A 55,499-nucleotide genomic window follows, 5' to 3' on the forward strand; every position below is an offset into this window, starting at 1 on the left:
GCAGGGCGATGGGCGCGAAATGGCGCAAAGCTGCCGCGAACGGCATTAGCGCCAGATTGTTCAGCTGGATCTGGGCATGGGCTGAAAGAGGCTGCAGTATGACCGGAGCCTCGGCGCGCAGCGAGCTGCCGTCGTGGCTGTTGTCGATGCCGACTTGCACCTGCATGGGCTGATTCGCGGCCTGCGGCAGGGCGATGTGTGCGACCTCGACGCGCAGGCCGTCTACGGGATAGTCCACACCCAGCGGCTCGTCGCGCACATGCGCCTGCCCGCCATCGAGCTTGAAGGTGTCGACCGTGACCTTCCAGTCGGGGGGCGTGGCGCCGGCTGGCGCGGGACGGGCCGGGGCCGACGGCGGTTTGCTGCCGGCGGTGCCCGCTGCGGCGGGCTTGCTCGCGTTCGTGGTGGAGTCGGCAGACACGGGGCCCGAAGCCGAGGCCGCGGATGCTGTGGAGGATGCTGCCGTGGCGGGATCTGCTGAAGGGCGGTTTGCCGCGGCGGGGTCTGCGGCGGCTGTTGGTGGAGAGCCGGCGGCTGCGGCGGCGGGGCGTGGGGCAGCGCCGGGCTTGGGCTTGGCGCCCGCGGCGGCTGGCGTATGGCCGCCCAGCTTGGCGAAGCCCTGCGCCACGCGCTGCCAATTCAGTTGCTTGGCGTCGCGGTGTACTTCCACTTGCGGCTTCTTCAAGGTTACCGTGCCCACCGACAGCGTGTGCGCGCCGAGGTCGGCCGCGATGTTTTCCGCATCCAGGCTGTCCCAGGCCAGCAGCGGCGCCCCCGAGGCCTCGGCCACGTCGAGCTTGCGCAGGCCCAGGCTGCCTTGTATGCGGATGCGCGGCGCGGCGCCCGCGGGCTGTTCGAACACCACCTGCAGCTTCGAGTCGAGCAGGGCGCTCTTGACTTTGACGGGCAGCGGCATGGGCCAGAAGTCGGCCCATTTGTCGAGCGCCAAGCCGTGTAGCGTCACATCCAGCGTGGACGCCGGCACGGTGTCGAACGGCCGCGCCGTGCCCGTCAGGTCGAAGGGGCTGCCGTTGATGCGCATGTGCACCGCGGGCAGCACGTCGATATGAGTGGCGTAGCCGAACGAGGAAATAAAGGGAATGCCGAGCGAGAGATCGTCGACTTCCTGGTGATGGCCGGTAACGCGATCGTCGAGGCTGACGGAGCCGTTGGCCAGCGTCAGGTTGTTCAGGGAGAAGCGGGGCGGCTTGTCCGAGGCCTGTTCAGGCTTTTCGGGCTGATCGGCCGACATCCGGGCCAGCCGGTCGACGATATCGGAAAAATTGAAATGCGTCGCATCCGTGCGCACCATGGCCAGGCGAGGCCGCTCGATGTGCAGGCGGTCGATCACCGGCGCGAACATGACGAGCGAACGCCACGCCACGCGCACATCGATCTCGCCGATCTGCAGCAGCGGCGCCGTTGCGGCTTGTTTCGGGGAAGAGGCTGCTTGTGCGGACGATGGTTCGGACTGTGTGGCGGACTGTTCGTGCGGTGTAGCGGACGATACCGCCCCCCTGGGGGCGGGCGCGGGTTGTGCTGAAGACGATTGTGGCTGCTTGGCAGACTGTACAGAGGAAGTTGCGGGCTGTGTGGATGTGGTGGAAGACGCTGGCTGTGCGGAAGACGCTTGGGGCTGCCTGATGGAAATGTCCTGCGCGCGCAGCGCCAGCGTGAACGGGTTGAAGTGGATTTCGCCCACATCGACCTGGCGGCCCAGCAGCTCGGCCACATTATGGGTGAGCAGCTTGTGCGTCAGCTTCGGTACCCCCCAGGCCGCCAGGCCGGCCAGGATGAGCAGCGCAAGCACGATGCCCGCAACTATCTTCACCAAGCGCCGGCTGAATTTCAGAACTGGCATCCGCAACTGCATCGCACGCATTCCCCTCTGGCTGGTTGTGCCACGCGCTCGTCCCGCAGGCATCGGCACCCCGCGCGTGGTTCGGCCAATTATCCCCCGATGGCTTGCAGATCGTCCACGGAAGAGCGGGGATATTTACTATTGCTGTATTGTTAGGGTGTAACTGTTTTTATCAAGAAGGCGTCGATGGCTTACAGTCCCGTCGTTCCGCGGCCTGTGTTTTTACGGCAGGTGAAAGTGCCCTGATTGGTAGGCCCGGGCTCGCTCAAGGCTCCGTCATGACGACCATGATTTCTGCGGCATGGCGGTCGGTAGATAAATAGATGTGTCCAATGCCGCTGTCGAAATATGCATACTGCCCGGACTTCAGCGCAAGGATTTCCCCGGTTTCGAAATGCAGCTCCACGGCTCCCGACAGCACTGTGATGAATTCCTGGCCGGAGTGCCGTATATAGTCATCGAATTGTTCGCGCCGCTGAGCGGCTATGCGCCCAAACATGGGCGTCATGCGTCGATCGGGGAAATTGCCGGCCAGTAGGCGGTAATCGTAGTTGCCGGTGTCATAGCTGGGCGCACCAGCGAAATCGCCGTGGATGAATGGTGTGCCGGGCGTTGCCGGTACCGGCGCGCGGGGCTCGAGGCCCGCGCCGATGAACAAATGCCCGATGTCCACGCCCAGCGCGTGGGACACGGCGACGAATTTCTCGTAGCTGATGGACACCTGGCCCAATTCCATCTTGGACAGGGTCGACAGCGCGACGCCGGAGGCCGCAGACAGGGACTTCAAGGTGATCTTGCGTTGTTTGCGCAAGGCGCGCAGGCGCTGGCCCATGCGAATGCGATCCGTCAACTCGCCAGGCTGGGCCTGTTTAGCGGGCATCGGTCACTCCTGAAATGAGTAAGAGTGCATATATTAAGCATCAAGAATCGGTACGCCGGGTAGCGCCGTGAGCCCGCCGGAGCGTATGCGGCGGCCCTAGGGATTACCCGAGCATAGGCAGATTTTGCCTGTCTGCATATTGACGGATATTTTCCCATAATTGAGAATTCTCATTAATGAGAATTTAACTTGGCGATACGACGCGCCACTCCATGGAGGAGGCTATCTTGCAGGATCAGACGCATTGCGACATTGCGATTGTCGGCGCGGGGATTGCCGGCGCTTCGCTGGCCGCCAAGCTTGCCAATGACGCGGGTGTAGTGCTGCTGGAGCGCGAGGCGCAGCCTGGCTACCATGCCACGGGCCGTTCCGCGGCGATGTTCATGGAGACCTACGGAACGGTGCAGATTCAGGCGCTGACTCGTGCCAGCCGGGCCTTCTACGAGAACCCGCCGGACGGGTTCTGCGCTACCCCCTTGATGAATGCGCGCGGTTGCATGTACATCGCGGGGCGGCATCAGCGCGCATTGTTGCAGCAGCGGTACGAGGCGGCCATTGCCCTGTCTCCGAACGTTGAACTGTACGGCGCGGACGATGCGGTCGGGCAAGTCCCCTGCCTGCGGCCGCAGGCAGTTGCCGCGGGCGCGCTGTTCGAGCCTTTTGCGCGCGATCTCGACGTGCATGCGATACATCAGGGGTTTCTGCGCCAGGCTCGCGCGGATGGAGCGCATCTGCGCTGCAACGCCGAACTGGTGGGGGCGCGGCGTGACGGAAATGGGTGGCGGCTGGACTTCGCCGATGCGTCGGTTCTGCACGCTAGAGTTTTGGTCAATGCAGCGGGAGCCTGGGCCGATGAAGTTGCCGCCTTGTGCGGTGCGGCCCGTGTTGGGTTGCAGCCCTGCCGCCGGACGGCTTTCACGTTCGCCGGGCCGGCGGACATGGAATTCAGCGGCTGGCCGGCGGTCGTCGGCCTCGACGAGAGTTTTTATTTCAAACCCGATGCCGGCCAGCTGCTAGGGTCGCCGGCCAATGCCGATCCGGTCGCTCCACAAGATGTCGTTGCCGAAGAGCTGGACGTTGCCACGGGCATTTATCACATCGAGCAGGCAACGACCTTGTCGATACGCCGCCCGCGCCATACCTGGGCGGGCCTGCGCTCGTTCGTGCGTGATGGCGATCTGGTAGTGGGCTGGGATCAGGCCTGCCCGGAATTTTTCTGGCTGGCGGCGCAAGGCGGCTACGGCATTCAGTCGGCGCCCGGTGTGGCCGCCATGGCGGCCGCGCTGCTGCTGCGCAAGCCTGTCCCTGACGAAATCTTGCGGCAGGGCGTCTGCCCCGATGCCATGAGCCCGCAACGCTTGAGGTAAGCCTGCAGAAGGTTGGGCGCGGCGGCGAGCCGCAGGCCGGGGCAAGCCCCGACACACGATATATACGGAGATATGGAGGACAATATGCGCATAGTTTTCAGGAAGACCCTCGCGGCGTCATGTGCCGCTCTCGGCGTGGCCCTTGCCGGCATTGCGAGCGCAGCGCCGTGGCCGAACCGGCCGGTGCAGCTGGTGGTTCCCTATCCGCCGGGCGGCGCGGGGGACATCATCAGCCGCCTGCTGGCAAAAAAACTGGGCGAAAAGCTGCACCAGTCCATCATCGTCGAGAACAAGGCCGGCGCCGGTACCATCGTCGGCGCCCAGGCGGTCGCCAGGGCCAAGCCGGACGGATACACGCTGTTGATCAGTTCGGGCACGACTTTCACGATGAATCCCGCGGTGTATGCCAAGCTGCCGTATGATCCAGTCAAAGATTTCCAGCCGCTCGGCTTTGTCGCCCGGGCCGGCCTCGTCGTGGTGGCCAACAAGCAGTCTCCCTTTACCAGCTTGGCCAGCCTGGTGAACGCCGCCCGTGCACATCCGGGCCAGATATCGTTTGGCTCGTTCGGCGTCGGCACCGTGTCGCAGTTTGCCGCGGAAATGTTCATGGATGCCAGCAAGATACGAATGACACATATCCCGTACAAGGGCAGTGGCCCGGCCATGAACGATTTGCTCGGTGGGCAGGTTCCGGTGTTGTTCGACACCATTGTGTCGTCCATGCCGCAGATCAAGGCGGGCAAGATACGCGCACTGGCCGTGACCACGGCGCATCGCTCGGCGTTCCTGCCGGAGGTGCCGACCATTGCTGAAAGCGGCTATCCGGGGTTCAACATCGATACCTGGATTGCGCTGTTCGGGCCTCGCGGCCTGCCCGCCGAGGTGTCTAATACGCTGACCAAGGCCCTGGCGGCTATCGCGGCAGACCCGGAAACGCAAAAGCAGTTCAAGGCCAGCGGCTTCGAGCCGGCCGACGGTGGCCCGCAGGCGGTGGCCGATACGATCGCGAGCGAAACCCCGCGCTTCATGGAAATTGCCAAACGGGCTCACATCCGGACTCAATGACCGGCTGTGTGCCGGCCGCGGGGCTGCCGCCATATCGGGCCTGTGATGCAGCCAGGCATCGTATGGGTCACAATAGACTAAGCGGCCGGATCGGGCCATATATATAGGCAGGGTGCTGTTCATGATCGACGATACATTACTGGCGCTTTCCGCGGTCGAGCTGCGGCGGCGCATCGGTGCCCGGGAAATTTCTCCGGTTGAGCTGCTGCAGGCCTGCATCGACCGCATCGAGCAGGTCAATCCCGCCGTCAATGCGATTACCGCGAGCTGCTCCGAGCGAGCGCGCCAAGAGGCGAGGGCAGCCGAGTCGGCGGTGCGGCGAGGAGAGCCTTTGGGGGCCTTGCACGGCCTGCCGCTGGGCGTCAAAGACCTGGAGGACACGGGGGGCCTGCTCACGACGTACGGGTCGCCCGGCTATCGCAATCATGTGCCGCTGAGCGACAACCTGCTGGTTGCGCGCTTGCGGGCCGCGGGCGCCATCGTCGTCGGCAAGACCAATATCCCCGAGATGGGCGCCGGAGCCAATTCGCGTAATCCGGTGTGGGGCGCGACGGGCAATCCGTTCAATCCACAGCTGAATGCCGGTGGCTCATCGGGGGGATCGGCGGCGGCGCTGGCCTGCGATATGTTGCCCTTGTGCACAGGCTCGGACACGGGCGGTTCGCTGCGCATACCGGCCGCGTTGTGCGGCGTGGTGGGCTTCAGGCCTTCGCCGGGCCTGGTTCCGGTCGAGCGGCGCCAGCTGGGCTGGACGCCGATCTCGGTCGTTGGCCCTATGGGGCGCAGCGTGGCGGATGCCTGCCTGCAGCTATCCGCCACGGTGGCGGTCGATGACTGCGATCCGTTGTCGTACGAACGGGACGGGCAGCAGTTCACGCAACTGCGCCCCGTCGATCTGGCGGGGCTGCGTGTCGCCTATACCGAAGATTTCGGCATTTGCCTGGTCGACGAAGAAATACGCCAGGCCTTTCGCAGCAAGATCGCGGCCATGCGCCACCTGTTCGCCCGTTGCGATGAAGTGCGCATCGAGGCCGGGGATGCGGATCGCTGCTTCGACATCGTGCGTGCTGAAAGCTTTGTCGCCGCTTTCCGCGAGGCCTACGAGCGCGATGCCGGGGCCCTGGGCCCCAATGTGCGTGCCAACTATGAGATCGGGGCCAATATGACCCTCGCGGATCGCGCCTGGGCCCATCTAGAGCAGACGCGCATATTCCGCAAGTTCCAGCAGCTATATCGCGACTATGACCTGGTGCTGGCGCCCGTGACGCCGGTATCGCCGTTCCCATGGGCCCGCTTGTATGCCGAAGAGGTTCAAGGGCGCAAGACGCGCAATTACTACCACTGGCTCGGCCTGACCTATGTGGTAACACTGATGACCAATCCGGCGTTGGCCTTGCCCTGCGGCACGGATCCCCATGGCATGCCTTTCGGCCTGCAGGTCATCGGCCCGCATCGCGGCGACCGGCGCCTGCTCGAGTGCGGCCTGGCGCTGGAGCAGGCCTTCGCTCATGTCGAAGTACTGCGCCGCCCACGCCCCGATCTGGCGGCCCTGGCCCACCCTGTGCCGGAGTTGCGAGCCATGGCGACGCATCCCCCGCGCGCCGACTTGTGTGACCGCGCCCTCGATGATGAAGAGGCCAGGGCATTGGCGGCACTGGTACGCCCAGACGGTACCGTAGCGGCTTGTTGAACAGCCCGCCGGGCTTCACTCGTCCATTCCAGGCCACCATGAATACACGCCAGCTGCAGCGCATGACACGTCCTCCCATTACCCAGGGGACGGTGCTGGCCATCCACGATGCGCTGGAGGGCCGGCGCCATGGCATCGCCATGCTGCTGCCCTTCGTCGGGCCGGCGGTGGTGGTGTCCATTGCCTATATGGATCCGGGCAATTTCGCGACCAATATCCAGGCGGGCGCGCGCTATGGCTATGGGCTGCTGTGGGTGGTGCTGCTGGCCAATCTGGTGGCGATGCTGTTCCAGGCCCTGTCGGCCAAGCTGGGGATCGTCACCGGTCGCAACCTGGCGCAGCTGTGCCGCGATCATCTGCCGGGGCCGCTGGTGCTGGTGATGTGGGTCGTCTGCGAGCTGGCCGCGATGGCCACCGACCTGGCCGAATTCATAGGCGGCGCGCTCGGGCTGGCGCTGCTGTTCCATCTGCCGCTGCTGGTGGGGATGTTCCTGACGGCGCTGATCACCTATTTTCTGCTGCTGTCCGACAAGTTCGGCTTTCGGCCCATGGAGCTGACCATAGGCGCCCTGGTGGGGCTGATCGCCGTGTGCTATTTGATCGAGCTGGTGATCGCGCCCGTGCAGTGGCCCCAGGCGCTGGGCGGCTTGGTCACGCCGCGCCTGCCCGACCGGCAGGCGCTGACGATAGCGGTGGGCATCATCGGTGCAACCCTCATGCCGCACGCCTTATTCCTGCATTCCGGCCTGACCCAGGGGCGTGTGCCGCCGCGCAACGAAGCCGAGCGCAGGAAGCTGCTGAAGTTCTCGAACCTGGAGGTGGTGATCGCCTTGTCGGTGGCCGGGCTCATCAATCTGTCGATGGTGGTCATGGCCGCCAGCGCTTTTCATGCGGGCCACCAGGGCGTGGCGGAAATCGAGACGGCTTATCGCACGCTGACGCCCGTGCTGGGCTCGGCCGCCGCTGGCATCTTCCTGATATCGCTGCTGGCCTCGGGCGTTTCCAGTTCCGTGGTGGGCACCATGGCCGGCCAGCTCGTGATGCAGGGTTTCGTGGGCTTCCAGATTCCGATGTGGGTGCGGCGCCTGGTGACCATGGTGCCCAGCTTCGTCGTCATCGCCCTGGGCGCGAGCCCGACGCGGGCCTTGATCTTGAGCCAGGTCGGGCTGAGCCTTGCCCTGCCCGTGCCCATGCTGGCGCTGCTGTGGTTTACCTGCCATCGCAGGATCATGGGCGCATATCGCAATTCGCTGCCGGTCATCGTACTGGCGGTGCTGGCCGCGCTGGTCGTACTCGGGCTGAATGTAGTGCTGGTGCTGCAGGCCGCGGGCGTGCATGTGCTGACGCCGTAAGCGGCGCCCCGCGGGCTGTGCGGCCCGCCTGCGCGGGTTTAACGGTCATGGTGGGCGCCGCCTCCCCCGAGGATGAAAGAGGCTTCTTTCACACTAAAGGGAATTGCGCTCCATGCGGTAGACCAGGGTATCCAGATGATCCAGGCCGCGGGCCGCGAACTTCGGCTCTTTGTCGAGTATGGCGCGGCGATCCAGCACTTGTACGTCCCAGCCGCCGGCCTCGGCATAGTGCACGCGTACCTCGCCTTCCAGTACGGCAAAGGGTGGGCCGTCCATTTGTTCTTGCGTGTATTCCAGGGTCAGCAAGAGGCCGCGGCAGCCCTTGGCCAACTGGCCGTACACGTGCCGCACATAGCGCTGGCGCAGCTCGGGTGTCAGGGCGATCAGCGCGGCCCGATCGTAGAAGCCGGTGCATTGCGACAGGGTCGCGGCGTCCAGGTCGAAAATGTCGCCGCACAGGTATTCGATATTGCCCGCGACGTAGTGGCGGCCCATGGAAGATTCACGCACTTCGGGCTGCAGCTTCTGATCGGCGAAGAATTGTTCCACGGCCAGCGGCGAAAGTTCCACCGCCAGCACCTCGTGGCCTTGCGCGGCCAGCCAGGCCACGTCCAGGGATTTGCCGGCCAGCGGCACCAGGACGCGGCTGGCCGCGGGCAGCGACAGGCCGCTCCAGTATTTCTGCAGCAGCGGCGTGACCCGGCTTTGATGGAATCCGGTTTGTCCTTCGTGCCAGCGTTGCAGCCAGAAATCAGCGTCCATGTTCGTCCTTGTGCTCTTGTCTCTTGGGATGTTCGGGGCCGGCCTTGCAGGCCCGATGCCTGTAATGGATCCGGCCGCTTGCGCTGCCGCGCCACCTGCTGCGGCGCACGGCGCGGCTTCGATGGCCGGGCGAGTTCTGCAGGCCTTGCCAGCATGCCTGAATGGTATTCTACCGCCGCACCCTGCGACGGCCTTGGGCCCCGCGCTATCCGGCCGCGGGCGAATCGGGGCCGTCAGGCCCGAAGCCCGTTTTCTTCGGCCCTTCACCCCTTCCGGAGCTTGTCCTATGCCGATCCTGGATTTCAAACAAGTCGATGTGTTTTCCGACACGCCCCTGAAGGGCAACCCGCTGGCTGTGGTCATCGGCGCGGACGAGCTGGATGAGGCCCGCATGGCGGCTTTCGCCAATTGGACGAACCTGAGCGAAACGACCTTTCTGTTGCGGCCCACTGTGGCGGGCGCCGACTACCGTGTACGTATCTACACGCCGCGCGGCGAGCTGCCGTTCGCCGGCCACCCCACGCTCGGCTCCTGTCACGTATGGCTGGCCGCGGGCGGGCGTCCGCAGGGGCAGGAGGTGGTGCAGGAATGCGCGGCGGGGCTGATCCGCCTGCGCCGCGATGGCCGGCGGCTGGCTTTTGCGGCGCCCCCTCTGCTGCGCAGCGGCACCCCCGATGCCGGCCTGCTCGAGCGCGTTGCCGCGGGCTTGCGGATCGACCGCGCCGCTATCCGCGACGCGCAGTGGGTCGACAATGGGCCGGGATGGCTGGCGGTGCTGCTGGGCGGCCGCGCCGAAGTGCTGGCGCTGCGGCCCGACATGGCTGCGCTGGGCGATTTGAAGGTAGGGGTGGTTGCGCCCTGGGATGCGGCGCGCGACGGCGACGCCGCGAGCTTCGAAGTGCGCGCCTTCGTGCCCGGCCTGGGCGTGCCGGAAGACCCGGTGACCGGTAGCCTGAATGCCGGCCTGGCGCTGTGGCTGATAGGCAGCGGCCGGGCGCCCGACGCCTATGTGGCGTCGCAGGGCACCGCCTTGGGCCGTGCCGGCCGGGTACATGTACAGCGCCTGGGCGACGATATCTGGATAGGCGGGGAAACCGCCGTGTGCATAGAGGGGCGGGTCAGCCTTTAGCCCGCAGCCTGAACCTTGCGGTGGTTGCGCATATTGGGCAGCAGGAAGGCGGTTACGCCCAGCAGTGGCAGGAAGGCGCAGACGTGAAATACGAATTCGATGCTGGTGGCGTCGGCCAGGGTGCCCAGCACCGCGGCGCCGATGCCCGCCATGCCGAAGGCCAGGCCGAAGAACAGCCCCGAGATGGTGCCGGTCTTGCCCGGCACCAGTTCCTGGGCATAGACCAGGATGGCCGAGAAGGCCGAGGCGATCACCGAGCCGATGATGAACGCCAGCACGATGGTCCAGAACAGGTTGACGTATGGCAGCGCCAGCGCGAAGGGCGCGGCGCCCAGGATCGAGCCCCAGATGACGCGCTTGCGGCCGATGCGGTCGCCCACCGGGCCGCCCACCACGGTGCCCACAGCCACCGAAAACAGGAATACGAACAGGCAGTACTGCGCGTTTTGTATGGAAACGCCGAAGTGGTGGATCAGGTAGAAGGTGAAGTAGCTGTTCAGCCCCGCCGTATAGAAGTATTTGGAAAATATCAGTACCAGCAGCACTATCAGGGCGCGCTTGACCTCGCGGCGGGTCAGGCCGGTTTCGACCTTGCCGAGGCTTTTCTTGCCGCGGGCGCTGGTCAGGTGGAACTTGTACCAGCGGCTGACGCGATACAGAATGGCCATGGCCAGCAGCGCGGCCAGCGAGAACCACGCCACGCTGGGCTGGCCGTGGGGCACGATCAGCAGGGCGGCCAGCAGGGGGCCCAGCGAAGAGCCCAGGTTGCCGCCCACCTGGAAGATGGATTGCGCCAGCCCGTGCTGGCCGGCCGAGGCCATGCGGGCGACGCGCGACGATTCGGGGTGGAACACTGACGAGCCCATGCCGATCAGGGCCGCGGCCAGCACCACGCTGGGGAAGTTCCAGGCCTGCGAAAGCAGCAGCAGCCCCATGAAGGTGAAGCCCATGGCGATCGGCAGCGAGAGCGGCTGCGGCTTCTTGTCGGTGAACCGGCCGATCAGCGGCTGCAGCAGCGAGGACGAGAACTGGAATGCCAGGGTGATGACGCCCACCTGCGCGAAGCTGAGATCGAAGTTGCCCTTGAGCACCGGGTACAGCGCCAGCAGCACCGACTGCATCATGTCGTTGAGCAGGTGCGTGACGCTGATGGCTCCGAGGACGCCGAAGGCGACGCCCGTGTTCTTGGCGGCGGCCGTGTCGGTCGGGGCCGCCGCGGCCGGCGTGGCCGGCAGGCTGGAGGCCGTGGCTTGGTTCATGTCTGAAATTCCGTCGAGAAGGGGAGGTGCGCCGGTAACCCTGGTGGCCGCGCCATGCAGGCCACGATGAAGCCTCTAATATAGACAAGCCGGGTTTGACTGTCTTTATAATATAAGACAAACAACATTGAATTTCAGCCAGGCCATGATCCGAGCCATCGATCTGCTGGAAGACGCCGACCGCGATGTGATCGCGCTGGAGTCCTTTTATCTGGATCGGCAGACGGTCGAGGCGCATTCCCACAGGCGCATACAGCTGCTGTACGGTACCACCGGCACCATGCAGCTCGAGACCCGCTTCGGCGCCTGGGTGGTGCCGCCCGGCTTCGCCGTCTGGATCCCGTCGCGGGTGGCGCATCGGCTGAGCATGATCAATGTCGTCACCCACAGCCTGTATTTCCGCGACTCGGCACTGTCCGAGCCGCCGCAGCGCTGCCAGGTCATCGCCGTGCCGCCCCTGCTGCGGGAACTGATACGCGAGGCCGTCAAGGTGCCGCTGCTCTACGAGCCGGAGTCGCGCGACGGCTTGCTGATGGAAATGCTGCTGCGCGAGGCGGGCATCCAGCCGGTGGTGCCGCTGCATTTGCCCATGCCGCGCGAAGGGGTGCTCGCGGCGCTGTGCCAGGCCTTCTACAAGGCGCCCAACCAGGCGGTGGCGCCAGCCGACTGGGCGCGCCAGTTGAATGTCAGCGAGCGCACGTTCTACCGGCGCTTCCTGGCCGCGACCGGCATGACCTTCATCGCCTGGCGCCAGCAGGCCTGTGTCTTCGCGGCAATGGCGCGCCTGGCCGCCGGCGAAAGCGTCACCCGCATCGCCCTGGATCTGGGCTACGACAGCCCGTCGTCGTTTTCGACCATGTTCCGCAAGTCGATGGGTTTTCCGCCCAGCCAGTACGTGAAGACGGCATAGCAGATGTATATACGGTGTTAAATCCGCACTCGATGCCGGGATAACCCTTACCCGCGGCATGGGCGTGGCAGCACGAGCGCCAGTCTTGCGGCACAATCGTCTCTTTGATGTTCGTCTGGACGATTCATGACCCGCATAGTTCTGTTCGAAAACATACACCCCAGCGCCAAAGAGGTTTTCAATGGCGCCGGCCTGGATGACGTGGTTACACACGCTTCGTCGCTGCCGCCCGATGCCCTGCGCGAGGCCCTGGCCACTGCGCATGCCGTGGGCATCCGTTCCCGCACGCATCTGGACGCGACGCTGCTGGCCGGCGCGCCCGATCTGCGGGTGATCGGCTGCTTCTGCATCGGCACCAACCAGGTCGACCTGGATGCCGCCATGCTGCGCGGCGTGCCGGTGTTCAACGCGCCGTTTTCCAACACGCGCTCGGTGGCCGAGATGGTGCTGGCCGAGGCCATACTGCTGATGCGCCGCATTCCCGAGAAGAACGCCCGCGTGCACCGCGGCCACTGGGACAAGACCGCCAGCGGCGCCTTCGAGGCGCGCGGCAAGACCCTGGGCGTGGTGGGCTACGGCAATATCGGTTCGCAGGTGGGCACGCTGGCCGAGACCTGCGGCATGCGGGTCGTGTTCTACGATGTCGAGGCCAAGCTGCCGCTGGGCAACGCGCGCGCCATGCCCTCGCTCGAGGCGCTGCTGGGGCAGTCCGACGTGGTTACCCTGCATGTGCCCGGCGGCAAGGGCACGAAAAACATCATCGACGCGGCGGCACTGGCCGCCATGAAGCCCGGCGCCATACTTATCAATGCGTCGCGCGGCACCGTGGTCGACATCGAGGCGCTGCACGAGTCGCTGGCCGCCAAGCACCTTTCCGGCGCGGCGCTGGACGTCTTCCCCACCGAGCCCAAGAGCGTCGACGAACCGCTGGCCAGCCCCCTGATCGGCATGGACAACGTGATCCTGACGCCGCACATCGGCGGCAGCACCCAGGAATCGCAAGAGAACATCGGCCGCGAGGTGGCGGAAAAGCTGGTGCGCTTCCTGCAGGGCGGCGCGACCAAGGGGGCCGTGAATTTCCCCGAGATTCCCTATCAGGATCCGGTCGGTTCCGCCCGCATCCTGCACGTGCATCGCAACTCGCCCGGCGCGCTCGGCACGCTCAGCAGCCTGATGGCCGAACAGGGCCTGAACATCCTCAGCCAGAACCTGCAGACCCGCGGCCAGATAGGCTATGTGGTGTCCGATGTCGAGGGCAAGGTCGACGATACCGTGCTGGCAGCCTTGCGCGCGCACCCCATCACCGTGCGCTGCGACCTGGTTCCCTGAGGCGCTGCGCCGGCAGCCCGCCGGCGGCCATGTGCCGCACGAGGCGGGCCGAATCTATTCTGGGGAACCTTCCGCCCGGGCGTTGGACAAACAAGCCCGCGGGAGTACACTTGCGGGGCTTCGGCGCCGGCCGGCAAGGCTCGGCGCCGTTGTTCTTGTCGCTGCAGCGAGGCACAGGCTTGCGCCCGGTGCCTCAGTAGGCGCCGTGTCGTCCGCGCCGATTCACGCAGCGCCAGAGCCGCAGGCAGGGCCGCGCACCGTCCAGCGCAGCCACCTCCGGCGCCCCCTCCCGCCGCTGCGGCACTATTCGTCGACAGACCCTAGTGTCCCGCTCTTCCTGTAAACACAGACAGAATAGATTTGACCGCATGAAGAAACTGATACTGAATCTATGCGTGGCCCTGGGCTGCGCGGGCGCGGCGTCGGCGTGGGCCGGCGTGGCCGCGCCTCCACCGCCTGCGCTCACGGCCAAGGCCTGGCTGCTGCTGGACGCCGAAAGCGGCCAGGTCATCGCCGAACAGAATGCCGACGAGCGCATCGAGCCCGCCTCGCTGACCAAGATCATGACGGCTTACCTGGTGTTCCAGGCCATCGCGCATCACCGGCTCGACAAGCAGCAGATCGTCACGGTTTCGCAGCGCGCCTGGAAAATAGCGCCGGGCAGCTCGAAGATGTTTCTCAAGCCGGGCGACAGGGTCAGCATCGATCAATTGCTCGACGGCCTGCTGGTACAGTCCGGCAATGACGCCGCCGTAGCGCTGGCCGAGGCAGTTTCGGGCAGTGTCGAGACCTTCGTCGCACTCATGAACCAGACCGCGCAGTCCATGGGCCTGACCGGCACGCACTTCGCCAACCCCAATGGCCTGCCCAACCCCGGCACGTATTCCGATGCGCGCGACCTCGCCACCCTGTCGCGCCACCTGATCCAGGATTTTCCGGTTCTATACAAGGGCTACGACACCAAGCGCGAATTCACCTACGACCATATCAAGCAGAGCAACCGCAATCGCCTGCTGTGGCTGGATCCGAGCGTCGACGGCCTGAAGACCGGCCACACCGAAAGCGCGGGCTACTGCCTGATCGCCTCTGCGCTGCGGCCCGAGGGCTCGGTGCAGCGCCGCCTGATCTCGGTCGTGCTGGGCACCCCGTCGAACAAGGCGCGCACCCAGGAAAGCCTGACCCTGCTGAACTGGGGCTTCCAGAATTTCGAGACCGTAAGGCTCTACAGCAAAGACCAGGTAGTGGCCACCCCGCGCGTCTGGAAGGGCCAACGCAAAGAGGTCAAGGTCGGTTTCGACCATGACATCTATATGACCTTGCCGCGCGCGGCGCGCATCGAGGGCGTGCCCACCGTCACCACCAGCGGCCCGCTGATCGCGCCCATCGCCGATCACGCGCCCGTGGCGACACTGCACGCCACCATAGATGGCAAGGCCTTGAGCCTGCCCTTGATCGCCCTGGACGGTGTAGCGCCGGCCGGCCTGCTGGGCCGCACCTGGGATTCGGTGGCGCTATGGGTGGCGCAGATGCGCGGCTGATTGCCGCAGGGCGGGCGGCCGCACGCTTGCAGCCGTGGCGCTGCGCAAGCGTACCTGCGGCGCGGTATGGCCAGCCCTAGAGCGTGCTTGCCGTGCCTAGAATGGCGGTGGACTGGCTCGATAGCGTGCCGCCGTTGCCATGCACGACAGCCACCTCGGCACCGGGAACCTGCCGGTCGCCGCAGCTTGCGCGCAATTGCCTGACGGCCTCTATCATTATGAAGATCCCGTACATGCCGGGATGTACGCATGAGAGCCCGCCGCCATTGGTGTTCACCGGCAGGCGTCCCCCCGGGGCGATCGCGCCGCCGCTGACGAAGTCGCCGCCTTCTCCTTTTTTGCAAAAACCCAGGTCTTCCAGAAAAAGCAGGGTGTTGATCGTAAAGGCGTCATACAACTCGACCACGTCGATGTCCGCGGGAGTCAGCCCGGCCATGGCGTATGCGTGGCGACCCGATTGTCGTGCCGCCGTGACGGTAAGGTCGTCCATAGACGAAATCTGGCGATTCCATACCGCCGTGGAACTGCCCAATACGTACACGGGCTTCTGGGCGCAAGATTTTGCCCTGTCGGCCCTTACCAGAACGTATGCCCCCGCCCCGTCGTTGACCAGGCAGCAGTCGCGTATGGTCAAAGGGTCGGACACCATGCGCGCGGATAGAACCGCGTCGATGCTGAGCGGGTCGCGCATCAGCGCTTCGGGGTTCAATTGCGCCCATCTGCGCGCGGCTACGGCGACTTCTGCCAAGTGTTCGCGGCGCGTGCCGTATTGGTACATATGCCTGGCTGCCGCAAGCGCGTAAGAGCTGATCGGGTTCAGCGGAGCATAAGGGTGCTCATAGGGCTGCGGATCCAGCTTGAGCCGGATTTTCCCGATTTCGGCGCGGCTCAGAGCCGATGTGCGCTGCGTGCTGCCGTAGCAGACCAGCACCGCATTGCATTGCCTGGCTTCGAGCGCCTGGAGGGCGGGCATGACATGGGCCACGAAGCTGGAGCCACCGAGCATCGTGCTGTCGATGAACGTGGGCCGTATTCCCAAGTGTTCGATCACCGGCATGGCCCACATCGGGGCGGAAACACTGGCGGTTGCAATGCCGTCGATCTCCTGCATGCCCATGCCTGCATCGGCGACCGCGCGTTGCGCCGCCAACACCAGGATTTCCATTTCCGAGAATCCGCTGGCCTGTCCAATGCCCGCCTGGCCTACTCCGACAATGGCGGCGGCTCCTCTGAGGCGCTTATCGATCATGGGCGGCCCCGATGGGGAGTGAATACGAGCAGTTTGCCGTTTTCATCGTCGATTACCCGAACCTCGACCCGCATGCCGATGGCGACTTGTTCAGGTGGCACGGTCTCGACGCGGCTCATGATGCGCGGGCCTTCTTCCAGGTCGACGAGCGCAACGTTGTAATCGCCGCCGTCTTCGGACTTGCGGCGGATCACGGTGCTCGAATACACCGTTCCGAGCCCCGAGGGCGAAAACCACTCCAGCTGTGCGCAGCCGCAGTGGGGGCACAGCATGCGGGGGTAGAAGATGCTGCGCCGGCAGGCGCTGCAGCGTTGGATCACGAATTTGCCCTGCTCCAGCTGCTGGCGGAAGTGGCAATCGGCTCCGGCAGGTGCCGGTTCGGTGTCTGGCATGATCATCGGCCCGTTTTCATGAATTCATTGGAGGCGTTTTCGCGCCCCGGGCATCACGGTGTCTTGATGCCGGATATGCCATGGCTGATCGCAACGATGTTGCGCTCCAGCGCTTTTACCTGGAACTGCACGGTTTCGGGGCCGGTACGCCACATCTCGCATCTCAGGGTCTCGCCGGGAAACACCGCCGCGGAGAATCGCGCATGTATATATGCCAGACGTTGCGGGTCGTACCCGCAATAGCTTCGAAGAACGGCATGTGCGGCCAGGCCATAGGTGTACAGGCCGTGCAGAATAGGTTGCCGGTATCCGGCCTGGCTGGCCACATCCGGATCCGCGTGTAGCGGATTGCGGTCGGCGTTCAGCCGGTACAGCAGGGCTGCCTGGGTGGGCACCGATAGTGTCCAGGCCGTCTCGGGGTTGTCCGGCGGAACGGGGGGTAGAGGTTCCGCCGCCCGGTCGCTCTCGCCAAAACCGCCATCGGCCCGGCAAAAAATGGTTTTCTCGGACGTCGCCAGCAAGGTATCGCCGGGTGTGCCGTAGAGCCTGCTCTCGACGACAATCAAGGCTCCCTTGTCCGCCCCCTTGTCCACGACCCGGGAAACGCGGCTGCGGCCGATTACTTTGCCGGCCCCGGGAACCGGGTTATGCAATGTCAGGCGCTGCTCTCCGTGTACGACCTTGACCCAGGTAACGCCCGCCTTGGGATCGCTCAGCCAGAAGCCGGGGTGTCCCAGCACCACGGGCATGGTCGGGAATACCTGCAGCTGTTTTTCGTAGACGAAACGCAGCTGCTGCCGGTCGAGGGGGGCATTGCCCAGGCCCAGGCTCAGTGCATAGAGGATGGTGTCTTTTTCGGTGTACTCGTGTGCGACGTCGGCGAATTGCCAGCCCTTGATGGTCTTGTAGTTCAGCGACATGCCGGCGGCCTCAAATCGGTTCCCAATCGATCACTTCGGGGGATCGTTCGAGCTTGAAAAAGTGGTGCCTCAGTGCCGGTGCGGCAATAGCGGCGATGGACGCCGGAGTCCATCCCGGAGCCATGTGTACCGAGCGCAGCGGCCGGGGCTGGCTGAAAAGAATGATTTCGTTGGCGCGAACCCCGAAAATCTGGCCCGTGACTTCATGTGCCGCCTCGCTGCCCAGGTACACCACCATGGGAGCCACCTTGTCGGATTCCATTTTTTGCAGGCTCTGCACGCGTGCCTTTTCCTCAGCGGTATCGGAAGGGATGGAGCTGGTCATCCGGCTCCAGGCGAAGGGGGCGATGCAGTTTGACCGGACATTGAAGCGGGCCATGTCCAGGGCGATGGATTTGGATAAGGCGACTATGCCCAGTTTCGCGGCTGAATAATTGGCCTGCCCGAAATTCCCGATCAACCCGGAAGTGGATGTCATATGCACGAAGGCCCCCGAGTTCTGCCTGCGGAAATGGGTGGCCGCGGCGCGGCTGACATGGAATGTGCCGTTCAAATGGACATCTATGACTTGCGCCCATTCTTCGCCGCTCATTTTGTGGAACAGGCGGTCGCGCAGGTTTCCGGCATTGTTGACGACGATGTCTATGCGGCCGAAATGATCCAGCGCCGCTTGGATGATGCGGCCTGCGCCTTCGGGCGATGCGACACTATCGGTATTGGCGGCCGCGACGCCGCCATGCTGCACGATCTCGGCGACGACGCTTTGGGCGGGCCGGGTGTCGCCGCCCACTCCGGCAAGCGACACGCCTATGTCGTTGACGATGACTTTCGCGCCTTCGGCGGCCAGCGCCAACGCCGCGCTGCGGCCTATGCCGCCGCCGGATCCCGTGACCACGGCTACTTTTCCCGCCACCATTCCCGTCATTATTGAAAACCCCCGCGCTGTTTCGCTGGTGCAAGCTTACGATTGCAGAGCGCCAAAACTTAAAACCCGTTTTGCTATGCGAATCCTCTTTTTGGCGACGAAATTTATACTGACGGCTGCCTCTTCACTTTTCAGTGAGTACTTGCGCCATGAAGCTGTCGGGCATCAGAGTCATAGATCTTTCGATGTTTCTTCCCGGCCCTTATCTGACGATGATGATGGCTGATCAGGGCGCGGAAGTCATAAAGATAGAGCCTCACAACGGTGGCGACCCCAGCCGGGGAATTGGCCCGGCGCAAGGCAAATACACGGATTTCTTCAGCAACGCCAATCGTGGCAAGAAAAGCCTGCGTTTGAACCTGAAGCAGGCGCCGGGGCGGGAGATTCTGCTGCGCCTGGCGCAATCGTCGGATGTGCTGCTGGAGGCATTCCGCCCGGGAGTGGCCGAACGGCTGGGCATAGGCTATGAAGCCGTCAGATCCCGGGCGCCGGGGCTGGTTTATTGTTCCCTTTCCGCGTTCGGGCAGACGGGCGCCTATCGCGACAAACCCGCGCATGATCTCGCGGTACACGCCTTGGCGGGCTTGGGCAGCCTGAATCTGGGCCGTGACGGGTATCCCGCGATGCCGTCGGTGCCGGTCTCCGATATCGCTGCGGCCCTGATGGCACTGTCCGGGATATTGATGGCGCTGCTGCGCCGCCACCAGACGCAACTTGGCGACTATCTGGACATAGCCATGTACGACGCGCTGCTTGCCTGCTGCGCCAGCTTCATGGGCCGCGCCTACATGCGGGAGGAGCCTCCCGCGCCGCAGCAGGATCGCATCTGGGGCGGAGTGGCCTTCTACAGCATGTACCAGACCAGGGACGGAGAGTGGATAGCCTTGGCGGGTGCCGAGAAAAAATTTGTCGATAATTTCCTGGCCAAGGCGGGCCGGCCCGATCTGGGCAAGTATGCCGCCTTGCAAGCAAAAGAGCAGCAGCCTCTCAAGGACTGGCTGCAGGGCTTTTTCAGGCAAAAAGACCTGGCGCAGTGGCTCGAATGGCTGGATGGCATGGATGTCTGCTACGCGCCCCTGCGTTCCTTGAGCGCGGCGCTGGCCGACGCCCACACACGGGATCGTCAGATGATTCTGCAAAACAATGCCGGCGACCGGCAGCTCGGCGTGCCTCTCAAGTTTGCCGCAGAACCGGCGCAGCCCGATCTCGAGCCCCCGGCCTTGGGCGCCCACTCAGTGGAAATCCTCTCCGGCCTGGGGTATTCCGAGGCGGAAATCGAACAATTGCATTCCGACGGCGTTGTTTGACGCGGGCGGCTCCTGCCGCTTTTGGTCAACATGGCGAAACCTTATGTCGTGCGCATTGCCCGGACTGATAAGCTCGATGTCGGCCCAGTCCCGACCGGCGACGGCAGCACCAGATGAGGTTATCGAATATGGCGCACGCACTGAAAACGCAAACGGCTTTGTCGGAACAAACTGCCTCCACCTTGTCGCAGACCTTGGCGCGGCACGTTTCGGCCACCGCATTCGACGCGCTTCCGGCGCAAGCCGTGGCGGCCGCCAAGCGCCTGATACTGGATACCATGGCGGTAGCCTGGGCGGGTTCGGACGCGACCGGCATCGAGGCGGTGAAAAATACTCTGGCCTCCAGCGGGCAGCCTTCAGGCGGCCCTGCTTGTACGCTTTGGGGCACGGGCGAGACGGCGCCGATGCAGGAAGCCGCCTTCCTCAACAGCGCCGCGGCGGCGGCGCTGGATTTCGACTCGCTGCATCTGGAAGCCTTGGTGCATTCCCAAGTCGTGACGCTGCCCGCCTTGTGGGCGCTGGCCGAGCATTTTCATTTGAGCGGCAAGCAGCTGCTGACCGCCCTGGTGCTGGCCGACGATATCAACTGTCGCCTCGGATTGTCCGCCCAGGGGCATGACGGCTGGTTCTTCACTTCCATCTTCGGCGTGTTCGGCGCCGCGTCGGCCAGTGCGAAACTGCTGGGCCTGGGTGAGGCCGGAATTGCTCATGCCTTGGGCGCTGCCCTGTTCCAGGTCAGTGGCACGCAGCAATCGATGCAGGAAAAAAGCCTGACCAAGCGTTTCATGGCTGCCTTTGCGGCGAAGGGCGGCTTGTTTTGCGCGCTGCTGGCCCGTGCCGGCGTGACCGCGCCAGCCATGCCGTTCGAGGGAAAGTTCGGGCTTTTCACGCTTTACCAGCAATGTGATCCGGCCGTCCTGCTTGATGGCCTGGGGGCGCGCTACGAGAATTCCCGTATTACCATCAAGAAGTACCCGAGCTGCGGATGTTCGCACGCCTTGACCGAGGCGGCACTGCTGCTGGTCGAGCGGCATGACATACGGCCGGCAGACGTCGCCGTCATAAGGGTACGGATTTCCGAATTCATGAATCGCATGGTGGGCGGCGAATTCGATCCGCAGCGCAATGGGGCCCAGGTTACCGGGCAGTTCAGTGCGCAATATGCGGTGGCTTGCGTGCTGTTTCGGCGGCGCTTTGCGCTGGAAGACATACAGCCCGCCAACGTGACGGAGCAAGATGTCGCCGCCTGCGCGCGATCGGTACGCGTGGAAATCGACCCGGACAATACGGGGCAGATCGCCCCGGCGGAAGTAATCTTTGAAATGCGATCGGGCCGCAGGCTGAGTGAAAAGGTGGAATTCTTTCCCGGCGGCACCAGCGGCCAGATCGCGCAAAGCACGCTGCACGACAAGGTGTACGACTGCATGCGGCAGGGTATACAACCATGGAGCCGCGACAGGATCGGGCGATTCATCGACCGCGTGCAAGGGCTGGAAGCCGTGTGTGACATGGCCGACTTGTTCAAGGATTTGTAGACTGTGGATCTCAAGGCGGGGGAATAGACTGTGGATCAGGAATTCAACGGCAAAGTCGTATGGATAGTGGGGGCCTCCGGTGCCATCGGGGCCGAAATCGCCCAGAGCCTGAATGCCGCGGGCGCCGTTACGGTCATTTCGGGCCGTTCGCACGAAAAGCTGCAGGCCCTGGCTTCGAAGCTGGGTAGCGGGCACCACGGCGACGATACCGTGCCTTTGGATGTCGCCAGTGCCACCCAGGTGAATGCCGCGGCGCGTGGAGTTGCCGCCCGCCACGGGCGCATCGACGCATTGGTCAATTCGACGTCGCTGTCGCTGTTCGGCGATTTTCTGGCTCTGGATGACGGCGTATGGAATGACGTCCTCGAAGTAAAGCTGATGGGCTATATAAGATCATGCCGCGCCGTCATCCCCTACATGATCGAGCAGGGCGCCGGCAATATCGTCAATATTTCCGGCCGTAGCGCGCGCCAGCCGATTTCCATCCATTTGCCGGGCGGCTGTGCCAATGCCGCGGTCAATCTGCTGAGCAAAGGGCTGGCCGATCAGTATTATGAAAATAACCTGCGAGTCAATGTCGTGGCTCCGGGGCCGATAGAGTCGGATCGCTTCGCCCGTATCCAATCGACCCACGAGCAAACGACGAAGCGGGCCGACGCCCGTCCGGTGCTTTCCCGCCGCATGGGCCTGCCTTCAGATGTTGCGCAGGCCGTGCTGTGGCTGTTGTCGGATCGTTCGCGCCACCTGACTGGAACAGTGATGCCGGTCGATGGCGGCAGCACCGTCTGCCTATGATCACCCGGGCGACGAAGCGCGCCGCCTTGCGCGGAACCGGGCTGGTGGCCGGAGTTGCGCGCGGAATTGCGCGAACCTGCCGCGATGCCGTAAGCGTGGCCCGCATCGATCCCGAAACAGGCGTCTTGCACGAACCCGGCCACGCACTTGATGGCTGCTGTCTGGCCGGCGGAATACTGGTGTTTCCAGCGGGCAAGGGTAGTAGCGGCGGCTCATACATACTCATGAGTCTTGCGGCGAAGAAAATCGGCCCCATCGCCATCGTCATGGATGTTGCCGACGCAGTCGTCGTCGCGGGCGCGGTGCTCGCGGGCATACCGCTCGTGACGGGTTTGGGCGCCGAGGCCCTGGGCTGCATAAATGAGGGGGATCGGCTCCTGGTCGACGGCGGAACCGGCCTGGTGCGCTTCCTATGAACCTGACGGATGCACAGCAAGCCATGCTCGACGGTGGCCAGGGTGCCGCGGTTCGGCAGGCGATGCAGATCCTTCGTGCCGTCGGCCTGGCCAAGCAGGCTCCATACTGCATTCCCGTGCGCTCCGCGCATGTCGGCCTGTCGGTGACGTCGCTGCGGGACGTCGGAGTGCGATGGCTGGAGTCCCTGGCCGACGATGGAGCCAGGGTTTGCGTTCCGACGACCACCAATGTGTTGTCGATCGATCGCGAGGCCGTAGGCGCCAGCCCGCGGGGCGATGCCGAGCTGCAGCAGCGCGCCTTGCATGCTCTGGCCCGCATGGGAGCGGCTACGACCTGTTCGTGCAATCCGTTTTCACAGGGGTATTTGCCGGCGCGGGGCGAGTCCGTGGCCTGGAGCGAATCGGCGACTGCTCCTTTTGTCAATGGTGTGCTGGGCGCCCGAACCAATCGGGAAGGCGCCACTGCGCTGGCGTCCGCCTTGACGGGAATAACACCCTGCTACGGCATGCATCAAACCGCCGAACGGCGCGGGACGGCCGTATTCCGGGTGACAGCCGCATTGGCCGGGCTGGATGGCTTTCACCTTCTAGGCGCCGTGGTCGCGCGCCGGTGCGCAGACAGAATTCCCGTGCTTGTCGGGCTGCCGAGTTCAATAGCCCAAGACGATCTATACGGGTTCTGTGCCGCGTTTGCGACATATTCTTCGCTCTCCATGTTTCATATGGTTGGCGTCACTCCCGAAGCGCCTACGCTGCGGGCCGCGTTGGGGGGCGGTGCCGACGCCGGCCGGCCGCGCGGGCGTATCGAAACCACGCAGGATCCGCAACGCATTCAAGCCGATACGATGGACATCGGCGATCGCGATCTCGAAGCCCAGCGCAAGGCCATCGATGGTCTCGGTGGCCTGCCGGCCGACGTGGCGGTCGTCGGCTGCCCCCATGTATCGCTTGCGCAGCTGCGGGAAATCGCCCTGTTGATGCACGGGCGCGCCGTAAGCCGGGACAAGACTTTCTTCGTACATACGAATGTCGTCGTCAGAGCCGAGGCCGCGAGGCTCGGGTTATTGGAAAAGCTGGTGCAGGCAGGGGTCAAGGTAACTTGCGACACGTGTGTCTACACCTCTTTGGACACGCTTTCCCGCCACAGCCGCTTATTGACGAATTCCTCGAAAATGGCCTTCCTGATGTCAAGCCGTGGCTTGTCGACCGCGCTGGCAAGTACTGCCGACTGCGTTCGGGCCATGACTTGAGTGATCCCGCCCGCTTAGGGCCCGCTTGTCTAAGAAGGGGCCGCACTGGCCCTAATCCACGGTCACGCCGGTTTCCTTTACCACCGTTGCCCAGCGAGAGATTTCACTGGACAGGAATTCCCGCGTCTCCTTGCGCCCCTTCCAAGCCGAATTGGCGCCAATCTCTTGGAGTTTTTTCTGCACCTCGGGTTTTGCGAATATTTTCTTGACCTCGCTGTTCAACATATTTGTGATTTCGGCAGGAGTGTCTTTGGGCGCAACCAGCACGAACCAGGGCGCCGCCACCAGGTTCTTCAACCCCAGCTCCTTGAGCGTCGGCGTGTTCGGCAGTTCCGGGTTCCTTGACTCGGAGGCAACCGCCAAGGCCCGCAATTTATTCGCGCGGATCTGCGATATGACGGCCGGCATGTTGTCGAAATCGATGTCGACGTGGCCGCCGAGCAAGTCCAGAACGGCCGGGCCGCTGCCTTTGTAGGGAATCATGTTCAGCTTCGTCCCCGTGTCCAGTTGAAACAGCGCGGTGAGCAGGTGGTGCATGGATCCGACCGCAGGCAAGGCCGCCCTGACGCTGCCGGGCTTTTGCTTGGCGATGCGTATCAAGTCTTTGATGGAGCGCGCCGGGAAATTGGGATTGGCGGTCACGACCACGGTCACGTCTATCAGCGTGGCTATGGCGGAAAAATCGCGCATTACGTCGTAATGGATTTTGTTTTTGTATAGCGCCAGTGAGGTGGCCATGGGCCCCGACGATGCCGCCAGCAAGGTATAGCCATCGGGCTTGGCCTTGGCGACCAGCTCCGTGCCGATGATGCCGCCGGCTCCGCCGCGATTCTCGACGATGAAGGGTTGCCGCAGGTCGGCTTGCAGATACTGCGCCAACAGGCGGCCGACGATGTCGTTGGTGCCTCCTGGAGGAAAGGGCACCACGATCGTCACGGGCCTGGCCGGATAGCCTGTGGAGGTGTTCGGGGAGACGGTCTTCGCCTGCACTTGGACGGCGCTGGATAGGCCCAGCACCAACGCAGCAAATTGCATGGAAATTTTCATTGCTTTCCTTTGGTTCGGTTTGCTGTTTGTAAATGCTTCGGGTTTCAGAAGTATGGACGTATCCGGTGGGGGGGTTATAGCTTGTCTTGATATGCGAAACAGCATGGCTGGAGGCTATTTCCCGAGCCTTATGCTGTGCATGGCAACAATTGGCGTGTGGCGACGCATTGATTCCGGCACACCCGGTCATACCCAGTCTAAAAGGAACAAATCCATGGCTTTAGATTTCAGCTTTACCCCCGAGCAGGAAGAGTTTCGTGCGTTCGTGGCCGATCTGGCGCGCCGTGAGATTTTGCCTCATGCGCGCGAGTGTGACGAGAAGGAGGAAATGCCCTGGCACGCCATAAAAAAGATGGCCGAGGCCGGGCTGTTCGGGATCATTGCCCCCAAGAGCCTGGGGGGCCAGGAACTCGATTACATACACCTGGGAATTGCGATAGAAGAGATCGGCCGGGTCGATACCAGCTGCTCCATGATTTGCTCCATACAGAACTCGATGCCCAATCTGGTTCCCGGCTGGGGCGACGACATACGGCGCGAAGTGATCCGGGGCGAGAAGCTGCTGTCCATCGCCACCTCTGAAAGAGACGCGGGTTCCGATGTGTCGAATATGGAAACCGAGGCGCGCGTCGAGGGTGACGAGTACGTGATAAATGGCCAGAAGATCCACGTCAGCCTGATGCCCGGAGCCGGCTATATGGGGGTGACGGCAAAAGTTACCGGGGCGGACGGCTCCCAGCGCATCAACTTCCTGCGCGTGCCGTCCGACCTGCCCGGGATAAGTACCGAGATCATGCCGGAAATGGGTGCGCGGGCCCATCAACTTGCCATTGTCAATTTCAAGAATGTGCGCATTCCGGTCACGGATGTGCTTGGCGGGAAAGGGCAGGGCAAAGCGGCGCTCTACGCCCGTTGGAATGTGACCCGCTGTCTGAGTGCGCTCAATGCCTTGGGAACCGCGCAACAGGTGCTGGATGAAACCATCGATTTTGTCAAGCGCAAGAAGGTGTATGGCCGCCCCATCGGAATGTTCCAGGCGGTCAGCTTCCCCTTGGTGGAGCACTACACCCGCATAGAAAGCTGCCGCCTCATGGCATACAAGGGCTTGTGGATGAACACCCAGGGCCAGAACGCGGCGCGGGTGGCGGGCATGGCTAAATGGAGCGGTATTACCTCGTCGGTGCAGGCCGTCTATGACTGCTTGCAGATGTATGGAGCATCGGGGTATCTGAAAGAGCTGGACATCGAGCGCCGCTATCGCGATGTGATCGCCCTGACGTTTACCGGCGGCACGATCAACGTCATGAAAATCACCGTCATCCGTGAATTGCTGGGCAAGGAATTCATGGGCGTCTCGGGTGGTGAAGGTTGAGCCAGGGCGCGAGATGGGTATGAAAAACATTGTTCCGGATGACTTGAATGTTCTGCGCGAGAGCGGCGGCCAGTGGGCTCTGTTCGACGTGCGCGAACCGGCAGAGGCAGACGCGGGCCATATCCTGGGCGCATGCACACTGCCGCGGAGAATGATCGAGCTGCGCATCGGCGATCTCGTGGCCGACCGAGATACGCCGATCGTCCTGTATGACGATGGCGCGAGCGGCCGGGCCCTGTACGCGGGCCGAACCCTGGAAAGCCTGGGCTACCGCGACCTCCGTATCCTGGCCGGAGGGACGGCATCGTGGCTCGAATCGGGCAGGCGGTTGATGACGGGATCGAATGTGCCCGGCAAGCTGTTCGGCGAGCGCGTACACGAGGCGAAACAGGTTCCCTACATATCGCCCGGGACGTTGAAGGCCTGGCAGGAGGAAGGGAAGGATCACATCGTGTGCGATATACGCACGCCCAGTGAATACGAGGAGGCTCGCGTACCGGGGGCATACGGCGCGTTCGGTGTGGACTTGGCCCTGCTGGCCGACGACTTGAAAAAGCAGAACCGGCCGGTCGTGGTTCATTGCGCCGGCCGTACGCGCAGCATTATCGCTTGTCAGTCTTTACGGGAGCTGGGCCTGCCGGAGGTCTACGCGCTCGAGAACGGAACCATGGGCTGGCGGCTGGCCGGATTCGAGCTTGAAAAGGGGCCGGCTCGCGGCGTCATGTCGCCCACGCAGCAAAGCCGGGCGTCGGGGCGGGAGCTGGCCTCTGCAAAGGCCGCGCTTGCAGGTGCTGGGGTGGTCGAGGCGGCCCAGCTTGCGCAATGGCTGGCAGCGCGTGCCGCAAAGAAAATGAACCTCTACATGTATGACGTGCGCCAGGTCGATGAGTACGTAAGTGGGCATATTCCGGGAGCGATTGCCTTGCCGGGAGGCCTCGCGATCCAGCGGGCGGACGACTTCATGCCGATCCGCCAGGCACCGGTGGTTTTCGTGGACGATGGTGGCGGGCGCGCTTATCTGACGGCATTCTGGTTTCGGGAGATGGGGTGGCGGAACGTCCATGTGCTGCTCGACGGCACGGCCGGATGGGCAGCCGCGGGGCAGCCGCTTGAAGCGGGGCGGGTGCGCTCGGCGCCGCTCGGGTTCGAGCAAGCGTGCGCTCAGGCCAGCAAAATCAGCCCCGAAGCCTTGGCGGAGCTGAGCCCGCAGCCGCTGGTCGTGCACGTCGATACCAGCCGGTCATATGAGGAAGCCAGAGTTCCCGGCTCTATATGGATCCCCTACGGCTGGCTCGAAGGCCGGATACAGAAGCACGCCGCCTCTTTGGATGCCCCGGTGGTGTTGGTGTGCCGCAGCGGAACTCATTCCATGTATGCCGCCGCCAATTTGAAGCGCCTGGGGTATCGGGCTGTTCAAGCGCTCGAAGGAGGCACCGACGCCTGGCGGCGGCATCATCGGGCGGAACAGGGCTGGCCGGCCGATGTGGCCCGCGAACGGGATCTGGTCGTTCCTCCTTATCACTCCAGCCTGGCGGACATGGATCAATACCTGAAATGGGAAGTACGCCTGAGCGCTGCGATTGCAGATGCGATTGCGGCCGGATCAGCATAGTGAAATCGCGAGGCGCCGTTTCACTATGTTGTCTTGAATTCGGGTTTGCGTTGATAGGATATCTCTACATCGCGTAATTCAGAGTATCAGCTTCATCAACGCTCCATGTCATCGGGAATATTATGAGTTTCGAGCTAACCCCCCGCCAAAAGAATGTGTATGACTCTGTTGGAGAGCTCAGCAGAACGATATTCAAAGCAAATGCCGCCAAGCACGACCTGGATGCCGACACCCCGCGTGAGAATCTGCGCGCTTTGTTCGATGCGGGACTGAATGGCCTGACCATTTCCGAGCGTATGGGTGGAATGGGTAGCGGGACTGCGGGCAAGGATCCGCTGCTTTATCTGCTTGCCATCGAGCAAACCGCCCGGGGCGATCTTTCCACTGCCCAGTGCTTTCACATCCATTGCCACGGAGCGCACTATGTCGACCAGGTGGGCAACGACGAGCAGAGAGAGCGTGTGCTCAAGCCGGTTCTGGAGCGCGGCAGCCTGCTCAATGCCACGGGCAGCGAGCCTGGCCGCACCTCGCGCGGGCTGTACAAATTGGTGACCGCCGCCGAAAGAACGGATGGGGGCTATATCGTCAACGGCCTGAAGAATTATGCGACCCTGGGCGCGGATGTGGACTACAACCTGATTTTTGCAGGGGTAGCCAATGAGTCGCCGGAGAACGGGCATCTCGGTATCTTGGTGCCCAAGGACGCAGCGGGGTTTTCGGTGGTTCCGGGATCCTGGAATCCGATCGGGATGCGTGGCGCGCATAGTCCGTCCCTGAAGCTGGAAAACTGCTTCGTGGAAGACCGGAACGTCGTCGGAGAACTGGGCATTTATCCCAGGCAGCGCTGGCAGGCGCGTTTCCACTTGAGCTTTGCCGCCCAGTACCTGGGAGCGACAGAAGGGATTTTCGATCTTTTGTGCGAATACTTGCCCAAGCGCGGCACGGCCAGTGATTCTTATGCCCAGCTGCGCATGGGTGAGATACGCATCGGAATCGATTCTGTGCGCTGGCTCATTTATCGGGCGGCCTGGATGTGGACTCAGAGCGATCGCGAAGCCGCCGAACTGTTTTCCATGTGCGCCAAGCATCGCGCGATTGAAAACGCCGTCATTGTCATGGACAAAGCGGCGCAGATTATAGGATCCAGCGCGTTCTGGGCGGATTCGCCCATGTCGCGGATGTTTCGAGATCTGCGTATCCACACCCTGCACGAAAATCTGGACAAAACGGCCGCCACCCTGGGCAAATACTATCTCGGGCAGCCTTTCGACACCACGGCGCGTTTGTAAGTCATGTCAACAGGCCCTAGCGAGCGTGTATGGAATCCCGCGAGTTTCGAAACGCATTGGCTCGTTACCCGACAGGAGTGACGGTGGTGGTGACACGCGATGGCGATGGCAGGCTGGTCGGTCTGACGGCCAATTCTGTCATGCCCATTACGACCAGCCCGGCAAGACTGGCGTGGAGCCTGGGCGCCGGGTCGCGCAGCCGGGCCGCATTCGAGCATGCCACGTATTTTGCGGTGAACGTGCTGAGCGAAGCCCAGGTCGATATCGCGCGGCAGCTGGCGGCGCCGCTGCCGGATCGCTTCATGGGTTTGTCCTACAGCGAGAGCGGTTGCGGCAGGCTGCCCAAGTTCGATGGCTGCGTGGCTTGGTATGGCTGCCGGCGTTCGGACGTACTTGAGTTGGGCGACCACATCATGTTCATCGGCGATGTCGTTGAGTGCGACGAGCAGGAAGGCACCCCGCTATTGTTTTTTGCCGGGCGCTTCGCGCAACTGCTCGATTAAATCTTTGATGGAACCACTATGCTATCTGCTTCCGACTCGTTTTCCACAGAGATCATAAGTGCCGGCGGCGGGGATTCCAAGAGCGGTTTCTGGAACCCCGCGCGCGAGACCATGCCGGTTGATCGCATGCGCGAACTGCAGCTCGCCAAATTGCGCAAGCAGCTGCGGTATGTGTCGGCCCGATCCCTGTTCTATCAAGACAAGTTCCGCGAGGCTGGCTGCGATCCGCAGGATATTGCCACGATCGAAGACCTGGCCCGTTTGCCTTTCACGACCAAAACGGAGCTGCGGGACAGCCAGGAAGCAAGCCCTCCTTTTGGGCGGCATGTGGCTGCGCCGATGTCGGATATCGTGCGTGTCACGGCCACGTCCGGCACGACGGGGAAGTCCGTCTTCCAGGGTTATACCGCCCAGGATGCACAGCATCGCACGGAAAGCGTCGCGCGCGTCTTGTGGGGTTTTGGCGTGCGGCCCGGAGACCGCGTGGTCAACGGGTTTGCGCTTAGCATGTTCAATGCCGGCGTACCCTTGTGCGCGGCCGTCGAGCATCTGGGCGCCGTGAGTATTCCCGCCGGGGCGGAACGCCGCGTCGAGGGCATGCTGAAACTGATGCAGCAATTGAAGGCCACGGTGTGGGTCGGCACCCCTTCGTTCGCCGCGGCGCTGGTGGAAAAATGCGAAGAGGTGCTGGGAATCCCTCCGGCCCGACTGGGCCTGCGCATTGTTTGCGGAGGCGGTGAGTCGGGGTTCGAGCAGCCCGCATTTCAGCAGCGCATGGAACAGGCATGGGGCACGCCGCATGTGTACGACTGGGCCTCGACGTCGGACGCGCACCCCAATATATTCGCCCACTGCGAGCATCGCAACGGCAAACATCACATGACGCCCGACTTTGCCCTGGTGGAGCTGATAGACCCCGAGACGGGCAAGATCATTGAAATGCGGGACGGCGCCCAGGGTGAATATATATTCAGCCACCTGGATCGCCAAGCCTGCCCTTTGCTGCGTTATCGAACCGGCGACGTGATCAGGGTGCAGACCTCGGAATGCTCATGCGGCCGCACCGGATTCCGTATGGACATAGTCGGGCGCAGCGACGACATGTTGATCGTGCGCGGCGTGAATATCTTTCCGTCCGCGGTGCAGCACGTGATCGGTACTTTCGCGTCTAGCGGTATCGGGCCGTTCCAGATCGTACTGTCCGAGCCCGGGCCCAAGGTCGCGCCTCCATTGCGTTTGCGTGTAGAAAGCCCGCCTGAAGCCACCCATTTGAAGGCAGCCATCGAGCGGGCCATCCGCGAAGAGCTCCGGGTAAGCAGCGATGTCGAGTTTGTCGCAAGCGGGGCGTTGGGGCGTACTGAGACCAAGTCTCGTCTAATAGTCCTGGAGCGGGCATGAATACTATTGCAAATCGGCCCACCTTCGAGCGGCACCAGAATTATTTCGCTTGCGGACTCGTGGTGGTCGGAAGGCCGGCGGAAGATGGGCGTGTCTTGTCGGTGATGGCGAGTTCCTTTAATTCAGTATCACTGTCGCCGCGGCTGGTGATGTGGTGCGTATGGAAGGGCGACAGCGCGGTAGCGCCACTGGCCGTCGGAGCCAGCTGCGGCCTGAGTGTGCTGGCCGCCGATCATCGCGGCTTATGGCCTCAGTGCCGGCAGGCGGGCGCGGCGCATGGGTTCAAGTGGCGGCGCGGCGGTACTTTGGATGTGCCCCTGGTGGATGGGGCGGCGGCGTGTTTCGAGGTGGCCGTCACCCTGCACATCGATCAGGGAGACCACGATCTCTACGTCGGAGAAGTTGCTTCTTTCGCCTATTTGGCCAGCTGCGACGGCTTGCTGAGCTATCTCGACAGGCTGCGCGTCCCCTGCCTGCAGGAGCAGGCCGCGGGGTGAGCCGGCTGTTTGGCCCATGGCGATCATCCGCTGCATCGCGATCTCAGCACCCCTTCTATTGTGCGCACCATCTTCACCAGCTTGGGCCCGATGTCCTGTTCGAGCTGGTTGGGCTGAAGCGCATAAATCGGCACGGCGCAGTTGAAGGCAATGATCTCGTTGTCCACCGCAGTCGTGAGGCAGGAGCCGACCGAATGGGCGTCCGGCAGGATGTCGCTGTGCCGCATGCAGAAATGGTGTGTTTTGTACCTTTCGATGGATCGGTATGTTTCGGCTTCGTATTTGGCCCAGAGATCCGGCGTCTTGACTTTCATTTCGTTGATGAGCGCCTGGCGCTCGGCGTCGGCCAGCGTCGCAATATAGGCGCGGCCCATGGATCCCATCAGTATCGGGAAGCTCTGGCCCACGTCGGGCTTGACGCGCAAGACGTTGCTCGAGCGCGCCGATTCGATATAGACCATGTTCAGCCGATCCCGGATGCCGATGGAAACCCATCCATTGGCATAGTTGGCCAACTCCCGCATGTAGGGGCGGGCTATCTGCCGGATGTTCAGGTTGGCCAGTAGCGGGTAGCCGATCGACAGCACGGCCGAGCCGAGCCGGTATTTGCCGGAAGTCCGATCGTGCTTCAGATAGCCCAGCGATGTCAGCGTGTAGGTGAGTCTCGAGACCGTGGGCTTGGGCAGGCCGCTGCGAATCGAAAGATCCTTGTTGCCCAGCTCGGGACTGAACGGGCTGAAGCAGCGCAGCAGATCCAGCCCTCTGGCCAGGGTCGTAGCGAATTGCCGGTCGCCTTCATGCAACTGCGGCTCGTCCGCCCAGTACGCATAGGGGGCCGGGTCTTTTACGGCTTTCATCTCCATTTTTATGTCTCCATCGAGGATCGGCGGGCACTCGGTGTTTCGATAGTTTGAATAGCGTACAGCGGGGGTATGCGCCTGCGAAATTTCTATTTCGCGTAGCGAGCCAATATCCGGCCGTGCGCCATGGCGGCTCTTATGCTTGATCGCCGCGGCCATTTCCGCCGCGGATCTTTGCAGACGGGATGTTTGTTCACTGATGCAGGCCTTTTCGCCACTTCGACGACGGCGGAAAGAGCTCGCGATAATAGGAGACAATTATGCGAATATCCGGTGTAGTAAGGGCCTTTGCCATGGCTGCCTTGATCTGTGTGGGCATGGGCGCGCGGGCCGAGACCTATCCCGACAGGCCGATCAAGCTGCTGGTGGCATTTTCGGCTGGCGGCACCTCCGACACGATTGCACGCATGCTTGCGGATCGCCTGGGCAAGGTGCTCGGGCAACCGGTCATCGTGGAAAATCACACAGGCGCCAATGGTATCGTGGGCACGGAAATAGGGCTCCGATCCGCCCCCGACGGTTACACAATTATGCTGCTTCCATCGGGGCATGCCATCAACAGCACTTTGAATCCGGCGGCGACCTACGATCCGATCAAGGACTTCACGATGATCAGCCTGATCGGAACGGTTCCCATGGTGGTTACCGCCAGCCCGGCGCTGGGCGTGAAAAATATTGCCGGGTTGATAGCAAAGGCCAAGCATACGACGAAGAAAATAGACTTCGGATCGGGAGGGGTCGGCGCATCGAACCATCTGGCCGTGGAATTGTTCGCGACCATGACGGGAATCAAGACATTCAACCATATTCCCTACCGGGGCGATACACCTGGAATCACCGATCTATTGGGCGGTCACGTTTCTTTCATATTTCTGAACGTTCCCGCGGCCCTGCCCTTGGTGCGCAGCGGGAAGCTGATGGCGCTGGCCGTCACCAGCGAAAAGCGGCTGCCGTTGTTGCCGAATGTACCGACGGTGGAGGAAACCGTGCCGGGGTATGTCGCCGGATCCTGGCACATTATTATCGGGCCCAAGGGTATCCCAGCGGATCGGGTGCAGGTGCTGAGCCAGGCCATCATCAAGATCGTGCACACGCCGGAATTCGCGAAACGGCTACAGGATCTGGGCATCACCCCCGTGGGGAGCACGCCCGCCGAGCTGAAGACGTTCTTGAAGAGCGAAGTCAAGAAATGGGCCAAGGTGATCCACGATGCCCACGTCAAGCTTTGAACGGTATGTCAGTCGTGATGGGTAGCCGCGGCGGCGGGCCGAGCCAGTTTCAAAGGCTGCTCCGTCGTTAAAGGGCGCGCCGGCATCTGCTCGTCGCTGGGCAGGATGTCCGCCAGGGTATAGCTGTCCAGGTGATCCAGGAACTGGTGCAGTGCGCCCTCGAAAATGGCCGTCAGACGGCAATACCCGCGCAGTGTGCAGGTGTTGTGCGAACCGAAGCATTCCACCAGCTCCAGGTCGTGCTCGGTATCGCGCAGCACCGCGCCGAGGCCGATTTGCGCGGGCTCCATGGCCAGCCGCATGCCGCCGTGCTTGCCGCGCACCGTGTGGATCCAGCCCCGCAGGCCGAGCCGGTGGGTGATCTTCATGAGGTGCGGTTCCGAGATGCCGTGGGCCTGGGCGATTTCGGCGATGGTGCACAGCCGCTCGGGGTGCTGCCCCAGGTACATGAGCAGCCGCATGGCGTAGTCGGTATGGGTGGTCAGGCGCAAGGGAAGAGCTCCTTGTCCGGCGCTTGCCGCATGAGTCGCTGCCCTGCGCGGCCCGGGCTGGCCGCGGGTCTCACGGCCTGGGCTCCTGCGCCGAACCGCGCACCATGGTGACGGGCGCCTGCCCGCGCGGCGCCTGGGGCGGCGGCGCGGCGTCGGGCCGCGGCCGTATCAGCATGGGCACGAAGCGCCACAGGTACAGGGCCAGGCAGGCGATCCAGCAGGCGGCCGCAGCGTGCAGCAGCGCCTGGCTGACCGAGGCGGGCCACAGCGCCGCCAGGCGCAGCACCACCGCGGCGATCATCAGGCCGTAGCTCCAGGTCATGCTGCGATCCACCCGTAAAGGCCGGCCCAGGTGGCCGAGCGCGGTGCGCGTGATCATGCCGATGATGAGTACGGAGAACCCGCCCATGGCGATGACGTGCACGTACGTGGCCGGCCGGGCCAGCGGGCCGGATTCCAGCCCGCCCAGGTAGGCGGCGGCTGCCAGCAGCCCCAGGCTCAGGGCGGTATAACCCAGGTACAGAATCCACAGCAGCGGATTGGCGCGCACCGCCAGGGGACGCCAGGCCCACACCTGGAACAAGCCGATCAGGCCCGCCGCCGCCAGAGCCGCGGCCGCAGCAAGCGGCAGGCCGGCCAGTGCGGCCGCGATGGCCAGCACGCCCAGCACCATCTGCGCGTGGCCGCTGCGCGTAAGCATGGGGATTTTCAGCCCGGTTACGGCGCGCATGGCGAAAAACGGAATGACGCGGCGGGCGATCAGCAGCGCGATCACGGCCATGCATAGCAGCCCCAGGTCGAAGCGCTGGATCAGGGCCGCGTAGTCGCCGCGCAGAGCCGCCTGCAGGTAGAGCAGGTTGGCCGCGCCCAGGCCCAGAATCAGCCAGGGTATGCCGTAGTTGCGCCGGCTGTGCGCCTTGTGCATGACGCGCAGCAGAGCCAGTGCGGCGCCCAGGAAGAATGCCGATTCGCAGGCGGCAGCCAGCCAGAAGCCGCCCGTGCCGCCGAACAGATAGGCCAGGCGGGCCGCCAGCCACAGCAGGCAGAGCACGCCCAGGCCCGTGCCGTGCAGCGGATTGATGCCCGTCCAGTTGGCGCTGGCCGTCAGCAGGAAGGCCACGGCGATGGTGGCGATGAAGCCCCACAGCATTTCGTGCGCATGCCAGGCGACGCCGGACAGCGGCGCGCCTATGAGGGCCGGGGTGAAGATCCATATGGCCACGGCGATGACGGCCCAGGCGGTGCCGGCAATGTACAGCGGACGGAACCCCAGCGACAGAAAGGCGTGCAGGCTGGGACGCGGCCGCGAAGGGGCCGGCTCTTCGATGGCCAACAATTCAGGCATGGACGATCTCGGTAGGCGCCCGGTCGGGGTGATTGTTCAGCTGATAGCCGAACCAGAGGCTGCGGGCGATGCGCTGCGCGAACTCGTCGGCGCGTTCGGCAAAAGGACGGTTGGGCAGGGCCGCGGTGGTCTGGTGGAACAGCGCCAGCCACTGCCCGAACATCGGCGCCTGCAGGCCGGGCAGTGCAATGTGGGTGGGCATGGGGGCGCCGCGATAAGTGCCCGAGCCCAGCAGCAGCGACGACCAGAAACTGCACATCTTTGCCAGATGGGTGCCCCAGTCGTCGACGTGGGTATCGAAGATGGGGCCGAGCACCGGATCGGCGCGCACCTTGTCGTAAAAGCCATAGACCAGGGTAGCGATTTCTTCTTCAGTACAGAGGTCGGCAGTTGCCATGCGGGGTGCTCCGGTGTGTGCGCAGGGGAGGGCGCCGCCGGCTGTTCCGGCTGCGCGTTAAAGATATATTTAATATGAATCTTATATCCCGGCAGCCAGCCGCGTCAATCGGCGTGCCGGCGTGTGTTGCGCGCACACCGCGGCGCCGCCCGACATGCTATAAAGGCCGGGATCGCACCGCGGGGAGGGCTTGTGCCGCCGCCATTGCATATATATGGCGGGTCGCCGCGTGCCTGCGCCGTCCTTTTTCCGCCGCCCGCTACGTCCCAAAATCCTGTCCAAGAATATGCCGCAGCTTTCGTCGATTTCCTGCGTGGTTCCCTGCCTCAACGAAGAAGCCAACCTGAATGTGTTGCTGCCTTCGCTGTTCGCGGTGCTGGAAAGCCTGGGCTGCCCGTTCGAGATCATCGTCGTGGACGACGGCAGCACCGACGGCACGCCGCTGGCCATGGCGCGCTGGGCGCAACAGCATCCGCAACTGGTGTATTTGCAGTTGTCGCGCAACTTCGGCAAAGAGGCCGCGCTGAGCGCGGGCCTGGACGCCTCGCGCGGCCAGGTGGTGGTATGCATGGACGCCGACCTGCAGCACCCGCCGTCGCTGATCCCCACCATGCTCGAGCGCTGGCGGCAGGGTGTGGAAATGGTCTATGCGGTGCGCGCCACGCGCAGCGACGAATCGGTTTTCAAGCGCCTGGGCACCAAGCTGTTCTACCAGATGATGCGCACCTCGGGCGGACTGAAGGTGCCTGAGAACGCGGGCGATTTCCGCTTGATGGATCGCGTCGTGGTAGATGCGCTGGCCCTGCTGCCCGAGCGCAACCGCTTCATGAAGGGTTTGTTCGCCTGGGTGGGTTTCCGTTCCGAGCCGCTGTATTATTCGCCGCCGGAGCGCCTGCACGGCACCAGCCGCTTCAAGCCCTTGAAGCTGTTCCGTTTCGCCATCGACGGCATTACGGCTTTCACGACCTGGCCGCTGCGCCTGCTGAGCGTATCTGGCGCTACTTTGTCTATACTTTCTTTTATCTACGGGCTGTATATCGTCGTCAACCACATCCTGTACGGCGATCCGGTGCAAGGCTGGACTACGTTGATTACCGTGGTGCTGTTCTTTGCCGGCGTCAATCTGCTTTCCATCGGCGTTCTGGGCGAGTACGTGGCCCGCATCTTTGGCGAGGTCAAGAGCCGTCCGGTGTACCTGAGCCGCAAGCGCCTGGGGCTGGGGCTGGATGCGGATCCGGCCGCGCAGCTCGGTACGATGCATGCCGGTGCCCGGCTGCCGGCCGAAGACGAAGGGCGGGCCTGAGCGTGGGCGAGCCGCAAAGGGATTGCCGGCCATGAAGAATCTGATGCAACGCTATACCGCCTTGCTCGCCAAGGTGCTGGGGCTGCGCTCGGCCTGCTTGTGCGCCCTGGGCACGTTCGTGTGGCTGGCGGCTACGACCTGGACGCGCCCGCTCCTCATCCCCGACGAAGGCCGTTATGTGGGTGTGGCATGGGAAATGCTCAAGCGGGGCGAGTGGTCGGTGCCGCGCCTGGACGGGCTGCCGTTCTTCCACAAGCCACCGCTGTTCTATTGGATTACGGCTGCATCGCTAAAGCTGTTCGGCGCCAATGCGTGGGCGGCGCGCATGAGTTCGGTGCTGGCCGCGGCCCTGATTGTCGGCTTGGCATTCTGGTTCCTGCGCAAGTACGCGAGCCAGCGCCTGGCCGCCCTGGCCGCCGTCGTACTGGCCACCCAGCCCTTCCTGTTCGGCGGCGGGCAGTACGCCAATCTCGACATGACGGTGGCGGCGATGATCACCGCCACGGTGGTGCTGGCGGCCGATGCCGCATTCCGCATCGAGGCGGGCCGCGCTTACCGCGGCATGCTGACGCTGGCTTATGCCGCGGCAGGCCTGGGCTTTCTCGCCAAGGGCCTGATAGGCATAGTGCTGCCGGGTGCGATCATCGTCTTCTGGCTGCTGGGACGCAGGCGCGTCGATGTCCTGCTGCGCATGTTCTATGTGCCGGCCATAGCGGTGTTCCTGCTGGTGTCGCTGCCTTGGATGATTGCCATGCAGTGGCGTTATTCGGGCTTTTTCGACTATTACATCGTTTACCAGCATTTCAAGCGTTTCCTGGAGTCGGGCTTCAACAACCCCTATCCGTTCTGGTTCTACGTGCCCGTGCTGCTGGTGTTGAGCCTGCCCTGGTCCATACAGGTGTGGCGCGCGGCGCGCCCCGCCTACTGGCGCAACCCCGAGCGCGCCGCGCTGCGCGGCCTGATGCTGTCGTGGTTGCTGGTGGTGCTGATCTTCTTTTCCATACCCAGCTCCAAGCTGGTGGGGTACATTCTGCCGCTGCTCGTGCCCTTCGCATTTTTCCTGAGCGAGCCTTTCGAGCTGCGCATGCGCGCCGGCGAGAGCAAGGCGCTGGCCACGTTCTCGATCTATACCCTGGTGTCGATCGGCCTGTGCCTGGTGGCCGTGCTGGCCCTGGTGGTGGCGCCGCAGCCCAGCTCCAAGCCGCTGGCGCTGGCCATGCGCGCCCAGTTCCAGCCGGGCGACCAGGTGGTCATGCTGGGCCGCTATCGCTACGACCTGGACTTCTATCTGCGCGCGGGGCGGCCGGCCTATGTGGTGTCGGACTGGGACGATCCATCGATCAAGACCGAGGACAACTGGCGCAAGGAACTCTACGATGCCGGCCAGTTCGAGCCGGATGCGGCGGCGCGCACGCTGGTGCGACCGGCCGCGCTGGTGCAGCAGCTGTGCAGCGCGCGCACCCACGTGATCTGGCTGGTGGGCGACCGCAACAGCTTCCACGACTTTCCGTTCGTGGCGGCCATGACCCCTTATGCCGCCGACCGCAAGCTGCGCGTCTGGCGCGTTGAGCCGGGGCCGGCGCTCAGGTTCTGTGACGGAACGCCCAGAAGCGCCCCAGAATGAAGGTGCCCGCGGCAATGCCTATTAAAATCAGCGCCAGCAGTACGTCGTAGCGTATGGTCGTGGCGTGCAGCAGGTAGGCATAGGCCAGCTCGTTGACGCAGAAGCCCAGCGCCGACACCAGGAAGAAGCGGCCGGCGGCCCGCAGCAATGGCGCGCGCTGGTGGCGGAACGTATAGCGATAGTGGCCCGCGAACGATACGCAGAATGCGATGAGCCAGCCCACCACATTGGCTACCAGCGGCGGGTAGCCCGCCAGGCGTACGGCCAGCACTGCCACCAGCCAGTGCGTGGCGGCGGCGGCGCAGCCCACGGCAACAAAGCAGCCCAGTTGCCGGATGAGTTTACGCATGGGGTGATTTCCAGAGGCTAGACGGTGTGATAGAAGTGGCAAAAAAAAGCATTGTGATCTGCGCCGACGATTTTGGCATGAATCCGGGTGTCAACGAGGCGGTGCTGCGCTTGGCCGACCTGGGCCGCCTTAGCGCCACCAGTTGCATGAGCGGCGCGCCGCACTTCCGCGCCGATGCGGCGGCGCTGGCCGCGTCGGGGCTGCAGACCGGGCTGCACCTGAATTTTACCGAAGCGCTGGGCGATGCCCACGGCCTGTACCTGCCGCTGTCGCGGCTCATTGCCCTGGCCTATCTGCGCCGGCTCGACCAGGCCGTGCTGCGCGCCCAGGTCGCGCGGCAGCTCGACGATTTCGAGGACGCCATGGGCCGCGCGCCTGATTTCGTCGACGGCCACCAGCATGTGCACCAGCTGCCGCAGCTGCGCAGCGTATTGCTGGCCGAACTGGAACGGCGCTATGCGCCCGGGAGATCCAAGACTGGGCGCTCCTATGCAGGGCGTTCCTATGCCGAGAGCCCCGATATTGAGAACCCCTATACTGGGCGTCCCTGGCTGCGCTATACCGCCATGCGGCGCGGCGGCGCCGGGCCGCTTGCCCTGGTGTTCAAGGCCGGCGTCATAGAGCTGCTGGGTGCGCATCGGTTTGCGCGCATGGCACGCCGCTTGGGCTACAGGCTGAACCCGGGTTTCCTGGGCGTATACGGATTCCAGGGGGGCGAGCCCGCCTACCGCACGCTGCTGCGGCACTGGCTGAAGCACGCGCACGATGCCGACCTGCTCATGTGCCATCCGGCGGCCCGCGCCTGCGAGGGCGACGGCCTGGGTGCGCAGCGCACGGCGGAATTCCGGGTGCTGGCGAGTGACGAAATGCCGGGCTGGCTGGCTGCCGCCGGCCTGGAACTGCGCTAGGGCAATTTAGGCTCAAATGCTTAGAGGTTTTCCGCGGTACTTGTCTGTAGCAATGCCTCGAGGGGTGTAATTCCATTTCCAAATTAACCGTGCACTTTGTCAGCTTCGCTTGCCGTACTAGGTGTACTGTCTGCGCTTCGCTTTCGCGTTCACGATTGATTTGGAAATGGAATAAGGGCCTGATCTGACAGTGCCCGAGGGCCTGTCGAGGCTGAAAGAGGTGCTCCTTTTAGCCGTCAACAGGACTTAGCGTCAACGGAACCTAGCGGCGGCTTGCCGTGGGCAGCGTGGCATCGCCTTCGCCCAGGGCGCGCTGCATCAGCACGACATCTATCCACTGGTTGAACTTGAAGCCGATGGACGGTTGTGTGCCTACGTGCTTGAAGCCCAGGCTGCGGTGCAGGGCGATGGAGGCGGAGTTGTTGGTGCCGCCTATGACGGCGATCATCTGCCGCCAGGGGCCTTGCTCGCAGCGCGCCAGCAAGGCCGACAGCAAGGCCTTGCCCAGGCCCATGCCGGCGCGGCCGTCGGCCAGGTAGATGGAGTCTTCTATCGTGTGGCGGTAGGCCACCCGCGGCCGGTAGGCCGACGCGTAGCAGTAGCCGGCGATCTCGCCTCCCAGCGCCGCCACCAGGTAGGGCAGACCCTGCTGCAGCACGTGTTCGCGGCGCGCCCGCATCTCGTGCAGCGCGGGCGGCACTTCCTCGAAAGTGGCCGAGCTGCGCAGCACGTGCTGCGCGTATATGGCTTGCACCGCAGCCATGTCCTCGGTGCCGGCGTCGCGGATGCGCAGGCCGGCCAGGGGCTCGGAACCGTGCGGGGCTGTCTGCTTGATGGCGCCGGGAATCATGTTGTTTTCGGGGCGGGGCTTGGGGGTACGATTTGGGGTTACGATTAGGCTCCAAAGTATAGATCGCTCCAAGGAGAAAAACATGTCTGTGCCTGTCAACGCCTTGACGGATTCCTTCGCGGTGGCACCGCAGCTTGCGCCCGAGGATATGGCGGCCGTGGCGGCCGCGGGGTTCAAGAGCGTCATCATCAATCGCCCCGATCACGAGGGCGGCCCCGATCAGCCGCTGGCTGCCGACGTGATGGCTGCGGCGGCCCAGGCGGGCCTGAAAGTCGAATACCAACCCGTGGTAAGCGGCGCCATGACGGCCGCCGACGTAGAGCGTTTCGCCGAGCTGCTCAAGGCCTTGCCGGCGCCGGTGTTGGCCTATTGCCGCACCGGCACCCGCTGCGCCAATTTGTATCGCGCCGCCACGGGTGCCTGAGCCCGGGCTGCAATTCCCCGGCGTCGTGTCGGCGGGTTGCGCTCGGCGCACGGGCGCCGACGTGGCTTGCGGGCGGCGCGGGCGCCGAATTTGCCAAGAGTTACCCAGAAGGGGTGCCGGATCCTGTAACCTAGAGTAGCGCAAACCCTAGGCGCGGCAGCTTTATTTTTTTACAATTTATGGTTTAGCATAGGAGAAATCAAACTTGGAGTCAGATGCCATGTTCAAGAAGATATTGATTCCCACCGATGGTTCCGCCCTGTCGGCACAGGCCGCGAACAAGGGCGTATGCTTCGCGCGCCAGATCGGCGCGGAAGTCGTGGCTCTGTACGTCACGCAGCCTTTTGCGGCGACGGTGGGCTTCGACGGCATGGCTGCCGCCTATGCCATTACCGACGAAGACTACGAAAAGACCGCTACCGAGCAGGCCCAGAAGTACCTCAAGTCGGTACTCGACCGCGCCGCGACGGCGGGGGTCAAGGCTTCCGGCAAGGCCGTGTCGAATTTCAACGTGGCCGATGGTCTGGTGCAGGCCGCCGAAGACGAGAAGTGCGATCTCATCTTCATAGGCAGCCATGGCCGCAGCGGCCTGTCGCGCCTGTTGCTGGGCAGCGTCACGGTCAAGGTTCTGGGCCTGGCCAAGACCGCGGTGCTGGTGTATCGGGTCAAGGAATCCGAATAGGGCCGGCGCCAGCCGGCGGCGCCTGCAGATGGCGCCGGCAAGGGGTTACGTTTTATAGGCGTAGCTGCATCACCGGCATACAGCGCGACAAAACAGCGCGCCGGGCACAACTCGGCTGAACAACCCAGCTAGACAACCCAGCTAGACAACCCAGCAAAAACGCCGGAAATCATCCGGCGTTTTTGCTGGGCGCTCGAGGCGCGACCCGTACAGGGACGCCGGTTTGTCTTGTTCTTCCCAAGAACAGCTCTTCCCAGCACAAAGGCGCCTCCTAGGAAAAACTTTTCCCAGGACAAAAATGCTTCCCAAGACAAAAGCCTGTCCGAGGTGAAAGCCTGCCGGGGGGTGAAAGCCTGCCCGAGGAAAAAGCCTGCCCAAGGGAAAAGCGCTACCCAAGATAAAAAAAGCGCCCCCCTCCCAGGGGGCGCAGCAGTCCGGCAGGCCGGAGTCCGGCCAACACGGAGGCTTCTTCCAGTACGGATGCTTATTTGAACAATGCAGCGGCCTTGAGCAGTGTCTGGTAGATGCCGATGACCAGCGGGATGCCGACGTACAGCCAGAAGACGATCAGCAGCAGCGGAGAGGTCGGCTTGCTCTGTTGGGTCAGGTCGTTCATGCGAAGTCTCCGTTTATTTGGTGGCCATGGCCGGTTGAATATCCATGGCCAGCTCTTCGCTGCTCATGTGGTGGTGCGATGCGACGGGGCGTACAAAGAAGTTGCAGATGAAGCCTATGATCAGCAATACCGCCATGATGTGCATGGTGTCGGTATAGGCCTGCGATGCCGGCACGCCGTGCGCCACCTGGTATTGGCGTATGTAGTTCACCAGCACGGGGCCGAAGATGCCGCCCGCCGCCCACGCGGTCAGCAGCCGGCCGTGTATGCCGCCCACGTAGCGCGTTCCGAACAAGTCGGCGAGGTAGGCTGGCACCGTCGAGAAGCCGCCGCCGTACATCGAGATGATGATCACGTAGAACAGCACGAACAGCGCCACATTGCCCGCCGCGCCCATGCCCGGCACCAGGAAGTACAGCACCGCGCCCAGCGCCAGGAATATGTAGTAGGTGTTCTTGCGCCCGACGTAGTCCGAGGCCGACGACCAGAAGAAGCGCCCCAGCATGTTGAACAGCGACAGCAGGCCGACGAAGCCGGCCGCGGCGGCGGGCGTGACCGCACCCTTGAAACTTTCCTGGATCATCACCGAGGCCTGGCCGATCACGCCGATGCCGCCCGTGACGTTCAGGCACAGCGCCCACCACACCAGCCAGAATTGCGGCGTCTTCAGGGCCTGGTCGATGTGCACGTGGTTCTTGGTGATCATGGCGTTTTGCGTGGCCGGCGGCGTCCAGCCTTCGGGCTTCCAGCCGGGCGCGGGAATGCGGATCGCGAAGGCGCCGATGTTCATCGAAATGAAATAGACCACGCCCAGGAAGATGAAGGTCTGCGCCACCCCGACCGACGTCGCGGTATGGAAGTGGTTCATGAGTGCGACCGAGAGCGGCGAGGCGATGAAGGCGCCGCCGCCGAAGCCCATGATGGCCATGCCGGTGGCCATGCCGCGCTTGTCCGGGAACCACTTGATCAGCGTGGATACCGGCGACACGTAGCCTATGCCCAGCCCTATGCCGCCTATGATGCCGTAGCCTAGATATACCAGCCATAGCTGGTGCAGTGATATGCCTATGGCGCCGATCAGGAAGCCGCCGCCGAAGCAGCAGGCCGCGGTGAACATGGCCTTGCGCGGGCCCACATCTTCCAGCCATTTGCCGGCGAAGGCCGCCGACAGGCCCAGGAAGGTGATGGCCAGGCTGAAGATCCAGCCCAGCGAGGCCAGCGACCAGTCGCCGGGAGCCGATTTGGTAATGCCGAGGAGCTGGGTCATCGGCTTGTTGAAGACGGAAAATGCGTAGGCCTGTCCGATGCAAAGATGCACGGCCAGGGCGGCGGGCGGAATCATCCAGCGGTTGAATCCGGGGCGGGCAGTAATGCGTTCCTTGCTGAAAAATCCATGTTCTGATGGGCTGAGCACGCTCATATTGTCTGTCTCCTTGTGGCTAGCTTTGCGGTATCGTGGAGCACCGGGTGGTCAATAACAATAAGGCAATAGGTAGTCATAGCTAATAGTTATAAGACGAGTGGGGCAGTTGGAACTTGGGTTTGAGCCTCCCGGATGGTTGGTTTGAAGCAAAGGGGCAGGGTACGGAGTGCGGCGGGTATCAGGCGGCAGCCTTGGGCCGCAGCCGCTCGCGATCCTGGTTGATGGCTTGCAGCACGATGGCCGACAGCCCTACGTCGGGCGCGCGGCCGTCGGGGTGCTGGTCGAGGAAGTCGAGCAAGTCGGTGCGCATGCGCGGCTCCCAGAATTTCTGGATATGGTTGGCGATGCCTTCGAGGCCCTCGGCGCGGTCGGGCATCGCCTCGAAAAAGTCGCCGATGCTGTTGGCCATGCGGATCAAGTGATTCAGATTCATCTGGACGGATCTCCCTCGCGGTTGAGGTATTCGGGATGGCTGTAGACGGTGAATTGCCGGCCACGGGTGAAGCCGGCCAGCATGACATTGAGTTCTTCCGCGGTGCGCGTGGCGTAGGACGTGGCGGCGGATACGGCCGCCAGCACCGAGATGCCGGCGGCGGCGGATTTTTCCACCATTTCGAAGCTGGCCCGGCTGGACACCACCGCAATGCCATCAGCCGTTTCCACAGCATTGCGCAGCAGGTGTCCGATGAGCTTGTCCAGGGCGTTGTGCCGTCCGACGTCTTCGCGCACCAGCATGATCTTGCCCGCGGCATCGGCCCAGCCCGCGGCATGCGTGGCGCCGGTGGCGGCATGCAGGGCCTGCATGCCGCGCAGCTCGGCCACCGCGGTGACGACCGCCGAGGCCGCGACCCGAGTGCCGCGCGGCGCCAGCGGCGGCAGGTCGCGCCGCACTTCGTCCAGGCTTTCGATGCCGCACAGCCCGCAGCCGCTGCGCCCGGCCAGGCTGCGGCGCCGGCGCTTGAGCTGGTCGAGGCAGGCGCTGGCGATCTGCATCTGCAGCACCAGGCCGTTGCCGCGCTCGACCAGTTCCACGTCGCGCATGTCATGCGGCCCGCGGATGATGCCCTCGGTGTACGAAAAACCGTAGGCCAGGTCTTCCAGATCGCAGGGCGAGGCCAGCAGCGTGGCGTGGCTGATGCCGTTGTATTCGAGCGCGACAGCGGTTTCTTCGGCCAGCAGATCGGCTTCGCGCTGCGTGCCGCGCTGCGCGTCGACACGCAGCACCAGGTGCGATCGGCAGGCTCCCTGCCCGCCGGCGAGCAGCGGGTCGGGTTCCTGCATGGCGATGTCCGGTGGCTTCATGTGCGTTGCCGCGGGTTCGCGGGCGACGGGCTTAGTGGGCAACGCTGGCTTTGTCCGGCGTCTTGGGCGCGTCGGCGGCATCGTCGTCGGCACACTTGCGCTGGCGCAGCAGTTTTTCCTGGACTTCGCTGAAGCGCGACCACTTCGCCTGCCATTCGGACGGCTGCGTGACGCGCCGCGCCTGTACCGCCGTGACCTTGTATTCGGGGCAGCCGGTGGCCCAGTCGACACTGTCGGTGGTGACCACGTTGGCGCCCGATTCGGGGAAGTGGAAGGTGGTGTAGAGCACGCCCGGCTGCACGCGTTCGGTGACATCGGCGCGCAGCACGGTTTCGCCGGCACGGCTTTGCACCGCCACCCAGTCGCCCGCCTCGATGCCGCGGTCTTCCGCGTCGTGCGGGTGGATCTCGAGCAGGTCTTCGCTGTGCCAGGCCACGTTCGGGGTACGGCGCGTTTGTGCGCCCACGTTGTATTGGGACAGGATGCGGCCGGTGGTCAGCAGCAGCGGGAACTTGCGCGTGCTGCGTTCTTCGCTGGGCACGTACTTGGTGATCATGAAGCGGCCCTTGCCGCGCACGAATTCACCCACGTGCATGATGGGTGTACCTTCCGGCGCTTCGGCGTTGCAGGGCCACTGCACGCTGCCGCCCAGTTCCTCGATGCGCGCGAAGGACACGCCCGAGAAGGTCGGCGTCAGCCGCGCGATCTCGTCCATGATTTCGCTGGCGTGCGTGTAGTTCATGGGATAGCCCAGCGCGTTCGAGAGCAGGCAGGTGATTTCCCAGTCGGCATAGCCGCTTTTGGGTTCCATGATCTGCCGCACCCGCGAGATGCGCCGCTCGGCATTGGTGAAGGTGCCGTCTTTTTCCATGAAGGACGAGCCGGGCAGGAACACGTGGGCGTACTTGGCGGTCTCGTTCAGGAACATGTCCTGCATGATGATGCATTCCATGCTGGCCAGCGCCTGCGCCACGTGCTGCGTGTCGGGGTCGGACTGCACCACGTCCTCGCCCTGGCAGTACAGGCCCTTGAAGCTGCCGTCGATGGCGGCGTCGAACATGTTCGGCAGGCGCAGGCCTGGTTCGGGCTGCAGCGTGACGCCCCAGTCGAGCTCGAATTCGTGGCGCACCTTGTCGTCGGAAATGTGGCGGTAGCCCGGCAGCTCGTGCGGGAAGGAACCCATGTCGCAGGAGCCCTGCACATTGTTCTGGCCGCGCATCGGATTCACGCCGACCCCTTCGCGACCCATATTGCCGGTGGCCATGGCTAGGTTGGCGATGGCCATGACCGCCGTCGACCCCTGGCTGTGCTCGGTGACGCCCAGACCGTAGAAGAAGGCGCCGTTGCCGCCGGTGGCATAGAGCCGCGCCGCGCCGCGCACGTCGGCCGCGGGTACGCCAGTGACTTTTTCAAGCTCTTCCGGAGAGTTCTCGGGCAGCGAGACGAAGTCGCGCCATTGTTCGAAGGCCTTGGCCTCGCAGCGGGCCGCCACGAATGCTTCGTCGATCAGGCCTTCAGTGGCGACGACGTGCGACAGCGCATTGAGGATGGCCACGTTGGTGCCGGGCAGTGCCGGCAGGTGGTAGGCAGCCTTGACGTGGGGCGCGTCGACCAGTTCGATGCGGCGCGGGTCGATGACGATCAGTTTGGCGCCCTGGCGCAGGCGGCGCTTGAGCCGCGACGCGAATACCGGGTGCGCGGCGCTGGGGTTGGCGCCGATGATGATGGCGACGTCGGTGTGCATCACCGAGTCGAAGGTTTGCGTGCCGGCCGATTCGCCTAGGGTGGTCTTCAGGCCATAGCCGGTGGGCGAGTGGCAGACGCGCGCGCAGGTATCGACGTTGTTGGTGCCGAAGCCGGCGCGCACCATCTTCTGCACCAGCCAGGTTTCTTCGTTGGTGCAGCGCGAAGAGGTAATGCCGCCGACCGAGTCGCGTCCGTACTTGGCCTGGATGCGCTTGATTTCCGAGGCCGCGTAGGCGATGGCTTCTTCCCAGCTGACCTCGCGCCAGGGCTCGCTGATGCTGGCGCGGATCATGGGCGTGGTGATGCGGTCTTTGTGCGTGGCGTAGCCCCAGGCGAAGCGCCCCTTGACGCAAGAGTGGCCGCGATTGGCCTTGCCGTCCTTCCAGGGCACCATGCGCACCACTTCCTGGCCTTTCATTTCGGCCTTGAAGGCGCAGCCCACGCCGCAATAGGCGCAGGTGGTGATGACGGAATGTTCGGCCTGGCCCATGTCGATGACGGATTTTTCCGTCAGCGACGAGGTCGGACAGGCCTGTACGCAGGCGCCGCAGGACACGCAGTCGCTGGCCAGGAAGGAGTCGTTCTGGCCGGCCACGATGCGCGAGGCGAAGCCGCGGCCGTCGACGGTCAGTGCGAAGGTGCCCTGGGTTTCGTCGCAGGCGCGCACGCAGCGGTTGCAGACGATGCACTTGGACGGGTCGTAGCTGAAATAGGGGTTGGAGGCGTCGGTTGTGTCGTTCAGGTGGTTGGCGCCTTCATAGCCGTAGCGCACATTGCGCAGCCCCACCACGCCGGCCATGTCCTGCAGTTCGCAGTCGCCATTGGCGGGGCAGGTCAGGCAGTCCAGCGGATGGTCGGATATATACAGTTCCATGACGCCGCGGCGCAATTCGTGCAGCTTGGGCGTTTCGGTGTAGACCACCATGCCGGCTTCCACCGGCGTGGTGCACGAGGCCGGGTAGCCGCGCCGCCCCTTGATTTCCACCAGGCACAGGCGGCAGGAGCCGAAGGCCTCGAGGCTGTCGGTGGCGCACAGCTTCGGGATGTTGATGCCGGTTTCGGCCGCGGCGCGCATGATGGACGTGCCGGCGGGAACTTCGACTTCCTGGCCGTCTATGGTCAGGCGCACCAGCTCGGTGCTGATGGCGGCAGGGGTGCCGAAATCCCGGTCGCGTTTGACTACGGTTTCTAGCATGGCGGGCTCCAGGTTCAGGCGGCTTTGCGGGCGGCAGTGCCGGGAGAAGGCAGGCCGAAGTCTTCGGGGAAATGTTCCAGTGCCGACAGCACGGGGTAGGGCGTCATGCCGCCCAGCGCACAGAGCGAACCGCCCAGCATCGTGTCGCACAGGTCGCGCAGCAGCTCTACCTGCTGTTCGCGCTGTTCGTTGCGGATGATGCGCTCGACCACTTCGGCGCCGCGCACGGCGCCGACCCTACAGGGTGTGCATTTGCCGCAGGATTCGATGGCGCAGAATTCCATGGCGTAGCGGGCCATGTGCGCCATGTCGACGGTGTCGTCGAAGGCCACCAGGCCGCCGTGGCCCAGCATGGCCGAGATGCCGATATAGGCTTCGTAGTCCAGCGGCGTGTCCCATTGCGATTCGGGCAGGTAGGCGCCCAGCGGGCCGCCTACCTGCACCGCGCGCAGCGGGCGCCCCGAGGCGCTGCCGCCGCCGTAGTCGTACAGCAGTTCGCGCAGGCTCAGGCCGAAGGCTTTTTCGACCAGGCCGCCGTGCTTGATGTTGCCCGCCAGCTGGAAGGGCAGGGTGCCGCGCGAACGGCCCATGCCGTAGTCGCGGTAGAACGCCGCGCCGCGCGCCAGGATGATGGGCACCGAGGCCAGCGAGATCACGTTGTTGATGACCGTGGGCTTGCCGAACAGACCCTTGACGGCGGGCAGCGGCGGCTTGGCGCGCACCACGGCGCGCTTGCCTTCCAGGCTTTCGAGCAAAGAGGTTTCTTCGCCGCAGATATAGGCGCCGGCGGCCTTGCGCACTTCAAGGTCGAAGGCGCGGCCGCTGCCCTGGATGTCGAGCCCGAGCCAGCCATCGGCGCGGGCCGCCGCGATGGCCTGCTGCAGGGTGGCGATGGCGTAGGGGTATTCGGAGCGGACGTAGATATAGCCGTAGGTGGCGCCGGTGGCCAGCCCGGCGATGGCCATGCCTTCGATCAGCGCGTAGGGGTCGCCTTCCATGAGCATGCGGTCGGAGAACGTGCCCGAGTCGCCTTCGTCGGCGTTGCAGACAATGTACTTCTGCGGCGCCTCGGTGGCGAGCACCGTTTTCCATTTGATGCCGGTGGGAAAGGCCGCGCCGCCGCGGCCGCGCAGGCCGGATTGCACGACTTCTTCGACGATGGCCGCCGGCTGCATGCCCAGGGCACGCTCGAGCCCCGCCAAGCCGCCGTGGGCGCGGTAGTCGGCGACGCTGACAGGGTCGGTGATGCCGACACGCGCGAAGGTCAGGCGCTCTTGTTTCTGCAGGTAGGGGATTGCTTCGGTCAGGCCATGAGCCAGCGGATGCGGCTTGCCTTCGAGCCAGCCGGCCTCGAACAGCTTGCCCACATCGCCGGCGGCCACCGGCCCATAGGCGCAGCGCCCGGCCGGCGTTTCGACTTCCACCAGCGGCTCCAGCCAGAGCAGGCCGCGCGAACCGTTGCGCACGATCTGCACGTCGGCGCCGCGCGCCGCGGCCTCGCGGGCGATGGCCTCGACCACGGCGTCGGCGCCCACCGCCAGGGCGGCGCTGTCGCGCGGCACAAAAATACGCACAGGGGTATTCATAGCTGCACCCCCTTTTCCTGGAGCAGCGCGTCGAGTTTGTCGGCGGTCATGCGCGCATGGGGGCGGCCGTCGATCATCACCGAAGGCGACTGGGCGCACAGGCCCAGGCAATAGACCGGCTCGAGCGTGACGCGGCCGTCGGCGGTGGTGGCGTGGAAGTCACAGCCCAGGCTGTGGCGCGCGTGTTCGGCCAGGCGTTCGCCGCCCATGGCCTGACAGGCCTCGGCACGACAGATCTCGAGCACGACCTTGCCGGCGGGTTTGTCGCGCAGATGGGCGTAGAAGCTGATGACGCCATGGATTTCGGCGCGCGAGAGCTGCATGGCTTCGGCCAGCACGGGTACCGCCGAGGGCGGTATGTAGCCCAGCATTTCCTGGACGGCATGCAGCACCGGCAGCAGATTGCCCTGCTGGCCCTCGTAGCGCTGCAGTGCCTGCAGCGCGACCCGCCGTACGGTGTCTTCGGGCGGCGCCGCCATGGAATGGTCAGGTGAGGTGTGCATGGCCTTGTCCTCCGTAGGGTGATGCCGGGCGGGCTGCAAAAAACCCACTTATTATGTTATTAATTACATATTAAAACTGCGCTTTTGCGCTAATCCTACTCTGACCGTGTGCTTTTTCAATAGGAAATAAATGACATATAAATTCAAGGCACGGCTGAGTTCGGAGTGGCTGCTGGAGAAGCCCACGGGGGAAATTCTGGCTCTGGGCGAGGTGCTGCGGCTGCTTGCCGCCATCGATGCCGTGGGCCATATCGCCGGTGCCTGCAAGGCCTGCGGGCTGTCCTATCGTCATGCCTGGGGCATCTTGCGCAATGCCGAACAGGAGTTCGGCGCCGAGCTGCTCGAGACCCGCCGGCGCCAGGGCACGCGCCTGACCTTGTTCGGCCAGCGCCTGCTGTGGGCCAATCGGCGCGTCGACGCGCGCCTCATGCCCACGCTCGAAAGCATGGCTTCGGAACTGGAAGAAGAATTGGGGCGCCTGTATCCCGAAAGCCAGCCGCATCTGCGGCTGCACGCCAGCCACGGCTTCGCGGTCGAGGGTTTGATGCGCCTGGCCAATGGCATGCACATGTCGCCGCTGGAACTGCGCTACCGCACGGCCATCGAGGCCTTGGCCTCGCTCGATCGGCGCGAATGCGATCTGGCGGGCTTCCAGTTGCCGGTGGGCGACTTCGAACTGCCCATCCTGCAGCGCTACAGCCAGTGGCTGGATCCCTCCAGGCATTGTCTGATTCATTTGGCCGTACGCAATACCGGCTTGTTTGTGCAGCCCGACAATCCGAAGCGCATACGCGGCGTTGCCGACCTGCTCAATCCGGAGGTGCGTTTCGTCAATCGACAGATCGGCTCCAGCACACGCTATCTGGTGGGCCTGATGCTGGCGCGGCTGGGCATCGAGTCGTCGCAGATCCAGGGCTACGACAGCAGCGAATTCACGCACATGGCCATAGCCGCGCATATCGCCAGCGGCATGGCCGACGCCGGTATCGGCGTCGAGACCGCAGCCTGGCGCTGCGGCCTGGCGTTCATCCCGCTGGTCAAAGAACGCTACTTCTTTGCGGTGCATCGCGACAGCCTGGGCACGCCGGCCATGGAGCGCCTGCTGAGCCTGATGTGCGGCTTGCAATACCAGAACTATGTCGCCGAGCTGGTGGGCTACGATGCGACGCTGATGGGCCAAGTGCAGACCCTGGAAGAGGCCTTGGGCGAATCCTGGCAGGCTCTGAAAAAGCCCGCTACAAGTGGTTTATGATAGTCGCATGAGCAAAGTTGTGTTCCTTGCCAAACAAGCTGCGCCCGCGCCGCGCACGGCCGACGCGCGGCCGGGGGAAGCCTTGCTCGATACGCGGCATCGGCCTTTGCGCGACCTGCGCATTTCAGTTACCGACCGCTGCAATTTCCGTTGCACTTACTGCATGCCGCGCGAGATTTTCGACGGCAACTACAGCTTCATGCCGCATGCGGCGCTGCTTACCTTCGAAGAAATCGCCCGCGTGGCGCGCATCGGCGTCGATCTGGGCGTGCGCAAGATCCGCCTGACGGGCGGCGAGCCGCTGGTGCGCAAGAATCTCGAAATCCTGGTCGCCATGTTGGCTCCCCTGCGTACGCCCGAGGGGCAGCCTGTCGACATCACGCTTACCACCAACGGCACGCTGCTGGCCAAGAAGGCGCAGGCCCTCAAAGATGCCGGCCTCAGCCGGGTCACGGTCAGTCTCGATGCGCTCGACGACGAAATGTTCGAACGCATGAGCGACAGCCAGGTTAGCGTCAAGACCATATTGCGCGGCATCGACGAGGCGGCGCGAGTGGGGCTGGCGCCGGTCAAGATCAATATGGTGGTGCGCAAGGGCGTGAACCACGGGCAGGTGGTGCCCATGGCGCGCCATTTCCGCCATTCCGGGCATGTGCTGCGTTTCATCGAATTCATGGACGTAGGCGCCACCAACGGCTGGAACATGAAAGAGGTCATGACCGGCGCCGAGATCCTGCACGCCATAGGCGCCGAGTTCCCCATCGAGCCCGTGGCCAGCAGCTATCGCGGCGAGGTGGCGGGGCGCTGGCGCTATGTCGACGGCGCCGGCGAGATCGGCGTCATCACTAGCGTGTCGCAGCCCTTCTGTGGCGACTGTACCCGCTTGCGGCTTTCGCCCGAAGGCAAGCTGTTCCTGTGCCTGTTTGCCTCGCAAGGCCACGACCTGCGTGCGCTGTTGCGCGGTGGCGCCACCGACGAGCAGCTCGCGCAGCGCATCGCAGCCATCTGGCATGGGCGCGACGACCGCTATTCCGAGCTGCGCGGCAGTGCCGGCGCGCAGCACAAGAAAATCGAAATGAGCTACATCGGCGGATGAGGCCGCATGCTGCCACCAGCGGCCTGGTGCTGGCCGGCGGTATGGCGAGCCGCATGCGTGCGCCCGGCGCTGCGCCCGTGGACAAGGGGCTGGTGGAGCTGGCCGGGGCGCCCTTGATCGAGCATGCCTGCCGCTATCTGCGGCCCAGGGTCGAGGCGCTCTGGATCAGCGCCAACCGCAATGCGTCCGATTACGCGCGCTATGGCACGGTGCTGGCCGACGACCCCGAATTCGGCCCGCAGCCCGGCCCTTTGGCCGGCGTGGCGGGGGCGCTGGCGCGTATCCGAACGCCCTGGCTGCTGGTGCTGCCGGTAGACGTGCCGCTGCTGCCGCCGGACTTGGCGCAGCGCCTGTCCGATGCCGTGTCGGCTACGCCGCCGCGTGCAGGGGGATCGGGCGCTGTAGATCGGCCCGCCGCGGATTCGGCCGCCACAGAGTCTCCGGCTGCAGAATCGCCCGCCGCAGAATCGTGGACTGCAGGTTTGCCTGTCGCGGCATCGCCCGCCGCGCGGCTCGCCTATGCGCGCTGTGGCGGCCCGCAGCCGCTGTGCATGCTGCTGCACCGGGATCTGCTCGACGGCCTGCGCGCATTCCTGCGCAGCGGCGGGCGCAAAGTGCAGCAGTGGCAGGCTGGCCAGGGAGCCATCGCCGTCGATTTTCCCGAACAGGAAGGGATGTTCCTCAACATCAATACGCCGGAGGATCTATGCAGAGCCGAACGCCTGCTCATGGCCCGCAGCGTCTAGCCCGGGCAATGCTGCTGGCTGCGGCCATGGCGGCAGCCGCTGCCACGGCGGCGGCCAGGGCCGAGGGCGCCGCGTCCGCGGCCGCGGCGAACGGCATCGACATGCCGCCGCTGGGCGCGTTGCGCGCGGCCACGTGCGTCACTTGCCATGGCGCGGCGCGGCCAGTGTCCGGCTCGCAGATCCCGCGCCTGGCGGGCATGCCGGCGCAGCGCATCGAGCAGGCCATGCGCGACTATGCGGCGCAGGCCGCGACCGGCGATCTGATGGGCCAGATCGCCCGCGGCTACGATGCGCAAACGGTGGCACTGATCGCGCAGTGGTACGCCGGACTGGCGCCGGAGGCGCCATGAAGCGGCGTAATTTCCTACGCGGCGCCTGCGCCGCATTGGCCGCGCCCGGTCTGGCTCGCGCGGCCGCGGACGATGGACACGTGCTGGTGGTCGGCGGCGGCTATGGCGGCGCCACGGCCGCGCGCTATCTGCGCAGATGGAGCGGCGGCCGCCTGAAGGTTACGCTGGTTGAGCCGCATGCCGAGTTCGCCTCGGCGCCCATGTCCAATCTGGTACTGGCCGGCGCCTGGAGCATGGCCGACATCACCTTGTCCTACGCGGCGCTGCAGGCGCACGACGGCGTGCGCATCGTACGCGACCGGGTGCGGCATATCGATGCGCCGGCGCGCCGTGTGCGGCTCGAGGGCGGCGCCACCATCAGCTACGACCGCATGGTGCTGGCGCCGGGCATAGACTTCATGTGGGATCAGATACCCGGCATGGCCGAGGCGCGCGCCCGCGAGCGCTTCCTGCATGCCTGGCGCGGCGGCGCGCAGGTGGCGGCGCTGCGCGCCCAGCTGCAGGCCATGCCGGACGGAGGGCGCTTCATCATCGCCATCCCCGAGGCGCCGTACCGCTGCCCGCCCGCGCCCTACGAGCGGGCCTGCCTGGCCGCCGCTTATTTCAAGCGGCACAAGCCGCGCGCCAAGGTGCATGTCTTCGATGCCAACGCCGACGTCACGTCCGAACGCGAGCAGTTCAAGCGCGCCTGGCGCGAGCTTTACCCCGGCATGATCGAGTACACACCCGAGTTCAAGGCGGTGGATGTGGACGTGGCCGACAATGCCGTGATCTTCGAGTTCGGCGAACACGAGGCGGCCGACGTGGTCAACTTGATTCCACCCATGCGGGCCGGCGACGTGGCGGTGGATGCGGGGCTGGCTACCGCCAACGGCCGCTGGTGCGAGGTGGATTTCCTGAGCTTCGAGTCGAAGGCGGCGCCGGGTGTGCACGTGCTGGGCGATGCCATACAAATCGCGCCCGTCATGCCCAAGTCGGGACATATGGCGAGCCAGCATGGCAAGACCTGCGCGGCGGCCATTATTGCTTTGCAGGCCGGGCGGCCCGTAGACAGCCAGCCGATGTATGCCAATACCTGCTTCAGCTTTTTGTCGCCCGAGCTGGCCATGCATGTGGCCACCGTGCATCGCTACGATGCGCAGGAGCGCACCATGCTCACCGTGCCGGGCGCCGGCGGCGTGTCGCGCGAACCCAGCGCGCGCGAGGCGCGAGATGGCGCGAGCTGGGCCCGCGCCATCTGGGCCGATATGCTGTCCTGAGGCGCGGGCGCAGTGCGCCGCCGCATGCCACGAGCGGCTCGTGTGCCGGCGGCGGGCCTGTGTCGATGCGAGGCGGGCCCGTGCGGATGGATGTCAGTGGGCCGGCTGCGTGCGCAAAGCCGCGGCCGCCCCACGCCGGCCGGCCCTTTGGCCTTTACTGTATTGCCAGCAGCGCCTGCCGGATCGTGTCGAAGATTTCGGCGATCTGGCCTTCTTCGATGATCAGCGGCGGCGAAATGGCCAGGGTGTCGCCGGTATAGCGCACCATCACACCCTTGTCGAAGCAGTGGCGGAAAGCCTCGGAGGCGCGGGCG

General features: G+C 64.2%; 53 protein-coding genes (2 of these 53 cut by a window edge). 30 read left to right on the top strand and 23 right to left on the bottom strand.

Annotated features, from left to right (window positions below):
• Both CEY11_RS15065 and CEY11_RS15070 read right to left on the bottom strand, forming a co-directional pair.
• On the bottom strand, positions 1-1,861 hold the start of the coding sequence (locus tag CEY11_RS15065) for a DUF748 domain-containing protein (RefSeq protein WP_233154899.1). It extends 1,928 nt beyond the left edge of the window; the window shows 1,861 of its 3,789 coding nt (coding positions 1-1,861); the start codon lies at positions 1,859-1,861; its stop codon lies beyond the left edge, outside the window.
• 265 nt (positions 1,862-2,126) lie between these two features.
• Entirely contained in the window at positions 2,127-2,741 is a 615-nt protein-coding gene (locus CEY11_RS15070; protein WP_088604219.1) for a helix-turn-helix domain-containing protein, read from the bottom strand.
• A gap of 212 nt (positions 2,742-2,953) precedes the next feature.
• Between CEY11_RS15070 and CEY11_RS15075 the strand changes: the two genes are divergently transcribed.
• From CEY11_RS15075 to CEY11_RS15090, 4 genes are all read left to right on the top strand, one after another.
• On the top strand, positions 2,954-4,108 hold the full coding sequence (locus tag CEY11_RS15075) for an NAD(P)/FAD-dependent oxidoreductase (RefSeq protein WP_088604220.1): 1,155 nt from the start codon (positions 2,954-2,956) through the stop codon (positions 4,106-4,108).
• A gap of 84 nt (positions 4,109-4,192) precedes the next feature.
• A complete protein-coding gene (locus CEY11_RS15080; protein ID WP_088604366.1) occupies positions 4,193-5,173 on the top strand; it encodes a Bug family tripartite tricarboxylate transporter substrate binding protein in 981 nt (326 codons plus the stop codon).
• Between the two features lie 121 nt (positions 5,174-5,294).
• Positions 5,295-6,863: an amidase gene (locus CEY11_RS15085; protein WP_088604367.1), complete on the top strand. Its 1,569-nt coding sequence runs from the start codon at positions 5,295-5,297 to the stop codon at positions 6,861-6,863.
• Positions 6,864-6,901: 38 nt separating this feature from the next.
• A complete protein-coding gene (locus CEY11_RS15090; RefSeq protein WP_233154900.1) occupies positions 6,902-8,215 on the top strand; it encodes an Nramp family divalent metal transporter in 1,314 nt (437 codons plus the stop codon).
• A gap of 93 nt (positions 8,216-8,308) precedes the next feature.
• On the opposite strand, the gene CEY11_RS15095 is transcribed toward CEY11_RS15090, so the two are convergent.
• Positions 8,309-8,977, bottom strand: a complete 669-nt coding sequence (locus tag CEY11_RS15095; protein WP_088604221.1) for a thiopurine S-methyltransferase — start codon at positions 8,975-8,977, stop codon at positions 8,309-8,311.
• 286 nt (positions 8,978-9,263) lie between these two features.
• Between CEY11_RS15095 and CEY11_RS15100 the strand changes: the two genes are divergently transcribed.
• Positions 9,264-10,106 (top strand): PhzF family phenazine biosynthesis protein, encoded by an 843-nt coding sequence (locus tag CEY11_RS15100; RefSeq protein ID WP_088604222.1) that lies wholly within the window; start codon positions 9,264-9,266, stop codon positions 10,104-10,106.
• Here the strand turns inward: CEY11_RS15100 and CEY11_RS15105 are convergent.
• The gene (locus CEY11_RS15105) at positions 10,103-11,365 is read right to left on the bottom strand and encodes an MFS transporter (RefSeq protein ID WP_088604223.1); all 1,263 of its coding nucleotides are present in this window, start codon (positions 11,363-11,365) and stop codon (positions 10,103-10,105) included. The genes CEY11_RS15100 and CEY11_RS15105 overlap by 4 nt on opposite strands.
• 127 nt (positions 11,366-11,492) lie before the next feature.
• On the opposite strand from CEY11_RS15105, the gene CEY11_RS15110 reads away from it, so the two are divergent.
• The 3 genes from CEY11_RS15110 (at position 11,493) to CEY11_RS15120 (ending at position 15,142) form a co-directional block, all read left to right on the top strand.
• On the top strand, positions 11,493-12,275 hold the full coding sequence (locus CEY11_RS15110) for an AraC family transcriptional regulator (RefSeq protein WP_233154901.1): 783 nt from the start codon (positions 11,493-11,495) through the stop codon (positions 12,273-12,275).
• A gap of 126 nt (positions 12,276-12,401) precedes the next feature.
• Complete coding sequence (serA, locus tag CEY11_RS15115) at positions 12,402-13,604, top strand: phosphoglycerate dehydrogenase (protein ID WP_088604224.1); 1,203 nt, start codon at positions 12,402-12,404, stop codon at positions 13,602-13,604.
• Positions 13,605-13,972: 368 nt separating this feature from the next.
• Complete coding sequence (locus CEY11_RS15120; protein WP_088604225.1) at positions 13,973-15,142, top strand: D-alanyl-D-alanine carboxypeptidase family protein; 1,170 nt, start codon at positions 13,973-13,975, stop codon at positions 15,140-15,142.
• Positions 15,143-15,218: 76 nt separating this feature from the next.
• Here the strand turns inward: CEY11_RS15120 and CEY11_RS15125 are convergent, their stop codons facing one another.
• From CEY11_RS15125 to CEY11_RS15140, 4 genes are read right to left on the bottom strand one after another with little or no spacing between them, the layout of a single operon-like run.
• Positions 15,219-16,391 carry a thiolase gene (locus CEY11_RS15125; RefSeq protein ID WP_088604226.1) on the bottom strand — a complete coding sequence of 391 codons (1,173 nt, stop codon included), beginning with the start codon at positions 16,389-16,391 and terminating at the stop codon, positions 15,219-15,221.
• On the bottom strand, positions 16,388-16,783 hold the full coding sequence (locus tag CEY11_RS15130; protein WP_088604370.1) for a Zn-ribbon domain-containing OB-fold protein: 396 nt from the start codon (positions 16,781-16,783) through the stop codon (positions 16,388-16,390). Before CEY11_RS15130 ends, CEY11_RS15125 begins: the two co-directional genes overlap by 4 nt.
• 53 nt (positions 16,784-16,836) lie before the next feature.
• Entirely contained in the window at positions 16,837-17,703 is an 867-nt protein-coding gene (locus CEY11_RS15135; RefSeq protein WP_088604227.1) for a MaoC/PaaZ C-terminal domain-containing protein, read from the bottom strand.
• A 10-nt stretch (positions 17,704-17,713) separates the two neighbouring features.
• Positions 17,714-18,628, bottom strand: a complete 915-nt coding sequence (locus CEY11_RS15140; protein WP_088604228.1) for an SDR family NAD(P)-dependent oxidoreductase — start codon at positions 18,626-18,628, stop codon at positions 17,714-17,716.
• Between the two features lie 149 nt (positions 18,629-18,777).
• On the opposite strand from CEY11_RS15140, the gene CEY11_RS15145 reads away from it, so the two are divergent.
• The 5 genes from CEY11_RS15145 (at position 18,778) to CEY11_RS15165 (ending at position 23,931) form a co-directional block, all read left to right on the top strand.
• Positions 18,778-19,935, top strand: a complete 1,158-nt coding sequence (locus CEY11_RS15145) for a CaiB/BaiF CoA transferase family protein (RefSeq protein WP_088604229.1) — start codon at positions 18,778-18,780, stop codon at positions 19,933-19,935.
• A 158-nt stretch (positions 19,936-20,093) separates the two neighbouring features.
• Entirely contained in the window at positions 20,094-21,470 is a 1,377-nt protein-coding gene (locus tag CEY11_RS15150) for an MmgE/PrpD family protein (RefSeq protein WP_158215332.1), read from the top strand.
• A 30-nt stretch (positions 21,471-21,500) separates the two neighbouring features.
• Positions 21,501-22,265, top strand: coding sequence for an SDR family NAD(P)-dependent oxidoreductase (locus tag CEY11_RS15155; protein ID WP_088604231.1), 765 nt, complete (start codon positions 21,501-21,503; stop codon positions 22,263-22,265).
• On the top strand, positions 22,262-22,681 hold the full coding sequence (locus CEY11_RS15160) for an aconitase X swivel domain-containing protein (protein ID WP_088604232.1): 420 nt from the start codon (positions 22,262-22,264) through the stop codon (positions 22,679-22,681). Before CEY11_RS15155 ends, CEY11_RS15160 begins: the two co-directional genes overlap by 4 nt.
• A complete protein-coding gene (locus tag CEY11_RS15165; protein WP_088604233.1) occupies positions 22,678-23,931 on the top strand; it encodes an aconitase X catalytic domain-containing protein in 1,254 nt (417 codons plus the stop codon). The genes CEY11_RS15160 and CEY11_RS15165 overlap by 4 nt, the downstream gene beginning before the upstream one ends.
• A 51-nt stretch (positions 23,932-23,982) precedes the next feature.
• Here the strand turns inward: CEY11_RS15165 and CEY11_RS15170 are convergent, their stop codons facing one another.
• Positions 23,983-24,978 carry a Bug family tripartite tricarboxylate transporter substrate binding protein gene (locus tag CEY11_RS15170; RefSeq protein ID WP_158215333.1) on the bottom strand — a complete coding sequence of 332 codons (996 nt, stop codon included), beginning with the start codon at positions 24,976-24,978 and terminating at the stop codon, positions 23,983-23,985.
• Between CEY11_RS15170 and CEY11_RS15175 the strand changes: the two genes are divergently transcribed.
• The 6 genes from CEY11_RS15175 to CEY11_RS15200 all read left to right on the top strand — a co-directional run bounded on the left by CEY11_RS15175 (position 24,965) and on the right by CEY11_RS15200 (position 31,649).
• Positions 24,965-26,350, top strand: coding sequence for an acyl-CoA dehydrogenase family protein (locus tag CEY11_RS15175; protein ID WP_088604235.1), 1,386 nt, complete (start codon positions 24,965-24,967; stop codon positions 26,348-26,350). The two genes, CEY11_RS15170 and CEY11_RS15175, sit on opposite strands and share 14 nt — an antisense overlap.
• Positions 26,351-26,369: 19 nt before the next feature.
• The gene (locus CEY11_RS15180) at positions 26,370-27,962 is read left to right on the top strand and encodes a rhodanese-like domain-containing protein (protein WP_158215334.1); all 1,593 of its coding nucleotides are present in this window, start codon (positions 26,370-26,372) and stop codon (positions 27,960-27,962) included.
• Positions 27,963-28,084: 122 nt separating this feature from the next.
• Positions 28,085-29,251 carry an acyl-CoA dehydrogenase family protein gene (locus CEY11_RS15185; RefSeq protein WP_088604237.1) on the top strand — a complete coding sequence of 389 codons (1,167 nt, stop codon included), beginning with the start codon at positions 28,085-28,087 and terminating at the stop codon, positions 29,249-29,251.
• A 29-nt stretch (positions 29,252-29,280) separates the two neighbouring features.
• Positions 29,281-29,754 (top strand): flavin reductase family protein, encoded by a 474-nt coding sequence (locus tag CEY11_RS15190; RefSeq protein WP_088604238.1) that lies wholly within the window; start codon positions 29,281-29,283, stop codon positions 29,752-29,754.
• 18 nt (positions 29,755-29,772) lie between these two features.
• The gene (locus CEY11_RS15195) at positions 29,773-31,152 is read left to right on the top strand and encodes a phenylacetate--CoA ligase family protein (RefSeq protein WP_088604239.1); all 1,380 of its coding nucleotides are present in this window, start codon (positions 29,773-29,775) and stop codon (positions 31,150-31,152) included.
• Positions 31,149-31,649 carry a flavin reductase family protein gene (locus CEY11_RS15200; protein ID WP_088604240.1) on the top strand — a complete coding sequence of 167 codons (501 nt, stop codon included), beginning with the start codon at positions 31,149-31,151 and terminating at the stop codon, positions 31,647-31,649. Before CEY11_RS15195 ends, CEY11_RS15200 begins: the two co-directional genes overlap by 4 nt.
• A gap of 23 nt (positions 31,650-31,672) precedes the next feature.
• Here the strand turns inward: CEY11_RS15200 and CEY11_RS15205 are convergent, their stop codons facing one another.
• Positions 31,673-32,512 (bottom strand): IclR family transcriptional regulator, encoded by an 840-nt coding sequence (locus CEY11_RS15205; protein ID WP_233154902.1) that lies wholly within the window; start codon positions 32,510-32,512, stop codon positions 31,673-31,675.
• Between the two features lie 257 nt (positions 32,513-32,769).
• On the opposite strand from CEY11_RS15205, the gene CEY11_RS15210 reads away from it, so the two are divergent.
• The gene (locus CEY11_RS15210; RefSeq protein ID WP_088604241.1) at positions 32,770-33,738 is read left to right on the top strand and encodes a Bug family tripartite tricarboxylate transporter substrate binding protein; all 969 of its coding nucleotides are present in this window, start codon (positions 32,770-32,772) and stop codon (positions 33,736-33,738) included.
• A gap of 8 nt (positions 33,739-33,746) precedes the next feature.
• On the opposite strand, the gene CEY11_RS15215 is transcribed toward CEY11_RS15210, so the two are convergent.
• From CEY11_RS15215 to CEY11_RS15225, 3 genes are all read right to left on the bottom strand, one after another.
• A complete protein-coding gene (locus CEY11_RS15215) occupies positions 33,747-34,229 on the bottom strand; it encodes an RrF2 family transcriptional regulator (protein ID WP_088604242.1) in 483 nt (160 codons plus the stop codon).
• Positions 34,230-34,299: 70 nt separating this feature from the next.
• Entirely contained in the window at positions 34,300-35,574 is a 1,275-nt protein-coding gene (locus CEY11_RS15220; protein WP_088604243.1) for an NnrS family protein, read from the bottom strand.
• Positions 35,567-35,971: a group III truncated hemoglobin gene (locus CEY11_RS15225; RefSeq protein ID WP_088604244.1), complete on the bottom strand. Its 405-nt coding sequence runs from the start codon at positions 35,969-35,971 to the stop codon at positions 35,567-35,569. The genes CEY11_RS15220 and CEY11_RS15225 overlap by 8 nt, the downstream gene beginning before the upstream one ends.
• 286 nt (positions 35,972-36,257) lie before the next feature.
• Here CEY11_RS15225 and CEY11_RS15230 point away from each other — a divergent pair, with 286 nt between their 5' ends.
• Together CEY11_RS15230 and CEY11_RS15235 are read left to right on the top strand one after the other, a co-directional pair.
• Positions 36,258-37,274 (top strand): glycosyltransferase family 2 protein, encoded by a 1,017-nt coding sequence (locus CEY11_RS15230; protein ID WP_233154903.1) that lies wholly within the window; start codon positions 36,258-36,260, stop codon positions 37,272-37,274.
• Positions 37,275-37,305: 31 nt separating this feature from the next.
• Positions 37,306-38,898, top strand: a complete 1,593-nt coding sequence (locus tag CEY11_RS15235) for a glycosyltransferase family 39 protein (protein WP_158215336.1) — start codon at positions 37,306-37,308, stop codon at positions 38,896-38,898.
• Here CEY11_RS15235 and CEY11_RS25560 read toward each other — a convergent pair.
• On the bottom strand, positions 38,858-39,247 hold the full coding sequence (locus CEY11_RS25560; protein ID WP_198958906.1) for a GtrA family protein: 390 nt from the start codon (positions 39,245-39,247) through the stop codon (positions 38,858-38,860). The two genes, CEY11_RS15235 and CEY11_RS25560, sit on opposite strands and share 41 nt — an antisense overlap.
• A gap of 77 nt (positions 39,248-39,324) precedes the next feature.
• Here CEY11_RS25560 and CEY11_RS15245 point away from each other — a divergent pair, with 77 nt between their 5' ends.
• Entirely contained in the window at positions 39,325-40,155 is an 831-nt protein-coding gene (locus CEY11_RS15245; RefSeq protein WP_198958907.1) for a ChbG/HpnK family deacetylase, read from the top strand.
• 262 nt (positions 40,156-40,417) lie between these two features.
• On the opposite strand, the gene CEY11_RS15250 is transcribed toward CEY11_RS15245, so the two are convergent.
• Positions 40,418-41,005: a GNAT family N-acetyltransferase gene (locus CEY11_RS15250; protein WP_088604248.1), complete on the bottom strand. Its 588-nt coding sequence runs from the start codon at positions 41,003-41,005 to the stop codon at positions 40,418-40,420.
• An 82-nt stretch (positions 41,006-41,087) separates the two neighbouring features.
• On the opposite strand from CEY11_RS15250, the gene CEY11_RS15255 reads away from it, so the two are divergent.
• Entirely contained in the window at positions 41,088-41,429 is a 342-nt protein-coding gene (locus tag CEY11_RS15255) for a TIGR01244 family sulfur transferase (RefSeq protein ID WP_088604249.1), read from the top strand.
• A 220-nt stretch (positions 41,430-41,649) separates the two neighbouring features.
• Entirely contained in the window at positions 41,650-42,111 is a 462-nt protein-coding gene (locus CEY11_RS15260) for a universal stress protein (protein WP_088604250.1), read from the top strand.
• A gap of 484 nt (positions 42,112-42,595) precedes the next feature.
• Here CEY11_RS15260 and CEY11_RS25565 read toward each other — a convergent pair whose 3' ends face one another.
• The 7 genes from CEY11_RS25565 to CEY11_RS15290 all read right to left on the bottom strand — a co-directional run bounded on the left by CEY11_RS25565 (position 42,596) and on the right by CEY11_RS15290 (position 50,482).
• A complete protein-coding gene (locus CEY11_RS25565; protein WP_198958908.1) occupies positions 42,596-42,727 on the bottom strand; it encodes an MFS transporter small subunit in 132 nt (43 codons plus the stop codon).
• 13 nt (positions 42,728-42,740) lie between these two features.
• Positions 42,741-44,147, bottom strand: a complete 1,407-nt coding sequence (locus CEY11_RS15265; protein ID WP_088604251.1) for an L-lactate MFS transporter — start codon at positions 44,145-44,147, stop codon at positions 42,741-42,743.
• 181 nt (positions 44,148-44,328) lie between these two features.
• Complete coding sequence (locus CEY11_RS15270; RefSeq protein WP_088604252.1) at positions 44,329-44,583, bottom strand: formate dehydrogenase subunit delta; 255 nt, start codon at positions 44,581-44,583, stop codon at positions 44,329-44,331.
• On the bottom strand, positions 44,580-45,452 hold the full coding sequence (gene fdhD / locus CEY11_RS15275; RefSeq protein WP_233154904.1) for a formate dehydrogenase accessory sulfurtransferase FdhD: 873 nt from the start codon (positions 45,450-45,452) through the stop codon (positions 44,580-44,582). Before fdhD ends, CEY11_RS15270 begins: the two co-directional genes overlap by 4 nt.
• 31 nt (positions 45,453-45,483) lie before the next feature.
• Positions 45,484-48,393 (bottom strand): formate dehydrogenase subunit alpha, encoded by a 2,910-nt coding sequence (gene fdhF, locus CEY11_RS15280; RefSeq protein WP_088604253.1) that lies wholly within the window; start codon positions 48,391-48,393, stop codon positions 45,484-45,486.
• Between the two features lie 14 nt (positions 48,394-48,407).
• Complete coding sequence (locus tag CEY11_RS15285; RefSeq protein WP_088604254.1) at positions 48,408-49,979, bottom strand: formate dehydrogenase beta subunit; 1,572 nt, start codon at positions 49,977-49,979, stop codon at positions 48,408-48,410.
• Positions 49,976-50,482 (bottom strand): formate dehydrogenase subunit gamma, encoded by a 507-nt coding sequence (locus tag CEY11_RS15290; RefSeq protein WP_088604255.1) that lies wholly within the window; start codon positions 50,480-50,482, stop codon positions 49,976-49,978. Before CEY11_RS15290 ends, CEY11_RS15285 begins: the two co-directional genes overlap by 4 nt.
• Before the next feature lie 130 nt (positions 50,483-50,612).
• Between CEY11_RS15290 and CEY11_RS15295 the strand changes: the two genes are divergently transcribed.
• Genes CEY11_RS15295 through CEY11_RS15315 form a run of 5 tightly spaced genes read left to right on the top strand, consistent with a single transcriptional unit; the run spans position 50,613 to position 55,185 of the window.
• Positions 50,613-51,734: a substrate-binding domain-containing protein gene (locus CEY11_RS15295; RefSeq protein WP_088604256.1), complete on the top strand. Its 1,122-nt coding sequence runs from the start codon at positions 50,613-50,615 to the stop codon at positions 51,732-51,734.
• Positions 51,735-51,741: 7 nt separating this feature from the next.
• Positions 51,742-52,830 (top strand): GTP 3',8-cyclase MoaA, encoded by a 1,089-nt coding sequence (gene moaA, locus CEY11_RS15300; RefSeq protein ID WP_088604257.1) that lies wholly within the window; start codon positions 51,742-51,744, stop codon positions 52,828-52,830.
• The gene (gene mobA, locus CEY11_RS15305) at positions 52,827-53,576 is read left to right on the top strand and encodes a molybdenum cofactor guanylyltransferase (RefSeq protein WP_088604258.1); all 750 of its coding nucleotides are present in this window, start codon (positions 52,827-52,829) and stop codon (positions 53,574-53,576) included. Before moaA ends, mobA begins: the two co-directional genes overlap by 4 nt.
• Before the next feature lie 26 nt (positions 53,577-53,602).
• A complete protein-coding gene (locus CEY11_RS15310) occupies positions 53,603-53,926 on the top strand; it encodes a c-type cytochrome (protein WP_143322863.1) in 324 nt (107 codons plus the stop codon).
• Positions 53,923-55,185, top strand: a complete 1,263-nt coding sequence (locus tag CEY11_RS15315; RefSeq protein ID WP_088604260.1) for an NAD(P)/FAD-dependent oxidoreductase — start codon at positions 53,923-53,925, stop codon at positions 55,183-55,185. The genes CEY11_RS15310 and CEY11_RS15315 overlap by 4 nt, the downstream gene beginning before the upstream one ends.
• Before the next feature lie 154 nt (positions 55,186-55,339).
• Here CEY11_RS15315 and CEY11_RS15320 read toward each other — a convergent pair whose 3' ends face one another.
• Positions 55,340-55,499, bottom strand: the final stretch of a protein-coding gene (locus CEY11_RS15320; protein ID WP_198958909.1) for an aspartate aminotransferase family protein. It continues 1,166 nt past the right edge of the window; the window shows 160 of its 1,326 coding nt (coding positions 1,167-1,326); the start codon falls outside the window, past its right edge; it ends in the stop codon at positions 55,340-55,342.

The sequence above is a fragment of the Candidimonas nitroreducens genome (genome assembly GCF_002209565.1).
GTDB lineage: Bacteria > Pseudomonadota > Gammaproteobacteria > Burkholderiales > Burkholderiaceae_B > Candidimonas > Candidimonas nitroreducens.

What these genes read in the sequence shown, in the direction of transcription:
- CEY11_RS15070 (WP_088604219.1), bottom strand. Translation starts at nt 2,741, where the DNA reads ATGCCCGCTAAACAGGCCCAGCCTGGCGAGTTGACGGATCGCATTCGC.
- CEY11_RS15075 (WP_088604220.1), top strand. Translation starts at nt 2,954, where the DNA reads ATGGAGGAGGCTATCTTGCAGGATCAGACGCATTGCGACATTGCGATT.
- CEY11_RS15080 (WP_088604366.1), top strand. Translation starts at nt 4,193, where the DNA reads ATGCGCATAGTTTTCAGGAAGACCCTCGCGGCGTCATGTGCCGCTCTC.
- CEY11_RS15085 (WP_088604367.1), top strand. Translation starts at nt 5,295, where the DNA reads ATGATCGACGATACATTACTGGCGCTTTCCGCGGTCGAGCTGCGGCGG.
- CEY11_RS15090 (WP_233154900.1), top strand. Translation starts at nt 6,902, where the DNA reads ATGAATACACGCCAGCTGCAGCGCATGACACGTCCTCCCATTACCCAG.
- CEY11_RS15095 (WP_088604221.1), bottom strand. Translation starts at nt 8,977, where the DNA reads ATGGACGCTGATTTCTGGCTGCAACGCTGGCACGAAGGACAAACCGGA.
- CEY11_RS15100 (WP_088604222.1), top strand. Translation starts at nt 9,264, where the DNA reads ATGCCGATCCTGGATTTCAAACAAGTCGATGTGTTTTCCGACACGCCC.
- CEY11_RS15105 (WP_088604223.1), bottom strand. Translation starts at nt 11,365, where the DNA reads ATGAACCAAGCCACGGCCTCCAGCCTGCCGGCCACGCCGGCCGCGGCG.
- serA (WP_088604224.1), top strand. Translation starts at nt 12,402, where the DNA reads ATGACCCGCATAGTTCTGTTCGAAAACATACACCCCAGCGCCAAAGAG.
- CEY11_RS15120 (WP_088604225.1), top strand. Translation starts at nt 13,973, where the DNA reads ATGAAGAAACTGATACTGAATCTATGCGTGGCCCTGGGCTGCGCGGGC.
- CEY11_RS15125 (WP_088604226.1), bottom strand. Translation starts at nt 16,391, where the DNA reads ATGATCGATAAGCGCCTCAGAGGAGCCGCCGCCATTGTCGGAGTAGGC.
- CEY11_RS15130 (WP_088604370.1), bottom strand. Translation starts at nt 16,783, where the DNA reads ATGCCAGACACCGAACCGGCACCTGCCGGAGCCGATTGCCACTTCCGC.
- CEY11_RS15135 (WP_088604227.1), bottom strand. Translation starts at nt 17,703, where the DNA reads ATGTCGCTGAACTACAAGACCATCAAGGGCTGGCAATTCGCCGACGTC.
- CEY11_RS15140 (WP_088604228.1), bottom strand. Translation starts at nt 18,628, where the DNA reads ATGACGGGAATGGTGGCGGGAAAAGTAGCCGTGGTCACGGGATCCGGC.
- CEY11_RS15145 (WP_088604229.1), top strand. Translation starts at nt 18,778, where the DNA reads ATGAAGCTGTCGGGCATCAGAGTCATAGATCTTTCGATGTTTCTTCCC.
- CEY11_RS15160 (WP_088604232.1), top strand. Translation starts at nt 22,262, where the DNA reads ATGATCACCCGGGCGACGAAGCGCGCCGCCTTGCGCGGAACCGGGCTG.
- CEY11_RS15165 (WP_088604233.1), top strand. Translation starts at nt 22,678, where the DNA reads ATGAACCTGACGGATGCACAGCAAGCCATGCTCGACGGTGGCCAGGGT.
- CEY11_RS15175 (WP_088604235.1), top strand. Translation starts at nt 24,965, where the DNA reads ATGGAAATTTTCATTGCTTTCCTTTGGTTCGGTTTGCTGTTTGTAAAT.
- CEY11_RS15170 (WP_158215333.1), bottom strand. Translation starts at nt 24,978, where the DNA reads ATGAAAATTTCCATGCAATTTGCTGCGTTGGTGCTGGGCCTATCCAGC.
- CEY11_RS15180 (WP_158215334.1), top strand. Translation starts at nt 26,370, where the DNA reads ATGAAAAACATTGTTCCGGATGACTTGAATGTTCTGCGCGAGAGCGGC.
- CEY11_RS15185 (WP_088604237.1), top strand. Translation starts at nt 28,085, where the DNA reads ATGAGTTTCGAGCTAACCCCCCGCCAAAAGAATGTGTATGACTCTGTT.
- CEY11_RS15190 (WP_088604238.1), top strand. Translation starts at nt 29,281, where the DNA reads ATGGAATCCCGCGAGTTTCGAAACGCATTGGCTCGTTACCCGACAGGA.
- CEY11_RS15195 (WP_088604239.1), top strand. Translation starts at nt 29,773, where the DNA reads ATGCTATCTGCTTCCGACTCGTTTTCCACAGAGATCATAAGTGCCGGC.
- CEY11_RS15200 (WP_088604240.1), top strand. Translation starts at nt 31,149, where the DNA reads ATGAATACTATTGCAAATCGGCCCACCTTCGAGCGGCACCAGAATTAT.
- CEY11_RS15205 (WP_233154902.1), bottom strand. Translation starts at nt 32,512, where the DNA reads ATGGAGATGAAAGCCGTAAAAGACCCGGCCCCCTATGCGTACTGGGCG.
- CEY11_RS15210 (WP_088604241.1), top strand. Translation starts at nt 32,770, where the DNA reads ATGCGAATATCCGGTGTAGTAAGGGCCTTTGCCATGGCTGCCTTGATC.
- CEY11_RS15220 (WP_088604243.1), bottom strand. Translation starts at nt 35,574, where the DNA reads ATGCCTGAATTGTTGGCCATCGAAGAGCCGGCCCCTTCGCGGCCGCGT.
- CEY11_RS15225 (WP_088604244.1), bottom strand. Translation starts at nt 35,971, where the DNA reads ATGGCAACTGCCGACCTCTGTACTGAAGAAGAAATCGCTACCCTGGTC.
- CEY11_RS15230 (WP_233154903.1), top strand. Translation starts at nt 36,258, where the DNA reads ATGCCGCAGCTTTCGTCGATTTCCTGCGTGGTTCCCTGCCTCAACGAA.
- CEY11_RS15235 (WP_158215336.1), top strand. Translation starts at nt 37,306, where the DNA reads ATGAAGAATCTGATGCAACGCTATACCGCCTTGCTCGCCAAGGTGCTG.
- CEY11_RS25560 (WP_198958906.1), bottom strand. Translation starts at nt 39,247, where the DNA reads ATGCGTAAACTCATCCGGCAACTGGGCTGCTTTGTTGCCGTGGGCTGC.
- CEY11_RS15245 (WP_198958907.1), top strand. Translation starts at nt 39,325, where the DNA reads ATGAATCCGGGTGTCAACGAGGCGGTGCTGCGCTTGGCCGACCTGGGC.
- CEY11_RS15250 (WP_088604248.1), bottom strand. Translation starts at nt 41,005, where the DNA reads ATGATTCCCGGCGCCATCAAGCAGACAGCCCCGCACGGTTCCGAGCCC.
- CEY11_RS15255 (WP_088604249.1), top strand. Translation starts at nt 41,088, where the DNA reads ATGTCTGTGCCTGTCAACGCCTTGACGGATTCCTTCGCGGTGGCACCG.
- CEY11_RS15260 (WP_088604250.1), top strand. Translation starts at nt 41,650, where the DNA reads ATGTTCAAGAAGATATTGATTCCCACCGATGGTTCCGCCCTGTCGGCA.
- CEY11_RS25565 (WP_198958908.1), bottom strand. Translation starts at nt 42,727, where the DNA reads ATGAACGACCTGACCCAACAGAGCAAGCCGACCTCTCCGCTGCTGCTG.
- CEY11_RS15265 (WP_088604251.1), bottom strand. Translation starts at nt 44,147, where the DNA reads ATGAGCGTGCTCAGCCCATCAGAACATGGATTTTTCAGCAAGGAACGC.
- CEY11_RS15270 (WP_088604252.1), bottom strand. Translation starts at nt 44,583, where the DNA reads ATGAATCTGAATCACTTGATCCGCATGGCCAACAGCATCGGCGACTTT.
- fdhD (WP_233154904.1), bottom strand. Translation starts at nt 45,452, where the DNA reads ATGAAGCCACCGGACATCGCCATGCAGGAACCCGACCCGCTGCTCGCC.
- fdhF (WP_088604253.1), bottom strand. Translation starts at nt 48,393, where the DNA reads ATGCTAGAAACCGTAGTCAAACGCGACCGGGATTTCGGCACCCCTGCC.
- CEY11_RS15285 (WP_088604254.1), bottom strand. Translation starts at nt 49,979, where the DNA reads ATGAATACCCCTGTGCGTATTTTTGTGCCGCGCGACAGCGCCGCCCTG.
- CEY11_RS15290 (WP_088604255.1), bottom strand. Translation starts at nt 50,482, where the DNA reads ATGCACACCTCACCTGACCATTCCATGGCGGCGCCGCCCGAAGACACC.
- CEY11_RS15295 (WP_088604256.1), top strand. Translation starts at nt 50,613, where the DNA reads ATGACATATAAATTCAAGGCACGGCTGAGTTCGGAGTGGCTGCTGGAG.
- moaA (WP_088604257.1), top strand. Translation starts at nt 51,742, where the DNA reads ATGAGCAAAGTTGTGTTCCTTGCCAAACAAGCTGCGCCCGCGCCGCGC.
- mobA (WP_088604258.1), top strand. Translation starts at nt 52,827, where the DNA reads ATGAGGCCGCATGCTGCCACCAGCGGCCTGGTGCTGGCCGGCGGTATG.
- CEY11_RS15310 (WP_143322863.1), top strand. Translation starts at nt 53,603, where the DNA reads ATGGCGGCAGCCGCTGCCACGGCGGCGGCCAGGGCCGAGGGCGCCGCG.
- CEY11_RS15315 (WP_088604260.1), top strand. Translation starts at nt 53,923, where the DNA reads ATGAAGCGGCGTAATTTCCTACGCGGCGCCTGCGCCGCATTGGCCGCG.